General features: G+C 65.5%; 48 protein-coding genes (2 of these 48 running past the window's edge). 34 read left to right on the forward strand and 14 right to left on the reverse strand.

The window, feature by feature from the left end:
• Window positions 1-1,077: the 5' portion of an ABC transporter substrate-binding protein gene (locus QF046_RS15025; RefSeq protein WP_307371325.1), read on the reverse strand. It extends 252 nt beyond the left edge of the window; only the first 1,077 of its 1,329 coding nucleotides appear in the window; the start codon lies at window positions 1,075-1,077; its stop codon lies off the left edge, out of view.
• A 277-nt stretch (window positions 1,078-1,354) separates the two neighbouring features.
• Between QF046_RS15025 and QF046_RS15030 the strand changes: the two genes are divergently transcribed.
• The 10 genes from QF046_RS15030 (at window position 1,355) to QF046_RS15075 (ending at window position 11,832) form a co-directional block, all read left to right on the forward strand.
• Complete coding sequence (locus QF046_RS15030; RefSeq protein WP_307371328.1) at window positions 1,355-2,617, forward strand: DegT/DnrJ/EryC1/StrS aminotransferase family protein; 1,263 nt, start codon at window positions 1,355-1,357, stop codon at window positions 2,615-2,617.
• A 95-nt stretch (window positions 2,618-2,712) separates the two neighbouring features.
• Window positions 2,713-3,357, forward strand: coding sequence for a hypothetical protein (locus QF046_RS15035; RefSeq protein WP_307371329.1), 645 nt, complete (start codon window positions 2,713-2,715; stop codon window positions 3,355-3,357).
• Window positions 3,354-4,133: an amidohydrolase family protein gene (locus QF046_RS15040; protein ID WP_307371330.1), complete on the forward strand. Its 780-nt coding sequence runs from the start codon at window positions 3,354-3,356 to the stop codon at window positions 4,131-4,133. Before QF046_RS15035 ends, QF046_RS15040 begins: the two co-directional genes overlap by 4 nt.
• Window positions 4,134-4,174: 41 nt before the next feature.
• A complete protein-coding gene (locus tag QF046_RS15045; RefSeq protein ID WP_307371333.1) occupies window positions 4,175-5,026 on the forward strand; it encodes a Gfo/Idh/MocA family oxidoreductase in 852 nt (283 codons plus the stop codon).
• Window positions 5,019-6,260, forward strand: a complete 1,242-nt coding sequence (locus QF046_RS15050) for an enolase C-terminal domain-like protein (RefSeq protein ID WP_307371336.1) — start codon at window positions 5,019-5,021, stop codon at window positions 6,258-6,260. The genes QF046_RS15045 and QF046_RS15050 overlap by 8 nt, the downstream gene beginning before the upstream one ends.
• 287 nt (window positions 6,261-6,547) lie before the next feature.
• Window positions 6,548-6,913 (forward strand): hypothetical protein, encoded by a 366-nt coding sequence (locus QF046_RS15055; RefSeq protein ID WP_307371337.1) that lies wholly within the window; start codon window positions 6,548-6,550, stop codon window positions 6,911-6,913.
• Window positions 6,914-7,896: 983 nt separating this feature from the next.
• Window positions 7,897-8,637, forward strand: coding sequence for a helix-turn-helix domain-containing protein (locus QF046_RS15060; protein WP_307371338.1), 741 nt, complete (start codon window positions 7,897-7,899; stop codon window positions 8,635-8,637).
• A 278-nt stretch (window positions 8,638-8,915) separates the two neighbouring features.
• Window positions 8,916-9,641 carry a carbohydrate ABC transporter permease gene (locus tag QF046_RS15065; RefSeq protein WP_307371339.1) on the forward strand — a complete coding sequence of 242 codons (726 nt, stop codon included), beginning with the start codon at window positions 8,916-8,918 and terminating at the stop codon, window positions 9,639-9,641.
• Complete coding sequence (locus QF046_RS15070; RefSeq protein WP_307371341.1) at window positions 9,638-10,462, forward strand: carbohydrate ABC transporter permease; 825 nt, start codon at window positions 9,638-9,640, stop codon at window positions 10,460-10,462. Before QF046_RS15065 ends, QF046_RS15070 begins: the two co-directional genes overlap by 4 nt.
• A 140-nt stretch (window positions 10,463-10,602) precedes the next feature.
• Window positions 10,603-11,832: an ABC transporter substrate-binding protein gene (locus QF046_RS15075; protein ID WP_307371343.1), complete on the forward strand. Its 1,230-nt coding sequence runs from the start codon at window positions 10,603-10,605 to the stop codon at window positions 11,830-11,832.
• A 118-nt stretch (window positions 11,833-11,950) separates the two neighbouring features.
• Here the strand turns inward: QF046_RS15075 and QF046_RS15080 are convergent, their stop codons facing one another.
• The 5 genes from QF046_RS15080 to QF046_RS15100 all read right to left on the reverse strand — a co-directional run bounded on the left by QF046_RS15080 (window position 11,951) and on the right by QF046_RS15100 (window position 16,682).
• A complete protein-coding gene (locus QF046_RS15080; RefSeq protein WP_307371345.1) occupies window positions 11,951-12,697 on the reverse strand; it encodes a triose-phosphate isomerase family protein in 747 nt (248 codons plus the stop codon).
• 33 nt (window positions 12,698-12,730) lie between these two features.
• Window positions 12,731-13,186, reverse strand: coding sequence for a ribose-5-phosphate isomerase (locus QF046_RS15085; protein WP_307371347.1), 456 nt, complete (start codon window positions 13,184-13,186; stop codon window positions 12,731-12,733).
• Window position 13,187: 1 nt separating this feature from the next.
• Window positions 13,188-14,915, reverse strand: coding sequence for a dihydroxyacetone kinase family protein (locus QF046_RS15090; RefSeq protein ID WP_307371349.1), 1,728 nt, complete (start codon window positions 14,913-14,915; stop codon window positions 13,188-13,190).
• Between the two features lie 224 nt (window positions 14,916-15,139).
• The gene (locus QF046_RS15095; protein WP_307371351.1) at window positions 15,140-16,168 is read right to left on the reverse strand and encodes a LacI family DNA-binding transcriptional regulator; all 1,029 of its coding nucleotides are present in this window, start codon (window positions 16,166-16,168) and stop codon (window positions 15,140-15,142) included.
• Window positions 16,169-16,274: 106 nt separating this feature from the next.
• The gene (locus tag QF046_RS15100; protein ID WP_307371353.1) at window positions 16,275-16,682 is read right to left on the reverse strand and encodes an RbsD/FucU domain-containing protein; all 408 of its coding nucleotides are present in this window, start codon (window positions 16,680-16,682) and stop codon (window positions 16,275-16,277) included.
• A gap of 306 nt (window positions 16,683-16,988) precedes the next feature.
• On the opposite strand from QF046_RS15100, the gene QF046_RS15105 reads away from it, so the two are divergent.
• The 9 genes from QF046_RS15105 to QF046_RS15145 all read left to right on the forward strand — a co-directional run bounded on the left by QF046_RS15105 (window position 16,989) and on the right by QF046_RS15145 (window position 26,387).
• A complete protein-coding gene (locus tag QF046_RS15105; protein WP_307371355.1) occupies window positions 16,989-18,140 on the forward strand; it encodes a Gfo/Idh/MocA family protein in 1,152 nt (383 codons plus the stop codon).
• Entirely contained in the window at window positions 18,140-19,111 is a 972-nt protein-coding gene (locus tag QF046_RS15110; protein WP_307371357.1) for a sugar phosphate isomerase/epimerase, read from the forward strand. Before QF046_RS15105 ends, QF046_RS15110 begins: the two co-directional genes overlap by 1 nt.
• Window positions 19,108-20,247: a serine hydrolase domain-containing protein gene (locus tag QF046_RS15115; protein WP_307371360.1), complete on the forward strand. Its 1,140-nt coding sequence runs from the start codon at window positions 19,108-19,110 to the stop codon at window positions 20,245-20,247. Before QF046_RS15110 ends, QF046_RS15115 begins: the two co-directional genes overlap by 4 nt.
• Before the next feature lie 145 nt (window positions 20,248-20,392).
• Complete coding sequence (locus tag QF046_RS15120; RefSeq protein WP_307371362.1) at window positions 20,393-21,562, forward strand: thiolase family protein; 1,170 nt, start codon at window positions 20,393-20,395, stop codon at window positions 21,560-21,562.
• Window positions 21,559-22,362, forward strand: coding sequence for a crotonase/enoyl-CoA hydratase family protein (locus tag QF046_RS15125; RefSeq protein WP_307371365.1), 804 nt, complete (start codon window positions 21,559-21,561; stop codon window positions 22,360-22,362). Before QF046_RS15120 ends, QF046_RS15125 begins: the two co-directional genes overlap by 4 nt.
• Before the next feature lie 50 nt (window positions 22,363-22,412).
• A complete protein-coding gene (locus QF046_RS15130) occupies window positions 22,413-24,134 on the forward strand; it encodes an AMP-binding protein (RefSeq protein WP_307371367.1) in 1,722 nt (573 codons plus the stop codon).
• A 159-nt stretch (window positions 24,135-24,293) separates the two neighbouring features.
• Window positions 24,294-24,788 (forward strand): VOC family protein, encoded by a 495-nt coding sequence (locus QF046_RS15135; protein WP_307371370.1) that lies wholly within the window; start codon window positions 24,294-24,296, stop codon window positions 24,786-24,788.
• A gap of 59 nt (window positions 24,789-24,847) precedes the next feature.
• Window positions 24,848-25,609 (forward strand): SDR family NAD(P)-dependent oxidoreductase, encoded by a 762-nt coding sequence (locus tag QF046_RS15140; RefSeq protein ID WP_307371372.1) that lies wholly within the window; start codon window positions 24,848-24,850, stop codon window positions 25,607-25,609.
• A 1-nt stretch (window position 25,610) separates the two neighbouring features.
• A complete protein-coding gene (locus tag QF046_RS15145; protein ID WP_307371375.1) occupies window positions 25,611-26,387 on the forward strand; it encodes an enoyl-CoA hydratase/isomerase family protein in 777 nt (258 codons plus the stop codon).
• A 368-nt stretch (window positions 26,388-26,755) separates the two neighbouring features.
• Here the strand turns inward: QF046_RS15145 and QF046_RS15150 are convergent, their stop codons facing one another.
• Window positions 26,756-29,839, reverse strand: coding sequence for a ricin-type beta-trefoil lectin domain protein (locus tag QF046_RS15150; protein ID WP_307371376.1), 3,084 nt, complete (start codon window positions 29,837-29,839; stop codon window positions 26,756-26,758).
• Between the two features lie 119 nt (window positions 29,840-29,958).
• Window positions 29,959-30,966, reverse strand: coding sequence for a LacI family DNA-binding transcriptional regulator (locus QF046_RS15155; RefSeq protein ID WP_307371379.1), 1,008 nt, complete (start codon window positions 30,964-30,966; stop codon window positions 29,959-29,961).
• Window positions 30,967-31,110: 144 nt separating this feature from the next.
• Here QF046_RS15155 and QF046_RS15160 point away from each other — a divergent pair, with 144 nt between their 5' ends.
• The 4 genes from QF046_RS15160 to QF046_RS15175 are packed head-to-tail and all read left to right on the forward strand — an operon-like array spanning window position 31,111 to window position 36,410.
• Window positions 31,111-32,478: an ABC transporter substrate-binding protein gene (locus tag QF046_RS15160; RefSeq protein WP_307371381.1), complete on the forward strand. Its 1,368-nt coding sequence runs from the start codon at window positions 31,111-31,113 to the stop codon at window positions 32,476-32,478.
• A gap of 13 nt (window positions 32,479-32,491) precedes the next feature.
• The gene (locus tag QF046_RS15165) at window positions 32,492-33,409 is read left to right on the forward strand and encodes a carbohydrate ABC transporter permease (RefSeq protein ID WP_307371383.1); all 918 of its coding nucleotides are present in this window, start codon (window positions 32,492-32,494) and stop codon (window positions 33,407-33,409) included.
• 2 nt (window positions 33,410-33,411) lie between these two features.
• On the forward strand, window positions 33,412-34,326 hold the full coding sequence (locus QF046_RS15170) for a carbohydrate ABC transporter permease (protein WP_307371385.1): 915 nt from the start codon (window positions 33,412-33,414) through the stop codon (window positions 34,324-34,326).
• 2 nt (window positions 34,327-34,328) lie between these two features.
• A complete protein-coding gene (locus QF046_RS15175; RefSeq protein ID WP_307371387.1) occupies window positions 34,329-36,410 on the forward strand; it encodes a glycoside hydrolase family 2 protein in 2,082 nt (693 codons plus the stop codon).
• A gap of 109 nt (window positions 36,411-36,519) precedes the next feature.
• Here QF046_RS15175 and QF046_RS15180 read toward each other — a convergent pair whose 3' ends face one another.
• Together QF046_RS15180 and QF046_RS15185 are read right to left on the reverse strand one after the other, a co-directional pair.
• On the reverse strand, window positions 36,520-37,929 hold the full coding sequence (locus QF046_RS15180; protein WP_307371389.1) for an NAD(P)/FAD-dependent oxidoreductase: 1,410 nt from the start codon (window positions 37,927-37,929) through the stop codon (window positions 36,520-36,522).
• Window positions 37,926-38,492, reverse strand: coding sequence for a hypothetical protein (locus tag QF046_RS15185; protein WP_307371391.1), 567 nt, complete (start codon window positions 38,490-38,492; stop codon window positions 37,926-37,928). Before QF046_RS15185 ends, QF046_RS15180 begins: the two co-directional genes overlap by 4 nt.
• A 108-nt stretch (window positions 38,493-38,600) precedes the next feature.
• On the opposite strand from QF046_RS15185, the gene QF046_RS15190 reads away from it, so the two are divergent.
• From QF046_RS15190 to QF046_RS15200, 3 genes are all read left to right on the forward strand, one after another.
• Entirely contained in the window at window positions 38,601-39,197 is a 597-nt protein-coding gene (locus QF046_RS15190) for a TetR/AcrR family transcriptional regulator (RefSeq protein WP_307371393.1), read from the forward strand.
• A gap of 2 nt (window positions 39,198-39,199) precedes the next feature.
• Complete coding sequence (locus QF046_RS15195) at window positions 39,200-39,907, forward strand: aspartate/glutamate racemase family protein (RefSeq protein ID WP_307371395.1); 708 nt, start codon at window positions 39,200-39,202, stop codon at window positions 39,905-39,907.
• Between the two features lie 277 nt (window positions 39,908-40,184).
• Window positions 40,185-43,169 carry a PxKF domain-containing protein gene (locus QF046_RS15200; RefSeq protein ID WP_307371397.1) on the forward strand — a complete coding sequence of 995 codons (2,985 nt, stop codon included), beginning with the start codon at window positions 40,185-40,187 and terminating at the stop codon, window positions 43,167-43,169.
• 98 nt (window positions 43,170-43,267) lie between these two features.
• Here the strand turns inward: QF046_RS15200 and QF046_RS15205 are convergent, their stop codons facing one another.
• Window positions 43,268-44,284 (reverse strand): LacI family DNA-binding transcriptional regulator, encoded by a 1,017-nt coding sequence (locus QF046_RS15205; protein WP_307371399.1) that lies wholly within the window; start codon window positions 44,282-44,284, stop codon window positions 43,268-43,270.
• A gap of 84 nt (window positions 44,285-44,368) precedes the next feature.
• Window positions 44,369-46,201: a glycoside hydrolase family 127 protein gene (locus QF046_RS15210; protein WP_307371402.1), complete on the reverse strand. Its 1,833-nt coding sequence runs from the start codon at window positions 46,199-46,201 to the stop codon at window positions 44,369-44,371.
• 316 nt (window positions 46,202-46,517) lie between these two features.
• Here QF046_RS15210 and QF046_RS15215 point away from each other — a divergent pair, with 316 nt between their 5' ends.
• From QF046_RS15215 to QF046_RS15235, 5 genes are all read left to right on the forward strand, one after another.
• Window positions 46,518-47,522 carry a LacI family DNA-binding transcriptional regulator gene (locus QF046_RS15215; RefSeq protein WP_307371405.1) on the forward strand — a complete coding sequence of 335 codons (1,005 nt, stop codon included), beginning with the start codon at window positions 46,518-46,520 and terminating at the stop codon, window positions 47,520-47,522.
• A 95-nt stretch (window positions 47,523-47,617) separates the two neighbouring features.
• Window positions 47,618-48,859: an extracellular solute-binding protein gene (locus QF046_RS15220; RefSeq protein ID WP_307371407.1), complete on the forward strand. Its 1,242-nt coding sequence runs from the start codon at window positions 47,618-47,620 to the stop codon at window positions 48,857-48,859.
• A 50-nt stretch (window positions 48,860-48,909) separates the two neighbouring features.
• Entirely contained in the window at window positions 48,910-49,956 is a 1,047-nt protein-coding gene (locus QF046_RS15225; RefSeq protein WP_307371409.1) for a carbohydrate ABC transporter permease, read from the forward strand.
• Window positions 49,953-50,771, forward strand: a complete 819-nt coding sequence (locus tag QF046_RS15230; protein ID WP_307371410.1) for a carbohydrate ABC transporter permease — start codon at window positions 49,953-49,955, stop codon at window positions 50,769-50,771. Before QF046_RS15225 ends, QF046_RS15230 begins: the two co-directional genes overlap by 4 nt.
• 8 nt (window positions 50,772-50,779) lie before the next feature.
• On the forward strand, window positions 50,780-52,567 hold the full coding sequence (locus tag QF046_RS15235; protein WP_307371413.1) for an amylo-alpha-1,6-glucosidase: 1,788 nt from the start codon (window positions 50,780-50,782) through the stop codon (window positions 52,565-52,567).
• Window positions 52,568-52,577: 10 nt separating this feature from the next.
• Here QF046_RS15235 and QF046_RS15240 read toward each other — a convergent pair whose 3' ends face one another.
• Window positions 52,578-52,961 carry a helix-turn-helix domain-containing protein gene (locus QF046_RS15240; RefSeq protein ID WP_307371415.1) on the reverse strand — a complete coding sequence of 128 codons (384 nt, stop codon included), beginning with the start codon at window positions 52,959-52,961 and terminating at the stop codon, window positions 52,578-52,580.
• Between the two features lie 86 nt (window positions 52,962-53,047).
• Between QF046_RS15240 and QF046_RS15245 the strand changes: the two genes are divergently transcribed.
• From QF046_RS15245 to QF046_RS15255, 3 genes are all read left to right on the forward strand, one after another.
• Complete coding sequence (locus QF046_RS15245; RefSeq protein WP_307371417.1) at window positions 53,048-53,695, forward strand: NAD(P)-dependent oxidoreductase; 648 nt, start codon at window positions 53,048-53,050, stop codon at window positions 53,693-53,695.
• Window positions 53,696-53,773: 78 nt separating this feature from the next.
• Window positions 53,774-54,316 carry a YaeQ family protein gene (locus QF046_RS15250; RefSeq protein ID WP_307371419.1) on the forward strand — a complete coding sequence of 181 codons (543 nt, stop codon included), beginning with the start codon at window positions 53,774-53,776 and terminating at the stop codon, window positions 54,314-54,316.
• A gap of 207 nt (window positions 54,317-54,523) precedes the next feature.
• Window positions 54,524-55,600, forward strand: a complete 1,077-nt coding sequence (locus QF046_RS15255; RefSeq protein WP_307371421.1) for a 3-deoxy-7-phosphoheptulonate synthase — start codon at window positions 54,524-54,526, stop codon at window positions 55,598-55,600.
• Between the two features lie 185 nt (window positions 55,601-55,785).
• Here the strand turns inward: QF046_RS15255 and QF046_RS15260 are convergent, their stop codons facing one another.
• Window positions 55,786-57,671, reverse strand: the 3' portion of a protein-coding gene (locus QF046_RS15260; RefSeq protein ID WP_307371424.1) for an AAA family ATPase. 961 nt of this gene lie beyond the right edge of the window; 1,886 of the gene's 2,847 nt are visible here — the last part of the coding sequence; the start codon falls outside the window, past its right edge; its stop codon occupies window positions 55,786-55,788.

Raw genomic sequence — 57,671 nt, forward strand, 5'->3', positions numbered from 1 at the left:
CGGGTAGATCGGCACGAGCTTACTGAAGTCGAGCTGGTTCTTCGCGCTCGTGATGTATTCCAGGAAAGCTCCCGCGGCGTGCGGGTTCTTTGACTCTGCGGGGATCACGAACGTCTGCATCTCGGTGAGCAGGTACTTCCCGTCCGTTGTGCGCGGTGCCATGCTGACGGCGAGGTCCTTGTACGCGTCGGGGGAGTTGGTCTCGATGCCGCTGAGCATCGAGGCGAAGTTGACCGTCATGGCCGTCTCGCCGGAGTCGATCCACTGCGGCGGGATCCCCTGGGTCGAGGTGGCGCCGGGTGCAATGCCGTTCGTCTGGTAGGCCTCCTTCCACTTCTCGAGCATTTCGACCGCTTCGGAGGTGTTGAAGGCTGCCGCGCTCTTGTCGTCGTTGAGCATCGGGATGCCGTAGTACTGGAAGACGTCGTTGCTGGGGATGAGGTTGAGGCCGAACTTGCCGGTCTTGTCGTGCGTCTCGTTGGCAAGGGTGAGCAGGTCGTTGTAGGTGGACGGGGGATCGGCGAGGTCGAAAGACGGCACCTCGGCCATGATCGACTTGCGGTACATCGTCACCGGCGCACCGCTGTGGTACCACGGAACGGCCGCCTGCTTGCCGTCGATCACGAAGGGATCCCGCAGTCCGGGCTGGATGTCGGCCAGAGCCTCGTCGCTCAGGACTGTCGTCAGATCTAACAGGCGGCTGGCGACTCCCGACACACTGTCACTGAACATGTTCACGACATCCGGGGTCGAGCTGCCGCTCAATGCGGCGAGGAACTTGGAGTCGATCTGGTCACCCGGAACATCGACCCACTCGACGGTGACGTCGGGATTCTTCTTCTCGAAGCCGTCGATCAGACCTTCGATGTAGTCTGCGAAGCCGCTCTTGAGGTTGATCGTCCAGAAGGAGATGTCTCCGCTCAGCTTCTCCGGAGCTTCTCCCGGGCCTTCGCTGCTGGTGCCGCCACCCGGCATGCAGGCGGTGAGCATCGTCGCGGTCGCCGCGACGGCAGCGACGCCGATGAGCGCCCGCCGCCTGCGGCGCCCGTGACTGCGGTGTTCTTTCGATTCATGCATGTGCTCTGTGCTTCCTCTTCAAGGGACCTGGCGAGCCTCTCGACGCGCCGAATCAAGGTCCGACCGAGTGGGGGTGGATATGTCCGCATCGACAGATCCGTTGGCATCGCCACGAGGACTGTTCGTCAGCCCTCTGATCGGCTAGCATATCCCCGAAGCGCTTCGGACGCTAGCCATCACTGCAAACTCGTTTCGCAGATCCGGTGACGAAGAGCGGGCGTGACGATCGTCGCGCTGCGTGTTCCGATCGACAGATCCAACGGAGGATGAAGGCCACATGCCTGGCAAGAACACACCACAACCCGCACCGCGGTTCCCCTCGACCAGCGACCTCAGCGGCAGGCGCATCGGCCCGGAGGAGCTCGAGGCGGTCACCCGCGTGCTCGGATCGGGAGCGCTCTGCCGCACCGTCGGCACGGAGGCGGCAGGTCTTGAAGAGGAATTCGCGCGGATGATCGGAAGTGCGCACGCCGTCGCCAGCAGCTCGGGCACGGCCGCACTGCATCTTGCGGTGTTCGCCGTCGGTCTCGAAGCAGGCGACGAGGTCATCGTGCCGCCGATCACCGATTTCGGGACCGTCGCCGGGATCCTCGCCCAGAACGGCATCCCGGTGTTCGCCGATGTCGATCCGGTCAGCGGATGCCTCACCGCGGAGACCGTCGTGGCAGCGATAACGCCGCGCACCCGGGCGGTCATCGCCGTGCACCTCTTCGGAGGGGCGGCACCGGTTCGGGAGATCATCGACGCTGTGCGACCCTCCGGAATCGTCGTGATCGAGGACTGCGCACAGGCCTACCTCACCGTCCCCGACGGCGGTGACGCGTATGCGGGGACCATTGGCGACATCGGCTGCTTCAGCCTGCAGCAGAGCAAACACATCACGGCGGGCGACGGGGGATTGACCATCACCGACGACGCCGCCCTCGCCCGCCGCATGACGCTCTTCGCTGACAAGGGCTGGCCCCGCGACACGGGGGAACGCACCCACCTCTTCCCGGGCCTCAACTACCGCATGACCGAGCTGCAGGCGGCGGTGACGCGAGCGCAGCTTCCCAAGCTCGCCGGCGTGGTCGCCGACCGACGACGCTCCGCGACGAAGGCGATTTCCGCCCTGGCCGATCTACCCGGCCTGCATCTCCCGACCCAGCCCGATCGTCACGGATTCTGGATGCTCCCGCTCGTGCTCGTGCCCGGGGTGCTCAACATCGGGTGTCGCGACTTCGCCGCCGCACTGGCCGAGAGAGGTGTTCCGGCGATCGGGGGCTACCTCGACATGCCGCTCCATCTCACCCCCGCCGTGCGCGATCGAGCGCCGTTCGGCGCGGAGGGCCCTCCGTTCTCCGTGCCGCCGGCGTCTCGGGAGATCGCCTACCGGGAGGGAGACGCGCCTCTCGCGGAGGACATGGTGGCACGTACCCTGCTCGTCATCGTGTGGAACGAGAACTACATCGACGAGCACGTCGAGCACATCGTGCAGGCCGTGCGCGCCGTCCACGACGGGGCTCTCGCGGTTGCAGACGGAACGGCGGTCCGGACATGAATGCACTCCCCGACGTCGGCACGATCGACCTGGACTGCGACGTCATCGTCGGGGCGTGGCCGCGCCACGCCGAGGTCGATCTCCTCTCGTCGGCCGTGCTGCGCACTCTCGACGATCACGGGATCAACCGGGGGCTGGCCTGCGCGGGCCGCGGCGCGTGGTTCGACGATGCCGCCGGCAATGATGAGACCTTTGCGTTGCAGTCGATGCAGGAGCGGTTGCTCGCGACGGCCACGGTCGATCTGCGCGACGCCCTGGGCGCGGAACAGGAGGTCGAACGGATGGCCGAGCGCGGCGTCCGCGTGCTGCGTCTCTTCGGCGCCTTGCAGGGTGTGCCAGTCTCCGCGCCGGCCTACCGGCATGTCGCCCGGCTTGCGGAAGCGCACAGGCTGACGGTGCTCTCCGACGGCGATCCCCGGGAGGTGTGGCGCCCCTTCGCCGATCGAGGGCTCACCGTCGTCTTCCTCGATGTCCACGCCTATCACGTCGCGGACTTCGTGCTCCTCGCGCGCGAGGAAAGCCGCTTCCTCGGCTCTACCCGTCTGCTCAACTCCCCCGACTCGATCGAGCGCGTCGTTGCGGAGGTGGGGGCGGGACATCTGGCCTTCGGCTCCCGCACGCCGCTGCACGCGACGGCGTCGAGCGAACTCCGCTTCCGTCACGCGCGGATCACCGTCGAGGAGCGCGCCTTCATCGGCGGCGGCTGGTACCGCACGCTCGCCGAGGAGGGGGAACGATGAGCCGCCACCCTGCCTACCGTGGTCCACTCATCGATGTGCACGGACACTGGGGCTCCTGGTTCTTCCCCATGGACGTCGGTGACGTCGCGGAGAACCTGCGGCTGATGGACGTGTACGGGATCGACCTGCAGATCCTCTCGGCGTCGGAGGCCGTGGTCTTCGACGCCGAGCAGGGGAATGCGGCACTGGCGCGCATGCTGGAGCGGACGTCGCGACTGCGCGGATACGTCGTCGCCAACCCGAACGATCCGGTCACGACGCGCAAGGACCTCGACCGGTATCTCGTGCGCCCCGAGTGGGTCGGGGTGAAGATCCATACGACGTACCCGGGGGAACCCATCGCCTCGCCGGCGATGAGCGACACTTTCGATCTGCTGGCCGAATACGGTGCCCCGGTGCTGATACACACCTGGGGGCCGGACGTGCTCGCCCTGGCGGAGCTCGTCAGCGCGCGCCCGGGGCTGCGGGCGATCGCCGCGCATGCCGGAGCGGACCGATGGGATCTCGCAGCGGAGGCCGCGCAAGGTTGCGATCGCCTGTACCTCGAGGCGTCTTGCTCGCTGACACAGGTGGCCAGGATCGTCGAGCTCGCCTCCCGCGTCGACCACCGTCAACTGCTCTTCGGCACGGACGCGACGCTCATCGATCCCGCCGTCGCCTTCGGCCTCTACGCGCAGGCCCGGTTCTCACCGGAGAGCGAAGAGCTCGTCTACCGACGCAACGCCCAGGCGTTGTTCGGTCTGCAGGACGACGAGCTCATCGCACGCGCCCGATGATGCCCTGGCCGGAGGTCGGAAGACGTCGTGGGCCGATCACGGTGGGCATCGTCGGCACGGACAGCTCTCATGTCGATCACTACCTTCGCCATATCAATGAGGAGAAGGCGTTCCCGGGTGTCCGGGTCGTCGGCATCGTAGGCGAGGACGCCGACCGCCTCGCGGAGCTCGGCGCGCGCAAGGGAGGTCTCCTCATGGCCGAGGTCGAGGAGCTGGTGCGCCGATGCTCGGCGGTGATCGTCGCTGGCCGCCATGGGGAAGAACACGCGGAGCACGCACTCCCCGCCTTGCGGGCCGGCCTTGCCGTTTTCGTGGACAAGCCATTCGCGCTGGATCTCGAACATGCCGACGCCATGATCGCGGCGGCGGGGGCCTCGGGTGCTCCTCTGACCTCGTTCAGTCCGCTGCGGTGGTTGGGGGACATGCCGCGGCTGCGGGCGGCGGCACTCGTGCAACAGCCGACGAGCATCGTGGTAACGGGACCTGCCGATCCGGCGAGCCCTTACGGCGGCCTCGCGTTCTATGGGGTGCACCTCGTCGAGCTCGCCTGCCATCTTGCTCCGGGCGAGGTCGGTGACTTGACGGTGCGCCAGGAGTCGGACGGTATCACGGCCCGGTTGCGGCTGGGGGGAACCGAGGTGGAACTGCGCTTCGTCGCCCCCGATGTCGACGGCGGTGTCCCCTTCTCGGTCCGCCTCGAGTGGGGTGACCGTTTCGAGCAATCGGAGATCGCGCTGCCCGCTGACTACCTGCGTCCGGGACTTGAACGTTTCGTCGCCATGGCGCGGGGTGAGGGCCAGCCGCTCTCCGTGGAGGAATTGCGTCGCCCCGTCGAAGTCCTCGTGGCGCTCGAGCAGGAATCCGTCGTCCCGGAAAGGACGCGGCATGCCTGAGCCTCTTCTCCCGGTCGTGCGAGCGAAGGCGCGCTTCACGTCGGTGATTCTCGAGCATCCGCTGGTCATCGCCGGCGCCGCGATCGATCGGGTGACGATGGCACTGGTCGACGTGCTCGTCCGCGACTCCGCAGGGAACACGACGCGCGGACGAGGCGCGAGCATGCTGTCGGTGCCATGGGCGTGGCCCAGCAGTCTTTCGTTCGAGGCAAGGGATCGGCGGATGCGGGAGCTCGTCGAGACGTCCGCGAGGTTGGTCGTCGGTAGCGATGCCGCGGATCCGTTCGCCGCCTGGGAGACGCTCCGCCGCCGGGCTGCGGTGCTCCCCGAGGCGGAGGGGATCCCTCAGGTCGCGCTCCTCTTGTGCATTGCGGCCGCCGACTCCTCGCTCCACGATGGTGGCGCCGCCGCACAGGGCCTCTCCGCCCTCGACTTCGCTTCACGGCAGTCGCCGTTGCTCGGTTCGATCGCCGACGCCGAGGCGTTCGCTGCGAAGCATCACCGGACCCGGGTGCCGGTGCAACGCGTCGTGGGCCTTTCAGACGGAATCGGCGACGAGGATGCGCTCTGCCGCGATATTCAAGAGCACGGGATCCGACACCTGAAGATCAAGCTCGCCGGCGAAGCGGAGTCGGACGCTGCTCGTGTCACCGCGATCCACGATAGGTTCGGCTCCCTCGGGCTGACCTTCGCACTGGATGCGAACGAGGGCTACCGCCGCCCTGAAGAATTCCACCTTCTACTCGACACGCTGCGGAGCCGGGAAGAGCTGTGGCGCTCCATCCGGTACGTAGAGCAGCCGGCGCCACGGACGGTCCACGACATCCGCCCCTGGCATCCGGATCGGATTCCCGCGGATCTGCTTCCGCCACTCGTGCTCGACGAGGGGCATGTCGATGTCGATCAGCTCCGGGGTGCTGGAGAGCGCGGATGGTCGGGTGTCGCGATCAAGGCCTCCAAGGGTCAGTCCTTCGCGATCCTCTCCTTCCTGCATGCGAGGGCCGCGGGCCTCTTCACCGTGCTGCAGGACCTCACCACTGTCGACCTCGCACTCGAACACTCGGCCGGTCTCGCTGCGGCGCTCCCGTTCACCTACCGCGCGTTCGAGTGCAACAGCCTGCAGTACGCGCCGGGGGCAAACGACCGACTGCGCCGCCGTCGACCGGACATGCTGCGGCTGCAGGACGGCTCCGTCGCTGTCGGGCCGACTCCACTGAGGGGGCTCTATGTATGAGCCCTGCTCCCCGCTCCGATCCGCCCAGGAGAGGCGGAGCTCGCGGCGTCGCTCGGATCTGACGTTGCTCTGGTGTCACCGCTCGGCGTCTCGGACGAGGACGCCTTCGTGGCGCGATGTGTCGCCGTTGGCGAAGTCATGCCGGTCTTAGGGATCTAATTGCAAGAGGCCGTAGGTGGCCGTCACCTCGCGCGGTGATTCTGGCCGGAACTCGCCGACCAGCCTTCGACGGTGAGAGTGAAGGCCGTACCGTTCGACCGCTACCGCACGCTCGAACCAGTGCAGGGGTGGTCGATTCCGATCGCGGCGACGACGTCGCGTTCCAAACCGGGAACGAGGACAACATCGTCCCTGATCTTCTTGGATGGTTCGACATCGTGACCCGTGATGACGTTGTTTCTGGACGATTTTCGGAGGCTTGCCCGGTCGCTGGGCCGTGTGGACTCGCACGAGGTGGAGACTGGTCCGCGCTCGAACGTGTCATGTCCCAGGCGACTATTATCATGGAGGCGAACGCGGCGGTCTTCGACGTGCGAGGTGGCTTCGCCGGGTTCACCGCCGGAGCAAATGACGTGCTACGCCGACAGGGGTTGCTGGAGGGGGCTGATGCATCGACTCAGATGAGGCGCTGTCATCGGGGCAAGCTGAATTGATCGCGGACGTTATCGATCGGGATCCGGAGCTGCAGGCCGAGAATGACTTTGCCTCCAAACATCGCGCGGTGGCAATCGGCCTCGCGGCACTGACGGAGACACGCCAGGGCTCCCGCGCTCGCTCCCCGGCCATTGCCATCGCTTGCAATCCAGAGGTGTTCAACTGTGCGACTTGGTATGGCGGGAACACGGGGTCGAATTGCCTCCCACATTTCACCCACGAACGTACAAGATCGAGCCGGACCGAAGTCGTCTGTAGACAGAGCTGATCAGGTTCGAACCTGCGGATATCCGGGCTTCTCGGCTGAACACGACCCAAGAGGATCTCGAGGATTCGGGTTCAAATCCCACCGTCACCGCCAGACTGCAGGCCCTGACTCCCCTAGAAAACACTGGGAAGTCGGGGCCTTCGCCATTCCCCGAGAAGGGCCCGTGCCCACATTCTGCCCACATCTGAAATGGATTCAAAACGGGTGGAGCGGATGCTGAGGCAGCACGAGTCGGATGCTGCGCAGGGCGATGGGGCGCCGGTCGCACCGTTGCGGATGTACCGCTTGCGTCCCACGTTGCCTCCTCGGGGAGAGCGGAAACGGGGGGAGTGGGCTGTGTATCGCGTCAATGATGAGGCGGTTAGTGAGATCTATCTCCGGCTGGGGCAGATCGGCGAGATCTAGGCGCAGGTGGCCTCACTCACGAAGCTTGCGGCGCGGGCAAGCAGGTGCTGCGGCAGCCAGAGGACCTCGGGGTCGTGTGAGCGTCATCACCGCGCAAATCGCATTATTGACACGTGTCACGTGACGCGTGTAACGTGACACGTGTCACAGTCTTGGGTGACACCAACCACGAGGAGGTGGGGGGACATGCTCCCATTGCACGAAACCGACACGGCTAGTTCGTGGGTCTCGACAGTTCAGGGTGGTCAAAGCGTGTGTTTGCACCCGGGCAACGGAAGTGCCCAGCTGTGCTTCGTGAGGTCGGGCTCGTTGAGCATTGAGAATACTGATGGCCATCGCGAACTTGACGAAGGCGATGCATTGATCGTTCTTGAGGGTGCGCCCGCAGTCGTCCGCGTCGATCGTGAGGCCGAAATCGTTGTGTTCCTGTTGCCCTCGGCGCCGCTTGGAGCCCTTCAGGCGCTCCGTGACGCGAATGTGGTTCTGGAGACGCGACGGTCCTCAACCGTCAGCATCCTCGGTCATCTTCTATGTGCGCTTAGTGAAGAGCACCTGAATGGTCGCAGTGTTGGGGACTTCCCCCAGCAGCTTGCAGCCCTCGTGCGGCTACATTTTCAGGCAATAGTGCACTCCGATGACAGCAATCTGTGGACGGAAAGCGAGCAGGTGATCGAGGGGGCTCTCTGGGACCCGGACCTCGATCCAGCCTACGTGGCACGCGCGGTGCACGCTTCACTGCGGACGCTTCACAGAGTATTCCGAGCGCAAGGCACGTCGCTCTCAGCGTGGATCCGTCACCGTCGCCTCGAGCACTGTCGCGAAGACCTGGAGGACCTGGCGATGTCAGAGGTTTCGGTCCGTACCATCGGGGCGCGCTGGGGTCTTCATGACCCCGCCCACTTCAGCCGACTCTTTAAGAGCGAGTATGGGCAGTCGCCAGGCTCGTACCGAAGATCATGGGCTCAGAGTCGGCAATCCGAGCACCTAGCCGTGTCCGGCGCGTTCGACCGCCGCACAACGAACGTGATGGCGCTGGCTGGCAATCGCTGAGGCTTGACTCTTCAACCGTTCTCAGCGTAGAAGCTCGAGACTGGTACGACGACGGACCTAATGGAGAAAACGTGACCGTTCTAAGAGTAGCGACGGCAACCCGGTCGCCCCAACAACGACCTATGCGGCGGGCAAAATACCGCAATTCATGGGCGATAGGCTTCTTGGCGCCAGCGGCACTCCTGTTACTTGCATTCGTCCTTGTCCCATCCTTGCTGGGCGGACTGTTTGCATTTACGAACTGGAACGGTCTGTCTTGGGACTTCGACTGGGTTGGTGTGCAGAACTTCGTGACATTCGCCCAGGACCCGGGCGCTTACGGCGCACTGCTGCACACGCTCATAATCACTGTCGTGGTAGTCATCGGGCAGAACGTCCTCGGACTGCTCCTGGCAGTCGCGCTCAACTCGACCATTAAGAGCCGGAACGTTCTGCGGGTGCTCTTCTTCGCCCCGGTCCTGGTTACGCCCGTGATCGTTGCTTACCTGTGGGGCTTCATCTTCTCGGTCAAGGGGCCGATCAATGCTTTCCTGGGGGCAATCGGCCTCGACGCGGCGAAGCAGGTCTGGTTGGGGAATCCGGACCTCGCGCTCTGGGCGATCATCATGGTCATCCTGTGGCAGTTCTCCGGCTACCTGATGGTCATCTATCTCGCTGGTCTGCAGAATGTTCCGGATGAGCTCATCGAGGCTGCGCGTCTGGACGGCGCGGGTTCGATTCGGATCTTCTTCTCCGTGACACTGCCACTGCTCAAGCCGGCGATCATCATCGGAACTCTGCTGGTTCTCATCAACGGTCTGAAGACCTTCGACCAGGTATGGGTCCTCACGGGCGGTGGTCCGGGCACAGCCACCCAAACCCTCGCAACGATCGTGTACCAGACGGCGTTCGAATTCGGTCGATATGGCTACGCCACCGCGATTGCCCTGGTCATGACCATCCTGATCATCATCTTCTCGCTAGTCCAGGTGAGAGTTACCAGGCGGAAGGCGGACGACCGATGAGTGACCGTTATACATGGCGAAAGCTCGCGCTCGAAGTCGGCATGATCGTCGCGGCGGCTATCTTCGTGGTGCCCCTGTATCTGCTCATCGTGACGGCGTTCAAGTCTCCGAGCGAGACCTCGTCACCATTCGCTCCGCCGTCAGCGCCCACGTTCGAGAACTTCGTGACCGCCTGGGAGCAGGGGAACCTTCCAGCAGCATTGGCCAACAGCGTCATCGTCACCGTGGCCAGCGTGCTGCTCCTGGTTGTCACCTCGTCACTGGCCGCTTATCCCCTCGCACGAATCACGCAGGGATGGTCTCGGGGGGCATATCTCGCCTTCCTGTTCGGGCTGATGCTGCCGATCCAACTCTCGCTCATTCCGGTATATCTCGCTATGCGGAACGTCGGGCTGACCGGAACGCTCCTCGGCATAATTCTCGTTTACGGCGGTCTTCAGATGCCGTTCTGCATCTTTCTCTATGTCGAGTTCTTGCGGAGTGTTCCGCGTGATTACGACGAAGCGGCGAGCATTGACGGCGCCGGCCATTTCCGGACTTTCGTACATGTTCTGCTTCCGATGCTGCGTCCGATCACGGGCACGGTCGTTGTACTGAACTCCGTAATGATATGGAATGACTTTTACATGCCCCTGCTCTATCTGAGCGGAACCGGAAACCAGACCCTTCCCGTCGCCATATACGGCTTCGTGGGCGCCTGGACTTCGCAGTGGAATGTGATCTTCGCGGCACTGATTCTCGCGGCGCTGCCCGTTCTCGTGGTGTTCATGCTCATGCAAAAGGCGGTGTTCCGCGGGTACTCGTCGGGCCTCAAGGGGTAATCGGCGAGTCCAACTCGATTGTTCGCAATGCACTAATAGCAGCAACCTATAAGAGAGGTACAACCATGAAACAAAGGCGTGGACTTGGTAAGGGGCGCGTTCTCGCGGCCGCGACGGCGTCTGTCATTGCGGTAGCGGGAATGACCGCATGCTCGACGGGCGGTGGTGAAGGCTCCGCAGATGGAAAGCGGGAACTCTCCGTGATGTGGTCGCAGGACACGCGTCCGGGGATGGAAGCTGCGGTGGAGCGTTTTGAGGCGGCCAACCCAGACGTGCATGTCAAGCTTTCGTGGATGTCCGCGACAGACTTCTTCAGCGAGCTGCGTACGCTACTGGCTGCGGGGAACCAATCGGATGTTTTCATGGCTTGGCCTGGCAATGGAAACGCGGCATCAGCTCAGGTACTGTCCGAGAGTGGCTATCTCGCCGATCTCAGCGACCAGCCCTGGGTGAAGGACCTCCCGAAGTCGATCCTCGACGTCTCGACATCTGAGCCCGGAGGCAAAGGCGAAGTGGTGGAGTTCATCACGTCGGCGAGTGCTTTCGGTGGACTTTACAACAGTAAGGCGCTCGACGACGCCGGCCTGGAGATCCCGACGAAGTGGAGCGAGGTCATCCCCTTCTGCAAGGCAGCACGCGACGCGGGCAAGGTCGCCTACGCGCTCGGCGCAGCGACCGACCCGATGGCAGGTGTGCTTGCTCCGTACTCCATGGTGGGGACCGCCGTCTACGTCGATGACCCCGACTTCGATCTGGGGTTGGCGTCCGGCGAGACCCGGTTCGTCGGTTCGGGCTGGGAAGAGGCGCTCGACAAGAACGTCCAGATGGCAGAGGCCGGATGCTACAACGATGGCTTCTCCGGAACCCAGCACCCGGAAGCGGCAGCAATGCTGAACTCCGGCGAAGCGATCGGAATGCTGGGAATCGGCCTGTTCATTCCTGGGTTCACGTCGGCGGATGCGGAAGTGATCTTCGCTCCGTTCCCCGCTACTGACGACCCGGACCGGATCAACCTCCTGGTCGGTGCGCAGCAAGGCCTTGCCGTGAACGCCAAGAGCGACAACGTCGAGCTCGCCAAGGAGTTTGTCGCCTTCATGGCCACGCCTGAGGAGAACGTCGCCTGGGCCGAAGCTCTTCCCGGCACGATCCCTACTCTGCGGCCCGCAGACTACGAGCCGGTGAACCAGTTCCAGGAGGTCGTGCTCGACTTCGTCGACACTGCTGGACCGTTCCCGGACCAGAACTGGCCGAACCCCGAGGTGCAGCAGAAGCTCATCGTCGGCATGCAGGACGCGCTCATCGGACGCAAGACCGTCAAGAGCGTGCTCGAGGACATGCAGATTGAGTTCGACGCGGGCGTCAAGAAGTAACGAGTCATCTAGAAGCGGGACGTCGGCATTGCGGGCGTCCCGCTTCTCCTTGTGCATTGCGCGAGGTTCGGGGATGTGGAATTCGCGGGGGATGCCGAGGGGACTGTCCGCGCGAGGATTAGACGAGAGCGAGGGCCTCGTCGAGAATCTGTACGAATGCCCGCGGATCGTGCGCGAACCGGCCGAGGAAGAGCCCGTCGACGACGTCAGCCACGGCGGTCAGCATGCCGGGCTGAGCGCTTCCCCCATAGATGAGAGAGGCGGATTCCGGCATCTTCGATGCGAACTCTTGCAGGGATCCACAGACAGCACGGATGTGCTCAGTGGATGCGGGTTGGGGGGCACCAATCGCCCAGAGCGGTTCATAGGCGATGATGACCGGTCCGGTCAACTCCGCTCGCCGTGCGTCTGTGAGTCCCGCGTCGATCTGTCTGCGACACTCCGCGATCGCGGCAACCGTATCGCCGGGCAGCTGTTCACCGATGCACAGCAAGGGGACGAGCCCATTGCGCTGGGCAGCGAAGACCTTCGCGGCGACGACGTCATCCGTCTCGCCGAAGAGCTGCCGTCGCTCTGCGTGGCCCACTTCGACGTAGCGGCAGCCCACTTCTGCGAGCACGGCTCCGCTCACCTCTCCGGTGTACGGTCCGGCATCCTCAGCCGCAAGATCCTGAGCCCCTACCGCAATCCCGGCTCCCGTTCCGATCGCTACGCACGCAGCGATCGAAGGGTACTGAGGGATCATGAATGGCCGAATTCCCGCATCGAGTGCTGGATGATTCTTGACCTGCTCCGCAACCGCACCCATCCATTGCACTGTCCGGGCGTGTGAGAAGTACATCTTCAGGCTTGAGCCGATGAACATCCTCAGAGTCTCGATTCTCGTAGAAGCGCGCTTCTACTGCTCTTCGTACGCGCAGATCTGGTTCACCTTCTGAGCCGAGGGGCTCGACGGATCGAACTCGTACGTGAGCCATTCGCGCGCCAGGCGTCGCGCGAGCTCGAGTCCGATCACGCGCTGCCCCATGCAGAGCACCTGCGCGTCATTGGAGAGGACTGACCGCTCGACGCTGAAGGAGTCATGGGCGGTGACGGCACGGATGCCACTGACCTTGTTGGCTGCGATCGCGACGCCGAGGCCGGTGCCGCAGATGAGGATCGCCCGGTCGGCGTCCCCGGCGGCAACCTTCTCTGCAGCCGCGACAGCAATCTGCGGGTAGTCGATGTCTTCCGCCGAGCCGACTCCGACGTCGACCACCGCTGCGACGAGATTATTGGCGAGCAAGTCCGCCTTGATGCGTTCCTTGTAATCGAATCCTGCGCGGTCGCTGCCCACTACCAAGCGGAGTGCCATCTCAATTGTCCTCCTTCAAGACGTTCAGAACGGTTCGGGTGACCAGAGCGAAGGAAACAGCACCCGGATCCGGCGTGCCGAGGCTCTTATCGCCGTGGGTGCGCGCGCGCCCGAGGCGTGCAGCCATGGCAGCGGTGGAGTCGGCGGCTACCGTAGAAGTGTGGGCAGCCTGCGCCCAGGCCTCGATCAGATCGTTGCCATCAGCGATCCGGCGGTTGAACTCGTCGACGAAGGGAACGATCGCATCGATCATGGTCTTGTCGCCGGGCTTGGCCTTTCCGAAGTTCATCACTGCACACTTCATCGCCGTGAGACCGGCGCCGAGCGAATCGGTTGTGACGGAGGAGGTTTCGCCCAGTGAGGTTCCCAGTGCGATCAACATTTCGCCCCAAATGGCTCCGGAGGTTCCGCCGCCCTTGTCCGACCAGGCGTCGCCCGCTGCGCTGAGCGTGGTGCGCAGTCCCGAGCCTGCGGCGAGAGCGGCCGCCGCCGCGGCCGCCGCCGCGCGGCTTCCGCGCTGCATCCCGATTCCATGGTCGCCATCGCCCGCGATTCGATCCAGGTCGCCGAGTTCCTCAGCCTTCTCGTTGAGGATCTCGGACATCATGGCCAATGCGCGCGAGGCGATGACTGCTGACCGGCTGGACGTGCTGGAACTGGATGCTGATTCGCTCGACGCGGAGTCAGTCGGCGTGGCGAGCACCATGCAAGCGTTGCGGCCTTCGATGACACCGCGACGGTAAGCGGGCGTGTCGCAGGGGGCGAGCCAGAGCTCCTCCAGCTCTTCATCCATCCACAGCAGCGTCAGGGACAGGCCAGCCATATCGAAGCTCGTGCAGAGCTCCCCGACCTCAGGATCCACGACGACGAGACCGGCAGTCTCGAGCAGTTCATGAATCGTCTTGTACACGACGTAGAGCTCTTCATACTTGACAGACCCCAACCCGTTGAGGAGTGGGACGACGCGTGCGCCCTGGATATCGACGCCTTCGGGTACCTCCTGCAGAAGTTTCTCGACGAACAGCTCAGCGAGTGCTCTGGCGGAAGGGATATCCACCTCGGAGATGCCAGGTTCGCCGTGTATCCCGAGGCCGACAGCCATCTTCCCTGCCGGAACAGTAAAGAGTGGCTCCGTTGCACCCGGCAAGGTGCAACCACCGAATGCGACGCCGAAGGAGCGTGTACGAGTATTAGCCTTGCGTGCAACTGTTTCAACAGCATCCAGGTCCGCGCCTGATTCAGCAGCCGCTCCGGCAATCTTGAAGACGACGAGATCACCCGCAATGCCCCGCCGACCATCGATGTCGCTCGGCGGGGCGCTCCATATGTCATCGGTCACCACGACGGTGCGGCAATCTATGCCGTCCTCGCGCAAGCGCTCCTGTGCACGACCGAAGTGCAGCACATCTCCGGTGTAGTTCCCGAAGGTCAAGAGGATCCCCTTGCCTTCATGGGCGGCCTTCGCCACCGATTCCACCTGACGAGCCGAGGGGGAGGCGAAGACATTGCCCATCGCTGCTCCATGTGCGATACCTGGACCGACCAAGCCGCCGAAGGCGGGGTAGTGTCCGCTGCCGCCGCCTGTAACCACAGCCACGGTCGGTTTAGCGCCGCGAGTGGCCCGCACAACACCGCCGGATACGGAGCGCACCCAGCGTGAAGAGGCAACCGTAAATCCTGCGATCGCCTCATCAGCAAAATCTTCGGGATTGTTGAACAGCCACGTCATGTGCATACTCCGCTAGGTTGCTCAGGACGAGAGATCAGCCGTGATGAACGGAAGATTTCGCCTGGGTCACCCGAGATTAGCTCGCACGCAGTTCAAGATACTTGTACGGGCACGCCACAAAGTGGACGGACAGTGCCTTCCCCGCGCGTCCGAAATCAGAGCCGATCCGATTGGTTTGGATCGGACAAATGCGGATGTCTGAGAGCCGCGGCAACGCGGCGCTATCAAAGGCTGGCGACGCGCTCCGTGGACGATCTTTCGACGAGCTCCCAGTAATCCTCAGGCTTCTTCGAGGTGTGCGATCCAGGAGACCGGCCAACATCCTGAACGACGTCGGCGACGAGCTCGGCAGCCAGCTGTGGCCACTTGAATGCCACAGTGGACAGCTCGAGCGCAGCGGCGGGGATGTCGTCCGCCCCAATGATGGCGATATCTCGCCCGGGCTCGAGGCCGCGCATTCTCATGCGCGCGATGACCCGCAGCGCCACGTCATCGTTGTGCGTGCACAGGCCGGGCCAAGAAGGGCGGCCCAGGCATTCGTCGATCACGAGGTCGAGGCTGGACTCATCGAAGCCGACGAGGAACTTAGCCGGAGCACGAAGACCGTTCTGCTCACAGCCCTCCTGGACGCCGTTCCAGCTCCGCTCGGAATACTCGCGTAGATCTCGCTCCAGGGGGCCGGCATAGACCATTTCCGTGATGCCGAGCGAAGCGAGGTGCGTGGCCTGCATCCTCCCCACCAGGAGGTGGTTCGGGGCATCTCCTTCGTCCACGAGCCGGACATGCGATCGCTGGATCCTCTCCCGCACACTCTCCGGCAGTAGTCCTCCGATGACGACCAGGACTTCTGGACTCACGTGATCCCAGAGCGACAGGATCTGCTCGGCGGCCCCCGCACCGCGCGCCATCCTCGTCGTCATCGTCACTAGTCCGTGCCGCGTCAGGCCGCGACTCATTGCGTCCAGGTAAGCACCCATGACATGACCCTGGCTGAAGCTCGACGCCAGGATCAGCACGCTCGGCTGCTGATGGCCGCGCAGCGCGCGCGCCGGACCGTTGGGCAGGTGCCCGAGCTCGCGGGCAGCGGCTAGGACACGTTCTCTAGTGGCCTCGGCGACGTGCCGGCTGGCATCGCCGTTGATGACGTAGCTGACTGTCGCCCGAGATACTCCAGCGCGTTCCGCAATCTGTCGTGTTGTAACTGGCTTGCGCCGCTTGAGGGAGCCCGGGAGCTTGGCGGGTACGGTGTCCACGTCTTCGAACCTATCTGCTTCTCAGTCCCAAAATTTGTACGCTAGCGCCAAGAATGCCTGGCGCTGGTGCGTCGCGCACGGAGCGCCGAGATCTGTGCGGCTCTGACTACACCGGCAGGGTGACAACACCTCGCCGGATGAGATAGCAGGCGGGAAATGTGTCAGCCGAAACGATCGCGACCGAAGCCCGCACGGCCTCGCCGAGGAAGTCGAACGGCTCCGGCTTCACGAAATCACGGAAGTCGGGTTCGAACTCGCGGACGATCGAGCGAGAGGTATCCAATGTCGCATCGCTTCTCACGCTGATCGCGTCGGGTGCCTCTGTTTCGACGGGCAGGACTCCGAGGATCATCCGCAGGACCTCGGTGGCTGTGAGCGGAACGTAGTGGACCGGGCAGTTCACGCGAAGAATCGGGAAGTTGCTGTCGACGAGCAAGACGCTGTCGAGGTGCCCCGTGGTGGCGAGATCGCGCAGCAGATTCGGGGACAGTCGGGGATCAATGCCCTTCAGCATGAGAGGCCTCCGATTAGCGGGTTCATCTGGTTCCTTTCGAGCGTGGGTCCCGGGGATTTCTCCCCACCATAGTCAGACGATTTTCCCGCCTCGACGAGAAGTGAGAGGCCAAAGTACCCGCGCAATCGCGTTCTCCCCCCGCGTTCACGCGGAAGTGCCGTGATCTTGTATCGAAGTCATCCGCACGCAAGGCAGAGAAAGTCAACAATTGCGACCGCCACAAGCAAGTTGCTCCCAAACCCCGGTGAAAGAGTGATGAAGCCGCCCGACGGATTGGCGCACCCTTTGAGTTAGGAGACCGGCAGAATGAACGAACTGCGCGTGGCGCTTATCGGCGGTAACGGAGTCATGGGCAAGGCGCATAGTCTCGGTTACTCCCTGGCGCCCCTCATGGCTGATCTCGGAGTTTCGATCCGGAAGGCAGTGCTCGTAGACGCCACGGATGAGCTCGCAGCAGACGCGGCTCAGCGCCTTGGTTGGGAGGAGTCCTCTTCCAATTGGCGCGAGGTGATCTCACGGCCGGACATCGACATCATCGACATCGTGACTCCTCCGCACATCCACAAGGAGATCGCTGTCGAGGCTCTCAAGCTCGGCAAGCACGTGTTCGTCGAGAAGCCGATCACGAACGATTCCACCGAAGCGCTCGAGATGTGGGAAGCGCAGGTGGCTTCCGGCGCCGCCGGCCAGGTCGGCTTCAACTATCGTCACATCCCCGCTATCCAATTCGCGAAGAAGCTCGTGGATGAGGGGAGGATCGGAACGGCGCTGCAGTTCCGCGCAACCTACCTGCAGGATGTGCTCCTCAACGTCATCGACTTCGGTTGGCGCGGCAAGACCAGCACTGGTGCATCCGGCATGATCGGCGACATCGGCTCGCACGTCATGGACATGGCCGAGTACCTCAACGGCGACATCGTGCGCGTCTGCGGTCTGGCTCGGGCACGCGAGAACGGTGCCGCGCCCGAGGTCGGCTGGCTGACTGAGGACAAGCGGGCAGCTCGCGACATGCCGGATCAGGCCGGTGTCTGGGTTGCAGAGTTCGCCAACGGTGCGATCGGAACCTTCGCCGTTTCGCTCGTCGCTTCGGGCCGCAAGAACCTGATCCGCTGGGAGCTGGATGGCACGAAGGGCGCGCTGGAGTTCAACTGGAACCGTCGTGAGGAGCTGGGCATCAGCTACGCGGACGATCCCGCCGACCACTCGGGCTTCCGCTCCGTGCTGTCAACGCACGAGCACGAAGACGTCTGGTACAACGTGCCCGGCCTCGGTCTCGGCTACGTCGATGACAACGCCATCCAGATGTACAAGTTCGTCAAGTCCATTGCCGAGCACAAGCTTGCTCACCCGAACTTCGGTGAAGCAGCGCACACCCAGCAGCTCGTCGAGGCGGTTCTCGAGTCGTCGAAGACTGGCACCTGGGTGGATGTGGCTCGCACACCAGAAGGAGCGCGATAATGACCATGCCCAACGTTCGGATGGGCGCCACTCTCATCACTTTCTACAACACCGCGTGGTGGGGGCTGCCCAAGCACATGGAGTACGGCGACTGGGTCGCTGAGGTTCAGTCCAAGCCCAAGTACTACTTCGACCACATGCTCGACTCGGTCGCCGCGGCAGGCGTGGAGGGCGTCGAGCTCGCGCCGATTCCAGGTGGCTGGGAAGGCGCGCTGCAGGCATATGGCCACGTTGCGGGCGTGCGTGCTGCTTTCGATGTGAGGGGGCTCACCCTCGGGTCGAGCTACGCAGACGGCGGCTCGCTGATCGGAAACGCTCTCGAAGACAGTGCGGCCGAAGGCGCCGCTGACGACTACATCGACCGTCACGCCCGGTTCGTCGCTGAAATGGGTGCAGACATCATCGTTATGGGAACCGTGCCGCGCGCTCAGTTCAGCAACGGCAGCTTCGACAGTGATGTTCCTCGCGAGGCATCGGAGAAGGTTGCGTCGCAGATCAACCGCCTGGGCGCGGTGGCCGGTCGTCACGGTGTCCGGATCGCGCTGCACACCGATGCCTACTCGGTGTGCTCCCGCAATCACGACATCGACACCATGATGTCGCTGACCGACCCGGCGAATGTCGAGCTGTGCCTGGATGCCGGCCACACCACGCTGGACGGCGGGGATGCTGTGGCAGTCCTTGACGCGCACGTCGGTCGAGTGCCCGTCATGCACTGGAAGGACTGCATCGCTCCGCTGGACGGATCGACGCTGTCCGGACCGCTGATGAAGCGCCACGAAACGATGCTGAAGTACTTCCGCATTTTCGGCGACGGAATCATCGACTGGAAGGCCTGGCAGCGGGTGCTCGCCGACAACTCTTGGCGCGGCTGGGCAATGGCCGAGAACGACATGGCTCCGGACCCTATTGCTGAGGTCCGGCACGCGGTGGAGTTCTTCGAGAAAGAACTGGCGGTGATCTACAAATGAACATGCGGACAATAAAGGTGACCGGTGAGGCGCGCGGAAATTTCGAGCCCCTCGCGGACATCGTCGGACGACTCGTAGCCTCTCAGGGGATGGGCGGCGGCGCGCTCGCCATATATCAGCACGGAGTCAAGGTCGTGGACCTGGTGGCCGGCGACTACCGGCCGGAATCGCTCCAGCTCATCTTCTCCATCACGAAGTCCGTGAGCGCCATCGCGACGCACATGGCTCACGCTCGCGGCGAGATCGACATCGATGCTCCGCTGGCGTCGTACTGGCCGGAGTTCGACAAGCCGTCGACGAAGGACATCACCCTCCGCCTGGTGATGGCGCACCGTTCCGGCCTGTCTGCCCTTCGGGAGCCCATCAGCTACGAGGATCTCCTCACAGGCAGAGATGAGGCCGCGATCGGCCAGGTCGAGCCACAGTGGGAGCCGGGTAAGGCGCACGGCTACCACCCGATCACCTGGGGAACCATCGTCGGTGGCGCTTTCAAGCGCGTCGTGGGCCGCACTGTCTCCGACTACGCCCGCACGGAGATCGTGGAGCCGCTCGGGCTGGACCTCTGGCTCGGTACGCCGGAGGAGATCCTCCCACGCGTCGAGAAGGTGCTCTACCAGGAGTTCCAGCTCACTCCGAACCAGGAGAAGCGGATCGAAAACGGTGAGATCATCTACGACGGTGCGCTCGAGGCGCTCGGCTCGACCGATGCATGGAATGATCCGAAGTTTCTTGCGCGCGGTCTGCCGGCAGCCAGCGGAGTCTCGAACGCTCGATCATTGGCCAAGATGTTCGCCGCCACGATGGACAGCATCGACGGTGTGCGACTGCTCGACGTGACCGCACTGGACGGCATGGTGGCGGTGCAGGCGCGCGGCATGGACCGCACGCTGGGAGTTTCGAGCACCTTCGGTTCCGGCGTGCAGCTGCCGTTCCCGCAGCTGCCCTTCACTGGGGCGGCTTCGTTCGGGCACGAGGCCGCCGGCGGATCGATCGCATTCGGGGATCGTGAACTCGGACTCGCGTGCGCATTCGTGACGAATGCATTCCCGCCGATGCAGGGTGCGAGCGCAAGCGCTCTTGCGCTGCTCCCATCTATTCGCCATTGTGCGACAGCGGACTCATCACCTATTTCGTGACCAGCTTCAGGAGGGGTCGCTTCGCGGCCGTGCTTCGTCCCGAGGCGACCTCTCCGACTTCCTTGATTCTTCCGGGTCAGATCGAACAGCCGTGCCGCTGTGCCGTCACCCCTGAGTCCCACTTCCCCCACGGAGAGCGACACCAATGAACACGACCTACATAGCTGGCGCTGCAACAACTCGCTTCGGCAAGTTCCTCGACACTTCACTTGCGACACTCGCCAATGAAGCCGTCGATGCCGCCCTAGATGATGCGGGCGTGCGTCCTGAAGACGTGGGGTTCGTCGCCTTCGGCAACGCGACGAGTTCGGTGATCAGCGGCCAGGCCATGATTCAGGGTCAGCTCGCCCTGCTCGATGGAAAGCTGGCCGGAGCTCAGATAGTAAATGTCGAGAATGCCTGCGCCTCGTCCTCGAGCGCCCTGCACCTCGCGATGATGGCCGTCGCTTCGGGCAACTGCGATGTGGCGGTTGCAGTCGGTGCGGAGAAGATGGCGCATCTCGACAAGACTCGTGCTTTCGACGCGCTGGGTCGGGCGATCGATGTCACGACGCCGTTGGCGGCCGAGAACTCCTCGCGCAGTTCCGTCTTCATGGAGCTCTACGCGCAGGAGGCGCGCCAGTACGCCGCCGCAACCGGCGCGACGCCCGAGGCCTTCGCGCATGCGGCCGCCACCATGCATTTCCACGGCAGCCTTAACCCTAAGGCGCAGTACCGCGACGCGCACACGGTCGAGGAGATCCTTGCATCTCGCATGATCGCCGATCCTCTGACGCTTTTGATGTGCTCTCCGATTGGAGATGGCGCGGCTGCCATCGTGATCACGCGTGCGCGCCCGGATCGCGATCCGATTGCGATCACCGGAGCCGCACTGCGCTCCGGCCTGCGCAATGAGGGAGGCGCGCTCGTCACCCGGGCCGCTGAAGCGGCTCTCGAACAGGCCGGACGCAAGGCCTCTGAGATCGACGTCATCGAGCTGCACGATGCGGCCAGCCCGGCATCGCTGCTCGTTCTCGAAGAGACCGGTGTGGTCAGCGAGGGCGAGGCCTGGAAGCTCGCGCTCGACGGCCAGCTCCGCTTCGATGGCCGAGTGCCGGTGAACACCAGTGGCGGATTGATCAGCCGCGGGCACCCGGTGGGTGCGACTGGGGCCGCTCAGATCGTGGAGCTCGCCGATCAGCTGCGCGGACGAGCCGGTGCCCGTCAGGTCGCCAACGCCGAGATCGCTATGGCGCAGAATGCCGGCGGCGCGGTGAGTCTCGGTGACCAGTTCACCGCGGCAGTCTGTGCCGTTACGGTGCTGGAGCGGGTGTGAGCCGGTCCGACGCGGATGGCCGCGTCCTCACTGAACAGGTCGATCGAGTTCTGGTCATCACTCTTGACCGTCCCGCCCGGAGGAACTCGATGACCACCGTGATGGCTGCGGATCTGAATGCTGCGCTTGACCGGCTCGACACTGATCCGGACTTGCGCGCGGGTGTGCTCACCGGGAGCGGCGGCTACTTCTGTGCCGGTCAGGACCTGGGCGAGGCGCTGCGCGGTGAGTTCGCTCGCACGGTTGATCGGGGCTGGTTCGGTCTGGTCGACCGACCGCCGAACAAGCCGCTGATCGCTGCCATCGAGGGCTTCGCGCTCGCGGGCGGGCTCGAGATCGCGCTGTCCTGCGATCTGATTGTCGCGGCCAGTGATGCATCATTCGGGATTCCGGAGGTCCGTAACGGCCAGGTCGCCGCCGCCCGCGGGCTTACCCGTCTTCCCCTCCGGCTGCCGTATCACGTCGCGGCAGAGATGGCGTTGACTGGTGACCCGGTTCCGGCCGACCTCATGCACAGGCATGGGCTGCTGACGCGGCTCGTCGCTCCCGGCGAGGCGCTCGAGACCGCCCTTAAGCTCGCCCGTCGGATCGCGCAGAATCCACCTGTCGCCATGCGCGTCACGCTCGACTCCATTCGAGATGCCGTTGCATCAGTCGAGAGCATCGCCTGGGCGCGGCAGTCGTCGGCCCTGAGCGTCTATGCGATGGCCGGTGCGCCGGAGTACCAGGAGGGTGTCTCCGCGTTCTTGGAGAAGAGACTGCCGAACTGGGCGGATCCGACTCCGTCCGGTGGAGTGTAGTGATCCATTGGCTTCATATTCAGATCTCTTAAGGATAAGGAGGGTCGTTCATGTCTGAAACACTTGCTTTCGATCGCTTGAAAGCAGCCCGTGACTTGCTGTTGGATACGCGTGGAAACCTTGATCAGGCAGTCAAGAACTTCGTGTGGCCGGATGTCGGTCCGGTGTTCAACTGGGGCATCGACTGGTTCGATCGCATTGCGCGCGGCAATGCGGGCCTGGCGCTGGTCATCGTCGAGGAAGACGGATCGCGAACCACGCGGACATTCGATGAGATGGCCACGCGCTCTGATCAGCTCGGTTGGTGGCTCCGCTCTCAGGGTGTCGAGCGCGGTGATGCCGTGATGCTCATGCTGGGCAACCAGGCTGAGCTGTGGGAGTCCATGATGGCTCTGATAAAGATCGGTGCGATCATCCTGCCGACCACGGTTGCTATGAGCGGCGATGACCTCAGGAGCCGCATCGAGCGGGGCGCGGTGAAGCACGTCATCGCCGGATCTGCGGATCTGTACAAATTCGATGCTCTCGACGTCGAGTTCTCGCGTATTCGCGTGGGTCCAGGAGGCGGAGACTGGGCTGACTTCAGTGAAGCCTTCTTCGCCCCGGCAAAACCGCTGCCCCACCCTCAGAACGGTTCTGCGGACCCCATGATGCACTACTTTACCTCGGGGACCACGAGCCAGCCCAAGCTGGTCGAGCACACTCACACCTCCTACCCGGTGGGGCACCTGTCGACGATGTACTGGCTCGGTATGCGGCCCGGCGACGTCCACTACAACATCAGCTCGCCGGGTTGGGCAAAGCATGCGTGGAGTTGCTTCTTCACGCCCTGGCTCGCTGAGTCGACGGTCTTCGTCTACAACTACGGACGCTTCGATGCCACCCGCATGATGGAGATGCTCCGGGCGGAGCGCGTCACTTCGCTCTGCGCCCCGCCGACGGTCTGGCGGATGCTGATCCAGGCCGACCTGTCCGGCGGACCCGGCTCTCTCACACAGACCATCTCTGCGGGTGAGCCCTTGAATCCGGAGGTCATCGATCAGGTCCGTACGCACTGGGGTCTCACGCTCCGAGACGGCTTCGGGCAGACCGAGACGACCGCGATGGTCGCCAACCCGCCGGATCAGCCCACGAAGGACGGATCCATGGGGCGTCCGCTCCCCGGTACGAAGGTGGTCCTGATCGATCCGGTGACCGGTGAGGAGACCGATGGTGAGGGCGAGATCTGCCTCGATCTGCGTCAGAGCCCGCCGAATGTCATGACGGGCTATATCGGCGACCCTGCGCGCACGGCCAAGACGATGGGTGACGGATACTTCCACACCGGAGATATCGCCACGCGCGACGAGGACGGGTTCCTCATCTATGTCGGTCGGACCGATGATGTCTTCAAATCTTCGGACTACAAGATCAGTCCCTTCGAGCTCGAGAGCGTTCTCATCGAGCACCCGGCGGTGGTCGAGGCGGCGATAGTGCCAGCGTCCGATCATATTCGGCTTGCTGTACCGAAAGCGTACGTTTCATTGGCTGCAGGATTTGAGCCCACGGCCGAGACGGCCGAGGCCATCCTCGTTTACGCAAGGGGGCATTTGCTGCCTTTCCAGCGGGTGCGGAGAATCGAATTCTTTGAGCTTCCGAAGACGATCTCAGGAAAAATACGGCGTGCGGAGTTGCGTCAGCGTGAAGAGCGTATTGCCGCGGGTGGCGAAGAATGTCGAGAATGGCGCGACGACGATTTTCATGCAATAAAGCAGAACGTTGCCGGTGGTTGATCTAGATAAAAAAGGCGTTCGACAAGGACCGGGTGCGCGTTGCACGGAGCACGGAGCACGGAGTCGCTTCTTTGGGTCGGACGGTCGTAAGAATCGGAATAGTCTCACGGAATCCAGACGGCTGGATTCGTGGTAGTGCTCGGAATGATTGAAGGATAAATGTCTGCACAATTGATTCATCACATTGGTTTCCTCGTGGAAGATCTCGAGGCGGCAATGGAAAAATGGTCGATCGTATTTGGGTACACGTTTGGCCCAATTGCACGGTACCGCACAGATTCCTATTCGGATCACAGTGGCGAGGTGCCCCACGCACATGATGCCCGAATTGCCTTCTCCGTGGAGGGGACGCCGCATGTCGAACTGATGGAGTTCACCGGAAAGGGGACCCACAGCGCGTATGAGGGTGAAGGCTTCCACCACTTGGGATTTGTTGATCACCCGGATGTGGAAGCGCGGATGAAAGCCCTCGCAACCATTGACATTCCGGCTGACGGCAAGGTTTTCAATGACGCCGGTGACGTAATTCTTTGGTTCACAGAGAAGTCCGCGCTGAACGGTGTGAGGCTTGAGTACGTAGGTACTGATATTCAGCCGGTTTTCGCGGACGACGGGGTCACACCGTACAACCCGCTGGATGACACTACCCGATAAGCCCGTCGACGCGCAGGCAACTTCTCGTATGAGCAGCATCAAGGTTAAAGGGACGAAAAATGAATGTTGATGGCGCATGCGCCCTGATCACCGGCGGAGCGAGCGGGCTCGGCCTTGCCACGGCACGGCGGCTTGCCGCGGCGGGGATGACCGTCGCGATTGTGGACCTCCCTCAATCGGTGGGTGCGGAAGTGGCCGCCGAGCTCGGCGGAATCTTCATCCCGACGGACGTGACGAGCGCAACGCAGGTTCGTGACGCAGTGTCGATGACGGTCGCGCGCGGTCCGATTCGGGTGGTCGTAAACTGTGCAGGCATCGCACCGCCCGCGAAGGTTCTCGGTCGCGATGGAAGCCCCAACTCACTTGAGGACTTCGAACGCGTCATTGGCATCAACCTCATCGGCACCTATAACGTTATTTCGCAGACCGCCTCGGCGATGATCGAGAATGAACCGGGTGAGGACAGCGATCGGGGACTGATTGTCAACACAGCGAGCGTGGCCGCTTTCGAGGGCCAGATCGGTCAGCCAGCCTATGCTGCGAGCAAAGGCGGCGTGCACGCTATGATGTTGCCGATTGCGCGGGAGTTGGCACGGTTCGGAATCCGAGTAATGACGATTGCTCCGGGAACGATGGAGACTCCAATGCTCCTGGGGCTGCCGCTGGCGGCGCAGGAGTCACTCGGGCAGCAAGTGCCGTACCCGTCCAGGTTGGGGCGTGCGGACGAATACGCCGCACTCGTGATGCACTTAGTAGAGAACGGCTACCTCAACGCAGAAACGATCCGTCTCGACGGCGCTATTCGGATGGCCGGTCGATGACATGAAGCTCGACTACGCGGTCGATGATGGGCTTGCTCGAATAATGATGAACCGGCCCGACCGGATGAACTCGTTTGACTTTGAGTTGGCCGAACTATGGGCGGATGCTTGTGAGGATGCCGTATCACGCGACGACGTGGGGGCGATACTCCTTGAGGGGGTGGGTCGCTCATTCTGCGCGGGCGGAGACGTCTTCGCGATGGCCGACGGTGGCTTCTCCGGTGAAGCAATCACGGAACTTGTCCGGGTTATCAATCGTGGAATTCGCGCCCTGACTGAGTCATCTATCCCCGTGGTGGTGGCCGCGCAAGGGACTACGGCTGGGGGCGGGCTTGGTATCTTGCTTGCCAGCGACTATGCGATCGTGGGCACAGACTCACGGATCGGTAGTCTCTATGCCAATATCGGTCTGACGCCTGACCTGTCGGTCTCCGCCCAACTTGGCCGAGTGGTGGGGCAACGCAGGGCGCTTCAACTGGTGCTGCAAGATCGGCTCCTCAGCGCCGCTGAAGCGCTTGACTGGGGGCTCGTGGCAGAGGTTGTCGCACCCGAGCTTGTGAGACATCGAGCTACTGAAATCGCGCGCTTCTGGCTTGACAGTGCTCCGGGCGCATATGGCCTCGCGAAGCGCCTCGTCCGATCAGCGGAGGGGGCCGCGCTCACTGATCATCTCGATGAGGAAGCTCGTACGGTGGGTGCTGCACTCGAGACGCCCCGGGCGCAGGCACTAGTCGAGGCGTTCATGGCGCGGTCCTCCCGCCGCGCGGCGAGTCGATAGTCCGGGGCAGCAGTTCCTGCTCGAGGCCCAGACGAAACGGATCAGTAGTCGTCGCAGACTAGGGACCGACCGCGACCCTGCGGACGTGGAGCAGCACGGTGGACTCAAATGTGCTCGGTTGCACAAGCGGACAATACGAGTTCGCCTCCCACATTTCGCCCACGAACACACAAGATCGAGCCGGATCGAAGCCCGTTCCAGGTGGAGTTGGGCGGGGGCGAATCCACATAATTTCGGCGTCGTGGATTGAATAGGATCCACGAAGATGTCAGCGACTCTGGTTCAGATCCCACCGTCACCGCCAGAAAAACCCCCGCAGATCCCTGGAAACACAGGAATCGCGGGGGTTTCTTCATGCAGTGATGGCGCTACTCGACGAGCGTCACCTCCTGGACCCGGGTGTTGCCCTTGGTCTTGATGTGCACCCGGTACTCGCCGACGTCGAACGTGCCGGTCGAGTTCTTGGCGATCTCGAACCGATCCGTCAGCTTCTCGACGGCGCCGCTCTCGCGGGTCTCGGTGACGGTGACGGTCAGTCGGTTCTTCGAGCCGCGCAGCTTCTCCACCTGCGCGGAGGGGACGACGCTCGCGACGGCGTCAGCACCACCGGCATCCGCGCGCAGCACCGACAGGTCGATCGAGTCGGCGATCGCCTGCTGTCCCTCGACATTGGCGTGGATGGTGTCTCCCGCGTCGTAGCCGGCCAGGATCGCATCCGAATTCGACGGATCCCGAAGCACGGTGTCGAAGTCGAGAACCGCATCGCAGTAGCCCGAGCAGTTCCCGCCGGCCCGCACCCATTCGTTGACGGCATCGCGATAGTCGTTCTGCTGCGCCGTGTAGCTGGATCGAGGCGTCACCGGACTGGCGTAGACCTCGATACCGGCGTCATGAAGCCGAGCGAACGTGGACTTCATGGCGGCCACGATCTGCGCATCATCGCATCCGAACGCGAGGTCATTCGTGCCGTAGTAGTAGATGAGGCCGGTCACGCCGGTCAGGGAGAGGACGTCCCGGCCCAGTCGGGACTCGCCGTCCAGACCTCCGCCCGCGCAGACCGCCGCGGCGGCGGTGCCGCCGATGCCCTCGTTGACCACGGCGAACTGCTGCGCTTCGGGCAGTTCGGCATCCACCCGCCGCGCGAGATCGTCGGTCCAGCGGCGGTACTCGCCGAAGGCACTGGTACCGTCCGCGTGGCGCTCGCTGCCGTTGCCGTCGACGACCGAGCTGCCGTAGGCGACGATCGTGCCCGCAAGAGCGGGGTCGTAGACGTCGACGGCGCTGACCATGTACGTCCACGGCAGGGCTTCTCCGTAGGAGCCGCCGGAGGCTTGCGCGTTGCTGTTGCCCGAGCCGATCGGGGCGCCGTAGTTGTCGCGACCCGCCCGGTCGTGCAGGCTCATCTTCACGTCGTCGCTGAAGTAGAAACTGATGGCCAGGTCAGCGAGATCCGTCGTCTCGAAAGCAATCGGATCGCTCCACGCCTCGGTCCCTGGTTCGAGCGTCACCGCCTCGGATCCGCCGAAGGTCAGCACGTGATGCGTCGACGACTGGATGTCCGCGCCACCCGCGCTGAGCGCGACAGTCGTCTGATCCATGGTGATCGGCCCGTCGCCGAACTGGTTCTGAAGTCGGATGCGCAGCTTCTCGCCTCCCTGAGCGAGACGCGTGATCATCCGGATCGACTGGTCTCCGAAGGCCTTCGTCGACACGCGCTGCTGCGACTGCGTCCAGACGGTGCGCCAGCCGCTGTCGTCGACTGCCACCGGCATGCTCCACGTCTGCGTCCAGGCGCCAGGCAGGCAGTCCCAGATCTGCAGCTGCGTACCGTTGGAGTTGTCGCCTGCCGGCACATCGAGGCACCGTCCCGACTGGGGGTTCTTCAGCTGACCGTGCGGGAGCACGACCCACTGCTGTGCCTGAGAGCCGTCGATGCAGTCCCAGAGCTGCACCTTCGAGCCGTTGGCGGTCCGGTTGGCGTCGACGTCCAGGCAGTATCCGAAGGCGCGCACGGTGCCGTCTTCGCCGAATGCCCACTGCTGACCGGTGGCCGTGCTGCACTCCCACAACTGCGCGGCATTGCCGCTGACGGCGGTGTTGGTGTCGACGTCGAGGCAGCGCTGCGGACCCGCCGGCGGGCCCTGGTTCACGACCTGGCCCGTCGGACCCGGCAGGGCGCCGATGCCGAAGCGGACCTCGCACTGCTCGGCGGTGCCGAGCCACTGCGCGGCGAAGTAGACGTAGCTCGTGCCGTCGTCGCGCGGGATCATCGGCGTGGAGTATCCGGCGCATCCGGGCACAGGCGTGCTCTCGTTGTAGTCGCCGGTCGGCTGTACGGTCACCGGTGCGGTGGCCTCGGTCCACGGACCCTCGCCGAGATTCGTGTTGGCGAACAGCACCATTCCGGACTCGGCGAGCACCAGCTTGTCACCGGTCGGTCCGGACACGACGCGCTGGCCCGAGATGAGCAGGGTTCCGTTCGGGCCGCCGCCGGGCAGCCAGGAGATGTAGGGGGTGTGCAGCAGTTGGCGCCCGTCGCTTGTCTGCACGAGCGTTCCCCTCTCTCCCAGCGGCCCCCAGTCCAGGCCGTCGTCGCTGAACTTGATGTGCGTCTCGCACGCGTGGTCGGGATCGGTCGCGTCGCGGCACAGTTCGTAGCTCATCGCCACCCGCCCATCGGGCAGTGCGGCGAAGGTCTGCATGCCCGGACGCAGCAGGTTGTCATCGGGGAACGCGACATCGACTGTCTGGTCGGAGCTCCAGGTGCGACCCCCGTCATCCGAGATGTAATGGCCGATGATCTGGTTGTTCGTCGCGGTTCCGGCCGGACGCTCGTCGGAGATGAAGCAGGCGAGTGTGTCGTCCGGCGCGACCATGAACACGGGCTCCCAGATGCCGTGGCCCCAGGTGTCGGGCAGGCCGGAGGTCTGGGTGCAATTGGAGAGATACTGCCAGTTCTCGCCGCCGTCCTGGCTGCGGAACACCTCGATCTTCTGTGCCGAGTAGTCCCCGACATCCCAGGCGGTTCCCGCGGCGAGGATATCGCCGGCGTCGAGTCCGGGGATGTCGCGAGGCACCTCGAAGAGGGTCGGCGCCTCCAGGTCCCAGCCTGGGGTGTGGGACGTGAGAGTCGAGATCTTCGCCCAGCTCTCGCCGCCGTCGACGCTGCGGTAGACGGGCAGTTCCGTCGGCTGCGCCGGATCCTGTGCGGCGACGGTCGCGAGATAGTTCTCGGTCGCGGAGTCGTCGTGATCGAGCCGGATCGCGCGCGGGTATCCGCCGCTGCCGTCCGGATGGCCCTGACTCGCAGGGTTGTAAAGCACGTCACCCGGTTCGGTGGCCGCGGCGGGCGCCGGTTGCGTCAGTACGAGGCCGCCGAAGGCCAGGGCTGCGGCGATGGCGAGTGCCGCCGTGCGCCGCACAGGGACGGCGTGGGGGTAGGTCCCCTCCATTGGGAACTCCTCTTCTCTGGATGCGCCGGCTGATTTGCAGACGTCGGCAAGCAGAGTCGCACAAGTTTGCACACGTTGCAAGAGGTGATCGCGAAGAACTGCGGATGACGCGCCCAGGCTCAGACGGCGGCGGTGCTCTCTCGCGGCAGGAGGCGGTGCGGCGCGACGATCTGCGTCGGAGCGACGCTCGGATCATCGATTCGGGCGACGATCGCCCGGATCGCCTCGCGGGCGATGAACGGCGTGTCCAGCGAGACGGTGCTCAGCGAGGGGCGTGCGAACCGACCCTCTTCGATGTCGTCGATGCCGATCACCGCGACGTCCTCGGGAACGCGGAGTCCGGCATCGAAGATTGCACGCATGGCGCCCATCGCGAGCAGATCCGAGTAGCAGAAGATCGCATCCGGACGCATCCGCAGCAGCTCGACGGTGGCTTCGTATCCGTCGATGCGCCCGTAGTGCGCGGACGGGCGCATGAGCTCGGGGTCCACCTCGATGCCCGCTGCCTCGAGAGCCGCCTCGTACCCGGCGGTGCGCTGGCGCGGCGTCGCGAACTCTTCATCGGGCTGCGCGCCGATGGCGGCGATGCGCGATCTGCCCGAAGCCAGGAGATGATCGACGGCATCGCGAGCGGCCGCCACGTTGTCGATCGCGACGTGATCGAATCGTCCGTCGAAGTCGTGCTCGCCGAGCAGCGCGAGTGGCATCGTCGTCGCCCGCTTCATCTCGAGCAGCTCGGCACGCGTCACGAGCGGGCTGAACAGGATGCCGTCGAACAGCATCGTGCGGTTCTCGCCGAGCAGCAGCTCCTTCTCGCGTTCGTGATCGTTCCCCGTCTGATCGATCATCACCCGGTAGCCGACCTCGGCGGCCGCGTCGATCACGTCGCGGGCGAGTTGGCTGAAGTACGGCACGTCGATCTCGGGGACGACCAGTGCCAGCATCCCCGTGCGACCTGTCCGCAGCGTGCGGGCGATCGGATTCGGGCGGTAGTCCAGCTCGGCGATCGCGGCGAGGACGCGCTCGCGCATCCGCGTGCTGACGTGGGCATAGTCGCTCACGACATTCGACACCGTCCGGATGGAGACCCCGGCCTTCTCGGCGACGTCACGGAGCGTGGCTGACATGTGTACATCATAGGTCTTGCAACGTGTGCAAACATCCGCTAGCTTTTGCATACGATGGCAAATGTGCTGGCCCGTCAGCGTGGCATCCATCCACCCACACATCACGATCCACCCACACATCACGCACCACACAAGGGAGTGTCCATGAACCGCACAACGACACAGTCGGGTGTCCGCCTCCTGGCGGTCGGCACCGTCGCCGCCACCGCGCTGGCGCTCACCGCCTGCGGCCCCGGCGTCACGTCCGGCTCGAGCGATGACGAGGCATCCGACCGCTTGCAGGCGCCGACCTCGACGCAGCCCGAGGGAGAGATCACCATCTGGGATCGCTCGGGCGACCTGTACGAGGTCTTCGACTCCGTCATCGACGACTTCAACAAGAAGTACCCCGGCATCACCGTGCACCACGAGGCCGTCGACATCAACGCGAAACTTCAGAACACGCTCATCACCGGCACCGACGTCCCCGACGGCGTGTTCCTCGACGACGCGCTCGTCGGCAGCTACTCCGATCACCTCTGGGACCTCAGCGACGTGCTCGAGCCCTATCTCGCCGACATCGCGCCGCAGAAGATCGACGCGACGACGGTCGGCGGCGGAATCTACGGCGTGCCCTACGACCTCAACCCCGGACTGCTCTACTACAACGCCGCCGCGCTGGAAGCCGCAGGCATCGACGCGACCTCGATCGAGACCTACGACGATCTGCTCGAGGCTGCCCGCGACTATCAGGCCGCGAAACCCGGATCACATCCGATCCACCTGGAGCAGAGCGCCTTCCTCGGTCAGCTGCAGCTCGAGATGTACGCCAGCCAGCTGGGCACGTCGCTCGCGAACGCCGATGGTGAGCTGCGTCTGGACAGCCCCGAGTACACGCAGATCCTTACCTTCCTCGACACCGTGCAGACGGAAGGGCTGGGAACCCGCGCCGAATACCTGAGCCCGACGGACATCGCCGAGCTCGAGAACGGCAACCAGGTGTTCTACCCGTGGGCCATCTGGTTCGACTTCGCACCGCAGCAGCTGCTGCCGGAGACGAGCGGTGACTGGCGTGCCATGGAGCTTCCGGCCTGGGAGTCCGGCGGTGCTCGCAGCGGCGCGATGGGCGGATCCTCGTTCGTCCTGCCGAAGGACGGCGAGAACTCCGAGCTGGCCTGGCTGTTCTACGAGTTCCTCATGTACGACGAGACCGGATACAACGCGGTCTGGGGAGTCAACGACATCTACCCGGCGGGGCTGAACACATCCATCCCTGCCTACCTGCCCGCCGCCGACCCGGCCAAGCCCCTCTTCCAACCCCTTGACGCACTGGGCGGACAGGACCTGTGGGAGGTCGCGACCACCGCAGGCGCGCAGATCCCGAGCGGCTCGTCGATCCCGGCCTGGTGGAACGGAGCCGTGGACTACCTCGGCAACGACATCCAGAAGATGCTGGACGGCGATCTCGCTCCGGCCGAGGTCATCAGCAGTTCGACCGAAGGCATCCAGACCAACCTCATCGACAGGCAGTGACGGACCGACCCGCATGACGACCCCGACCCTCCACCCCGCGGTGCCGCAGCTCGGCCGCCGTTCGAGTGCCGCGAAGCTGAAACGACGCTCAGCGCCGTACCTCTTCGTCCTCCCGTTCATCGTGATCTTCCTCGCGTTCAGCGTGTACCCGCTGATCTTCACCGCGCGACTGAGCTTCACGAACTGGCACGGCTCCGGCGCCGCGGAGTGGGTGGGCTGGGGAAACTACACATATCTGCTCACCAGCGAGGCCTTCTGGAACTCGCTCGCCAACTCGGCGGTGCTCTGGCTGCTGATCCTTCCGATCCAGATCGTTCTCTCGGTCGTGGTCGCCGTGCTGCTGAACTCCGCGAAGCTGAGACTGCGCGGCCTCTACCGGGTCGCGTTCATCGTCCCGTTCGTCACACCGCTGGTTGCTGTCGCGCAGATCTGGGTCGTGCTGTTCGATCAGCAGTACGGCGCCATCAATGCCGTCCTCGGCACGTTCGGACTGCCCGACATCGGCTGGCTCACGACGAGTGCGTGGTCCAAGCCCACCCTGGCGCTGCTGTTCCTGTGGAAGACCACGGGCTTCATCGTCATCATCGTGCTCTCCGGGCTGCAGTCCATCGACAACTCGATCTACGAGGCCGCCGAGATCGACGGGGCCTCCCGGCTGCGGCAGTTATGGAGCATCACGGTACCGCTGCTGCGCCGCACGATCATGTTCGCGGTGGTGCTGCAGACCCTGGCCGTGTTCCAGATGTTCGCCGAGCCGTTCGTCGTCACGCAGGGCGGCCCGTACAACTCGACGACCACGGCGGGCTACTACCTCTACAACCACATCACGCGGGGCGACCTGGGCACGGGAGCCGCCAACTCGTTCCTGCTCGTCATCCTCGTGCTGGTGCTCTCGCTGTTCTTCGTACGCCTGCTGAGGGCAAAGGACTGATCATGACCGACACCCTCATCCGCACGATTCCGGAGATCGCGGTGCCCATCGCGCCCCGCCGCCGAAGGGAGAGCGGCGCCGGCCTGCGGACCGGCTCGCACGTGTTCCTCATGCTGCTGCTGATCGCGTTCCTCGCGCCCGTCGCCTGGGCCGTCGTCTCCTCGTTCAAGCAGCCCAACGACATCATCCGCGATCCGCTGGGCTTCGATCCGTCCACGTTCACGCTCGATAACTTCACCGCGATGTTCCAGGACGTGCCCATCGCACTCGGATTCCTCAACACCGGAATCGTGCTGGTCGTGAAGGGCGGCATCACGCTGTTCTTCGCACCGCTGGCCGCCTACGCCTTCGCCAAGTATCAGTTCGTCGGCAAGGACCTGATCTTCGGAACCGTGCTCATCACCCTGATGCTGCCGACGATCGTGCTCATCATCCCGCTGCTTCTGGAGATGAAGGCCCTCGGCTGGGTCAACACCTATCAGGCCCTCATCCTGCCGGGTGCGATCGACGCCTTCGCGATCTTCTGGATGCGACAGGTCATCAGCGCGGTGCCCGACGAATTGCTCGACGCTGCGCGCGTGGACGGATGCAGCGAGTTCGGGATCTTCTGGCGCGTGATCGTCCCCGTCATCCGTCCCGGCCTCGCCGGCCTCGCCGTGCTGACGATCATGAACATCTACAACGACTTCGTCTGGCCGGTGATCGTCGCCAGCTCGGAACGGATGGCCACCCTCCAGGTCGTCCTGTCCACACTCGCTCAGAACATCACCGGGAACCGGATCGGCGCGGACTACGCCACCGTCACCGGTGAGCTCCTGGCTGCGAGTTCCATCGCCCTCATCCCCCTGCTGGTGCTTTTCATCCTGCTCCAGCGTCACTTCATCAACGGCATCCTCGCCGGCAGCGTGAAAGGCTGAACGTGTCGCTATCCACCACCCTCCCGTCCCTGCGAACCACTGACCAGGAGGTGATCCCTCGCCCGGAGTATCCCCGGCCCGATGTCGACCGGTCGGCGCGCTGGCTGAGTCTCAACGGTCTCTGGGACTTCGACTTCGAGGACGAGACCCACGCCATCACGGTGCCCTTCGCCTGGGAGACCACGGCATCAGGAATCGGCCGGACCTGGCTCGAGCGCGCTGTCTACCGCAGGCACGTGACGGCGCCGGCCGAGTGGACCGGCAGACGGATCGTCCTGAACTTCGGCGCTGTCCACCACCGCGCGACCGTGCGGATCGACGGCACTCTGGTCGGCGAGCACGTCGGCGGCCATGACTCCTTCGAGCTCGACGTGACTGACTTCCTGGTTCCCGGCGTCGAGTCGGAGCTGTCGGTCGACGTCGAAGCTCCGGCCGACAAGCGCGAGATCGTGCACGGCAAGCAGCGCTCGATCCCGCGCGATGACTACGACGGCGTATCCTTCACGCCGACCTCCGGAATCTGGCAGCCGGTCTGGCTGGAGGCGCGCGGCCGCACCTATGCGCGGCTGATCTCGCTGCGCGGCGACAGTCTCACCGGCGTCGACATGCGCGTCGAGCTGAACGGCGACGCGCCCGCAGGAGCCGAGGTGCAGGCGCGCGTCGTCGGCACCGACTTCGCTGTCGCGCTGACCTCCGACGCCTCCGGCCGCGCCGAGGGCCGGATAGAGATCGCCGGGCCGCGCCTGTGGTCGCCTGCCGATCCGCACCTGTACCGCGTCGAGATCGTCGTCGGCGACGACGAGTACACCGACACGACCGTCGCCACGGCCGGCCTGCGCCGCATCGAGGCGCGCGGCGAGGAGCTGTGGCTGAACGACTCGCGGCTCTATGTGCGCGGGGTGCTGGACCAGGGCTACTGGCCCGACACCGGTCTCACCGCCCCGGATGCCGAGGCGCTGCGCCGCGACATCGCGCTGGCGCGGGAACTCGGATACAACCTCGTGCGCAAGCACCTGAAGTTCGAGGACCCGATCTGGCTGCACGAGGCCGATGTCACCGGAACCCTGGTGTGGGCGGAGCCTGCCTGCCCCAGTCGCTTTTCGGATGCTGCGGCCGCCGCCTTCGAGACGCAGATCCCCGCGATGGTCGAGCGCGACGGCAACCATCCCAGCATCGTGATCTGGGGCCTCTACAACGAGGAGTGGGGACTGGACTGGGACATCCCGGGCAGCCCCGAGCGTGCCGAGGCGGCGAGTCGTGCGTACGATCTGCTGCGCGCCATCGACGACACCCGCCCCATCGTGGAGAACTCCGGCTGGGCGCACGTGCGCAGCGACCTGGTCGACTGGCACTACTACGAGCCTGACATCGCCACGTGGAAGCAGGCCGTGGCTGATCTGGCATCCGGAGACCGCGAGACGTTCCCGGTGCGTCTGGGCCCCGACTTCACGGTCGACAAGTCTCTCTACGGGTCGGCGTCGTTCCCCCGTACGGGGGTTCCGATCCTCAACAGCGAGTACGGCGAGGGCTTCACCAGCCTTGAGCGCGCCTGGCACTTGCGGTGGGAGACGCAGGAGCTGCGCCGCCACGACCGCTACTCCGGGTACGTCTACACCGAGTTCTCGGACGTCGAGCACGAGTGCGCCGGTCTGCTGACCGCGGATCGGAAGTCCAAGGACTGGGGCGGATGCCGACCTGCCGACGTGAACGCGGAGACGGTGCTCGTCCTCGATGTCATCCCCGCGCAGGCGGGGGCGGACCTGGCGACGCCGGTAGCCGGCTTCGAGCTCGGCGTCCGCGTGTCGCATCATGGGACGGAGCCGCTGACGCTCGAGATCCGCAGCGCCTGGGTTCCGGCAGGAACGCCGACGGATGCGATCGTGGCCGCCACCGAGACGACTGAATCGGTCGAGGTGCAGCCGTTCCGGCTGTCGGCCGCACTGACGTTCGCTGTCGCCGAGCGTCAGGAGGCGGGCCGCCTGCTGATCTGGGCGGTCGACGACGCCGGCCGCATCGTGGCGCGCTCTTTCCTGGATGCGGCCGTGGTCGAGGCTCCGAACCGGCGAGGCGCGCGGACCGTTTGATTCGCCCCATCTGAAGCCCCCTGACACGGAAAAGCCCCCCGCTGATCCCGGAGAACCGGGATCGCGGGGGTTTCTTCGTCTGCCGGCGCGAGCCGAGAGATGCTGCGGGTCAGGCCCGGCCGTAGGTCTCGAGCAGGCGGAGCCAGATCTCGCTGATGGTCGGGTAAGCGGGAACCGCGTGCCAGAGCCGATTGATCGTGACCTCGCCGACGATCGCGATGGTCGCGGCGTGCAGCAGCTCCGCCGTGTCCTGGCCGACGAACGTGGCGCCCACGACGACATGACGGTCCTCGTCGACGACGAGCTTCGCGCGGCCGGTGTAGCCATCCGCGTGCAGCTTGGCGCCTGCGACGTAGCCCATGTTGTACTCCACGGCGCGCACGTTCAGGCCGCTCTCGAGAGCGGCGCGCTCGGTGAGCCCGACGGCGGCGACCTCCGGGTCGGAGAACACCACGCGCGGAACCGCGACGTTGTCGGCGGTCGCGACGTGCTGCCCCCACGGAGCGTCGTCGACCGCTGCCCCGGTGAGTCGAGCGGCGATCGCCTCACCGGCCGCACGCGCCTGGTACTTGCCCTGGTGCGTGAGCAGCGCCCGGCCGTTGACGTCGCCGACGGCATAGAGCCAGTCGGTGCCGTCGACCCGCATCGTCTCGTCCACTGTGAAGGCGCCGTCCAGGTCGACCGTCTCAAGACCGAGTCCGTCGGTGCTGGGGCGGCGACCGGTGGAGACGATCAGCTCGTCAGCCTGGAGTGAGGTGCCGTCGTCCAGCGTGACGGTGACGATGCCGTCGGCGTCGCGCTTCACCTGAACGGGGGTGGCGCCGATGCGCACATCGACTCCGTCCGCGGCGAGAGCGTTGGTGACGTACTTTCCGGCGAACGGCTCCTCGCGCTCGAGCAGAGCCGAGCGGGAGAGCATGGTCACCTGGGAGCCCAGCGACGAGAAGGCGAAGGCCAACTCGGTGCCGGCCACACCGCCGCCGATGACGATGATGCGCTCGGGCACGCTGTCGGCGGAGGTCGCCTCGCGGGTGCCCCACGGTGCGGCATCAGCAAGTCCGGGAATCGGCGGGAACACGGGAACCGATCCGGTCGCGAGGGCGACTGCCTTTGCGGTGATCACGCGGTCTCCGACCTGGATCCGACCGGGGCCGACGAGGCGTCCGCGTCCGCGGATCAACTCGATCCCGGCGGACTTGACCCACGCGGCCTGGCCCTCGTCGCTCCAGCCGTCCGTGAAGGACGTGCGGCGAGCGAGAAGAGCGGATGCATCCACACTTCCGGTGACCGCCTCCTTGGCTCCTGCCAGACGACGGGCGGCGCGAAGAGCGTGACCGCTGCGCAGCAGCGCCTTGGAAGGCATGCACGCCCAGTAGGAGCACTCGCCTCCGACCAGCTCGTCCTCGATGATCGCGACGCGCACGCCGCGCTTGGTCGCGTAGTCAGCGACGTTCTCGCCGGTCGAACCGGCTCCGATGACGATGAGGTCGTAATCGGTGGTCTGCACCTGGCCGCTCATCGTACGTCCTTCCGGATGATGCTGCTGAGACGGATGGCCGAAACGAGGAAGAAGATCGCACCGAGTGTCGCGTAACCTGCGACGCCCACGATCCCCTGTGCTCCCTGAAGTCCCTGGATCACGAACGATGTGCCCGCGAACACGGAGATGCCGCCGCTGAGCATCTGCGGCACCTGGCCACCGGTGCGGCGGTTGCGGATGGCGGAGATCAGCTGCGGGATGCCTGCGCCGACGGCCCAGATGCCCCAGACGATGAGCGCGGCGGACGTGGAGAACGTCGATGCGACGCCGAGGGCGATGGCGACGAGCACGCTGACGATGATGTTGACCCATTCGGATGCCGAGGACCGGTCCTTGGCGGGGTCGGCGCGCAGCTGCCAGAGCACCGCGCCCGCGTCGAAGAGCGGGTAGATGACGAGCAGAACGGTCAAGAGGGGGCCGGCGTTCATGGCGGCGATGACGAGCAGCACGGCCCAGACGACGGTGAACGCCGCCCTGATGAAGTACAGCCGTCGCAGTGCACGGCTGAACGTCGGAGGGGAGACGGTGGTGGAAGTGGTCATGAGGTTTCCTTACTGAGACAGGTTATGTAGAGTAACTAGTACGTCTACATGAAGAACCATAGACTGTTGTCATCGCTGGCGCAACCCAGCCCGACGCACGGAGTGAGAATGCACGCTGACGGATCAGATCCCGAGAAGGCGCCCGCACGGCGCGGGGCTACGCGAGAGCGGATCCTCGACGCGGCGAACCAGCTCTTCTACAGCCAAGGCATCCGCGCGACCAGTGCCGACCGCATCATCGAGATGGTCGGCATCACCAAAGTGACCTTCTACCGGCACTTCCGCACCAAGGGTGATCTGGTCGTGGCGTACCTCGAGCAGCAGGCGGCCGCGGAGCGCGCCTGGATGGAGAGCGTCATCGAGAAGGGCGACCCGATCGGGTCGCTGCGCGCCTTCGCGACGAGCATCGGCGAGGCGAGCTGCCAGCCGGGCTTCCGCGGCTGCGCCTTCATCAACGCCGCCGCGGAGTTCGCGGATGCCGAGGACCCGGTGCGCATGACCGTCGACGCGCATCGCGCCTGGATGCTTCACAAGTTCGAGGGCGTCGCGCGAGAGGCTGCAGTGCGAGACGTGGCCGCCACCGCGCGTCAGCTGATGCTGCTGCGCGACGGTGCGATGGTCAACGGCTACCTCGGCGCACCCGAGGAGGTCGCCGCTTCGCTCGGCGCGGCGTTCACGTCGATCGTCGAGCCCGCGCGCAGCTGAGCATGAAGACCATCGGTGTGCTGGGAGGCATGAGCTGGGAGTCGTCGCTCGAGTGGTACCGCCGGGCGAACGAGCAGGTGCGCCGGCATCTGGGCGGCCACCATTCCGCGCGCATCCTGCTCGACTCCCTCGACTTCGCCGAGATCGAGGCCCTTCAGGCGGCGGGGGACTGGGATGCCGCGGGTGCGCTCCTGGCCGAGCACGCCCGCCGTCTCGAGCTCGGCGGGGCAGAGCTCATCGTGCTGTGCACCAACACCATGCACCTCGTCGCCGACCGGATCGAGCAGGCCGTCGACGTCCCCTTCCTGCACATCGTCGACGTGACGGCGGATGCGGTGGTCGACGCGGGCGTCCGCCGCGTCGGACTGCTCGGCACTGCCTTCACCATGGAGGAGCCGTTCTACCGGGAGCGGCTGGAGGCCCGGGGCATCGAGGTGCTGATCCCGGATGCCGAGGATCGCGCCGTCGTGCACGCCGTGATCTACGACGAACTCGTGCACGGCGTCATCCGCCCGGAGTCACGAGACCGATACAGCCGGATCATCGATCGCCTCGCCGCACGCGGCGCTGAGGGAGTGATCCTCGGATGCACCGAGATCGAGCTGCTCATCTCCGCCGCGGACTCGTCGGTGCGGGTCTTCCCGACCACGGCGCTGCACGTGGATGCCGCGCTCGCCGCGGCCGGGGTCGGGCCGCAGACGGGGTCATGACGATCGCGCGCCGAGATCGGCGCGGACGAACTCGGGCTGCATAGGAGCATCCGGAGGAGGCTCTTGCTTCTTTCGTTCGTTCGATGCTTTAATGCTGTCGAACCGGTTCGACACTTTCGGCCGGAATCAGCGCCCCCCGGCAACGGCTCGATCAATGGAGACGAAGCAGATGAAGACAATCAAGCCCGCGCGACGGTCGCGGCACACGGATGCTCCCGATGGGGGCCAGCGAACAGGCGTCGCTCTGATGCCTCGCAGTCGACGAACTCTCGCGGTGATGACTGCAGCAGCGCTCGTGGTCAGCGGCGGCATCCTGACCCTGGCGGGTCCGGCGGATGCGGCCCCCGGTGCGGCGAGCACCCTCGTCGTTCAGGCCGACCAGCCGTTCCGGTCGGTCACCCACATGGCCAGCGGCTCGCTCTATGGACTGGCCGGCGCGAATGTGCCGACACTGGACAAGATCCTGCCGATCAAGCCCCACACCTTCATGCAGAAGCCCGAGGGCGGCACGCAGCAGCCCACAGGCGATGCACTGTCGGTCGCCGACACGGCCAAGGCCGCAGGTGCCGGAGTGGTCATCCGGCTCGTCGACTACCTTCCGGGGTGGCCGTATCGGTACAACAAGGCCGAGTGGCTTCCGGCCGTCGAGAAGATGGTCAACGACACCAAGGCGGCCGGAAAGTCGAACATCGTCGCCTATGCGATCTGGAACGAGCCCGACATCACCTGGCAGACGGCCAATGGGTCGTTCTTCGACCTCTGGACCGACACGTACCGGCTGGTGCGCAGCCTCGACCCGGCGATGCCGATTCAGGGGCCGAGCTACTCCGACAACATCTCGAACATGCGCGCCTTCTTCGAGCACGCGAAAGCGACCGACACGCTTCCGGACGTCCTCGAATGGCATGAGCTGATCCGCTCATCGAAGATCAAGGGCGATGCGGAGAACGTCCGCAAGATCCTGTCCGACCTGAACATCCCCGAGCCTCCGATCGATATCGCCGAGTACGCGGCCCCCGCAGAGGTGGGCCTGTCCGGACCGCTCGTCGGCTACATCGCGAAGCTCGAGCGGTACGGGATCACCCGAGCCGAGCTCCCGTTCTGGAACCAGTCGGGCGCACTCGGCGATCTGCTCACCGGGCGCAACGGCGACCCGAACGGCGCCTACTGGCTGTACACCTGGTACGCGCAGATGAGCGGTCAGATGGTCACCACGACGCCTCCGACCAATGAGAGCCCGCTTGATGGTGCAGCCTCCGTGAACGATGCGAAGGATGAGGTCAGGGTGATCACCGGCGGGAACACCGGGCCTACATCCGTGAAGATCAACGGGCTCGACAAGCTGGCACTCGGGTCGAAGGTGAAGGTGCAGCTGGACTTCACGGCCTCGTACGGGCGCACGGTGAAGACGGACGGCCCGATCAATATCTCCAACACCACCTACGAGGTCGGGGCAGACGGCTCGATCACCGTGCCGATCGTGATGAACCCGACATACGGATACCAGATCGTGGTCACGCCGGCACAGGAGACGCAGGACCTGTCCGGCACCTACTCGCTGACGAACATCAACGCCGGGCTCCAGCTCGCCACGCTGGGCGGCGCGACCGCGAACGGCACGCCGGTCGTGCAGGCGGATCCGGCCACGACGGCGGGACAGGTGTGGAAGCTCGCACCCGCCGGACACGGCCTCTACAAGGTCATCCACACGCCCAGTGGTCGAGTGCTCTCCATCTCCGGCGCCGCCGCATCGAACGGTGCAGCTGCGGTGATCGAGGATGACAGCACTGCCGAGGCGCAGCTGTGGCAGCTCATTCCCGACGGCAAGGGAAGCGTGCGCATGGCCAACTATGCGACGGGCAAGACGCTCGGGATCATGGGTATGAGCAAGAGTGACGGCGCAGCCGTCATCCAGTGGACCGACGGATCGCCGACATCGAACTGCCAGGCCGACGGCGCGCGTCAGCCGGGCAAGTTCGGAACGGCACTCGACTTCTGCAGGACGTCGTCCTATGGCTCCCTTCCGAGCGGTATCGTCAGCAGCCTCAACGGCGACTGGTCGATCTCGACATGGATCAAGCCGGCCGCGCTCACGAGCTGGTCCCGCGTGTTCGACTTCGGAACCGGTCAGAACGTCAACATGTTCCTCACGATGAACGCCGGTGGCGCAGGACCGCGATTCGCGATCTCGAACAACGGCGCCGGAGCGGAGCAGCGGCTGACCTACGGCGGGCAGAACTTCCCGCTGAACCAGTGGTCGAACATCGTCGTGACCGTCTCGGGTACGCAGGGAACCATGTATCTGAACGGCACCGTCGTCGCCACGAACAGCAACATGACCCTGAAGCCGTCTGCGCTGGGGAACACCAACCGGAACTATCTGGGTAAGTCTCAGTACAACGACCCGGCATACGACGGAGCGATCGACGACTTCGCGATCTACAACTCCGCGCTGACCGCCGAGGATGTGGCAGCCCTGGCCGCCGGCCGTGCCGCGGCAGGCAACGTCGCTCAGTACAAGTTCGACGAGGCCGGCGGAGCAATGCTCCTCGACTCCTCGGGCAGCAACCGCAACGGGACCGTGGTCCTCGGCACCGGCGGATCCGCGACCAGCACGGCAACCGACGCGCAGACGGCGGACCGCTTCTGGAAGCTGACCCGTATGGACATCACTGCACCGGTGGTGACTGTGGTGTGCCCCGCGGATGCCGTGAACCTCGACGCGACTGCCGTCGCGACGTGGACTGCGACCGACGAGGAGAACGGTTCGGGATTGGCCACGCCCGCGGAGGGCTCGATCGGGCTGGACACCTCGAGTGTCGGCGCGAAGACGGTCACGGTGCCGACAGCCACAGCGACGGATGCTGCGGGTAACAGCTCGACTGAGGTCAGCTGCGACTACAGCGTCGTCTACGACTGGTCGGGCTTCGCCCAGCCCGTCGATTCGGGTGACGTCGTCAACACGGTCAAGGCCGGGAGTGCGGTTCCGATCAAGTTCACGCTGAACGGCGATCAGGGACTCGACGTGCTGGCGGCGGGCTCGCCGTCCGTCCGGTTCGGGTCGTGCTCTGCGTCCGCCGCGGTGGACGCGATCGAGCAGACGGTCACGGCCAGCGCCAGCGGCCTGAAGTATGACGCGGATGCCGACCAGTACGTGTACGTGTGGAAGACGGACAAGTCCTGGGCCGGAGACTGCGCCACCTTCTCCCTGCAGCTGAGTGACGGGACGACGCACACCGCGCTGTTCTCCTTCGGCAAGTAGCAGCACGGCGAACCGATGATGCGGTGCGCGACCTCACCGGTCGCGCACCGCATCTGCGTCGGACCGGCAGCGCAGCCTCACCGCGAGCGAATCGGGTGTCAGCCGCGCGGACGCGCGATGCTCCCGCGGTCGTGGATGACGGGGGCGATCAGCTCGACGTGCGCAGGCGAGGTCGACGGTCCTCGATCGATGCTCGCGACCAGGGCTTCGACTGCGCGTCTGCCCAATTCATCGGCGGCGCTGTCGACCGCCGAGTACGACAGCGAGAACATCCGCGCGAAATCGTCGGAGTAGCGTCCCACGACGGAGATGTCTCCGGGGCAGGTCAGCCCCCGCGATGCCAGCACGTTCGGGAGCGCGGCGGCTGCGGCCTCATTGTTCAGGAGCAGGCCCGTCGCCGACGGGTGCGCGTCGAGGAATCCGTTCAGGTCCCTGCCGACCTCGGGCTGACCGGCTGCGCCGTTGTAGTCGTGCAGGATGATGCCCAGCTCCTCGGCGCGCTCGCGCGCGCGATCGGCCAGGCGCCACACATAGGCGCCGCCGCGTTCCACGACGTGCAGGGGCTGCGAGACGAGGATCAGTTCGCGATGACCGTGGGCGAACATCTCGTCCACCATCATCGCGCCGGCGGCGGGGAAGTCGAGATCGAAGACATCGAGCCCATCCGGATCTCCGGGCAGTCCGACCAGCGCACCCGGTTGCGGCGCACCGCGCAGGACAGGAAGCCGATCGTCCTGCTCCGCGACGTTCAGGAGCACGAAGCCGTCGACCATGCGGGAAGCGGAGATGCGCAGAAGTGCACCTGCGCCGTCGTCCTCGGACACCAGAAGCGTGTCGTAGCCCAGCTCGCGTGCGCGATTGGTCACTCCGAGGATGTAGTGCAGCATCGCCGGAGCGAACTCGTCGGAGAGGAATCGGCCCAGAAGGGCGATGACGCTCGTCCGCGATGTCGCGAGCGCACGGGCACCGGCGTTCGGCGTGTAGCCGAGGTCGCGGACGGCCTCGGCGACCCGGGCGCGCACTTCGGGCGAGATCGTCCGCTTGCCGGAAAGTGCGTAGGACGCCGTGCTCCGTGATACCCCGGCGGCTCGGGCCACATCTCCGATGTTCACCACGTCACGTCACCCCTTAGCGAACCGATTCGCCTCAGAATAGCCCCAAAGACGACGCAGGCCGAGGTCGCCCGGCCCGTGCTCGTGTCATCCGAGGTCGGATACCGGAATCCACACCCTCATCGTGGAGGGCCCACGGTTCGCCCAGCGGAAGTAGGGAATGAGATCGGCCTGCAGCGGCTCGCCGGCGGGTCTCTCGAGATCGCCGAACGGCCACGCGGCGGACTGCGAAGGATGGATGCGCAGGCGGACGCGTGCGCCGTCTGATCCGGTCGCCGGGGCACTCGCCGTATCGATGGTCACCCGGTCCACAGTGACGCCCTCGGGCAGGTCGACGTCCTCGAGTGCGAGCACCAGAGGTCCGCTCTCCACGGCCACCTGACCGCGCACCGCATCGACAGACGGGTGCGGCCAGGTGAATCGGGGCTCGAGCGGAAGCACGAGCTCGACCGCGTCCGTGGTCCGGAACGCACGGGTGATGGCCACGGTGGCGCCGGTGATCGGAACCGCCTGGCCGTTGAAGGTGGCTGTGGCGGTCCGCGCGGCCCAGGCCGGAATCCGCAGCGTCAAGGTGGTCGGTGAGCCGACATCATGCGTCGGGACGATGGTGATCCTCTCGTCGAACGGATACCCCGTGGACACGCGGAAGGCGACGCGCCGCCCATCCGGAAGAGTGGTGTCGAGCTGCATCGGCGCGTACTGGTGCACCTGGATGCCGTCGTCATCCGAAGTCGCGACATAGCCGGGGAGGCTGGCCAGCGTGCGGGCGATGTTCGTCGGGCAGCACGACACCTCGAACCACGGCGCGCGAAGGGTGGCCTCGGCCCGCTCGCTCAATCCGGGTTCGGATTCGCCCGTGCCTGCAGTGCGCTGGTGCAGGGTGTTCGCGTAGTAGAACGCCCGTCCGTCCTCCCGCGGCGAGACGAGGATGCCGTTCAGCAGTGTCCGCTCGATCAGATCGGCGTACTTCGGCTCGCCGGTGCGCAGCAGCAGACGCCAGCTCAGCATGACCGAGCCGATGCTCGCGCACGTCTCCGCATAGGCGCGATCGGCGGGCAGCTCGTAGTCGTCACCGAACTCCTCGTTCTGGTGATGCGATCCCATGCCGCCCGTGATGTAGGTGCGACGAGCGACGGTGTTGGCCCACTGAGTCGTGATCGCATCCAGGAGCTCGTCATCATCGCCGTCGATCGCGACATCGGCGGCGCCGGCGGAGAGATAGAGCGCCCGCACGGCGTGCCCTCTCAGCACTGCGGCGTCGCGGACGGGCAGGTCGTCGAGGAAGTAGTCGTGGCCGTGGAAGAGCGTCGTCTTCAGCATCCCGTGTCCCCGCCGATCGACCAGAAGTGCGGCCAGTTCGAGGTAGCGGTCATCGCCCGTCGCGCGGGCGAACTCGGCGAGGGCCATCTCCACTTCAGGATGACCGCAGATCGCTGGCCTGCCCTCGGGCCCGAACTCCCGATACAGGTGATCTGCGACGCGACGGGCGATGCCGGGGAGCTCGTCGTCGTGCCCGGTGCGAAGTCGCGCCACGGCGGCTTGGATCAGGTGCCCGAAGCAGTACAGTTCGTGGCCCCACTCGAGATCGCTGTAACGGGCCGGCTGTCCCTCGCGTCCGAAGCTCGTGTGCAGGTAGCCGTCCGGTTCCTGTGCGGCGCCTATTCGGCGCACGAGGTCGCGATACCGCGACTCCAACACGTCATCGGAGCGGGTGCTGAGTTCCCAGGCCATCGCCTCGAGCAGCTTGTACACCTCGGAGTCCACGAACTCGATCCCGGCGTGCTCGCCGTCCGCCGTGCCCGCAGCGCGGTCGAAGTTGTCGATCCAGCCGATGCGGGACATCCAGCTGTGGCAATGATCGAGGATGACCTCTGCGTTGAGTTGATGGATCTCGCCCCAGAGGCCGTCCTGAAGGCGCACTTCATCCAGACCGAGCGGTCGAAGAACTCCATGTCTCGGCGCGACAGGTGCTATCGGCTGGATCGCAGGTGTCGCTGAGCGGGGCGTGATGTTGGCGGTCACGAACAGGGATTCCTCTTGGTCGGTGGAAGAAGGACGCCGGTCTGCTTGCACAGTCGAACCGGTTCGATTACAGTATCCACTCAGGACGTCGAACTCAACCGGAATTCGACGATCAAGTGTCCGAAAGGGACACGTTCGACGACATCGCACCGCGTGAGGCGGTGCGAGGGACAGGTTCTCAGTCGAATCGGTTCGACGATGAACAGGAGGCGCCGTGGCCACGATAGGCGACGTCGCACGTGCAGCGGGCGTCTCGCGCAGCACCGTCTCCTACGCATTGTCGGGCAAGCGTGCGATCTCCAGTGGTACCCGCGATCGCATCGAGACAGCCATCGACCAGCTCGGATACACCCCGAACGCGGGCGCCCGCGCTCTGGCGACCTCCCAGACGATGGTCATCGGACTGTTCGTGCAGTTCTTCCGCGACGAATTCTCGCCGGCCATGCTGCAGTACGTCCTTCCCATCTCGGACGCCGCGCGCGAGGAAGGATACGACATCCTGATGGTGACCGAAGACGACGGTCCGCGGGCGCTGCAGCGGATCACCGACTCGGACATGGTGGATGGTGTTCTGCTCCTGAACGTCGGCCACGATGACTCCCGAGTGGCGCCCTTGCGCGCCGCCAGGCAGCCGGGCGCCCTGGTCGGACTTCCTCGTGACACCGATGGGCTCGATGTGTTCGACTTGGATTTCGGCGAAGCGGCGCGGATGCTGGTGGACCACCTCTATCAGCTGGGGCATCGCGAGATCATCCTGATCGCGCCGCACGAGCACGTGATCGCGCGCGGCGGGGCGTATGCCTGGCGATTCCGTGAGGCCGCGCTCGAGCGCGGCGCACGCTACGGCCTGCGGATGTTCCCTTACTACGGCGAGACCGAGCAGCCTCGGATCGCGGAGGCGCTGAACGCCATCCTCGACGCGCGTCCCACGGCGACGGCGATCATCATCCACAACGATGCGATGATCGCCGGGCTCCCCTCCGTGCTGAACGCGCGGGGAGTGAGGGTTCCGGATGACCTGTCGGTCGTGGGGATCTTCGCCGAAGACTTCGGACGATTGTTCTCGCTGCCGTACACGGCGATCGAGACTTCGCCGGACAAACTGGGCCGCGCCGCGGTCCAGGCGCTCGTGCGGCGGATGAAGGATCACGATGCCGCCGGCATGCCTGTGGTCCGATTCATCGCACCCGAGCTGACGGATCGGGGAAGCACCCGCTGATCCGCACCTGCGGCGAGGAAGTCCGTCGCCGCGCGTCTCGAACCGGTTCGACCAATCCCATGCAATTCCCGCACCACTTTTCAGAGAGGAACACAGTGGACAACACACGAAAGGCCCGCGCCGTCGGCGCTGTCATCGTCGCCATCGGCATCAGTGCCGCCACACTGACCGGATGCTCGACCTCGGCCGGCGGAGGAGGAGGCACGCCGTCCGCCGACTCGACCGAGTACACCCTGTGGGATCCGTATCCCGATCGTGACGCGTCGTCGACGTGGGCGAAAGCCATCGACGCGTGCGCGGCGGACATCGGCATCACCATCAAGCGCAACGCGGGCAACACCGGTGACACGGTCAAAGACGTCACCACCGCAGCCGCGAACCTTCCCGACGTCGCCATGGTCGACAACCCCAAGGTCTCGACACTGGCGGACGCCGGCCTGCTGACGACCACCGAGGACAACGGGCTGGACGTCTCGAAGATCGAGAAGAACATCCTCAGCGCCGGCGAGATCGACGGAAAGTACTACGGTGTTCCGGTCGGAGCGAACACGCTCGGCCTGTACTACAACCCGACGGTGCTCGCAGCCGCCGGCGTGGACATCGCATCGGTCAAGGATGCCGCATCCCTCACTGCCGCGCTGGAGAAGGTCGTCGCTGCAGGCAAGAAGGGCATCACGTTCTCGGCGGTCGGGACCGAAGAGGGGACCTTCCAGTTCCTTCCGTGGTTCTGGGGCGCAGGTGCGGACCTGAAGAAGCTCGACTCGCCCGAGGCGGAGCAGGCTCTCGGCCTGTGGACCGACTGGGTGAAGCGGGGAATCGCGCCGAACTCGGTGCTCTCCAACACTCAGGGCACGAGTTGGGACGAGTTCATGACCGGCGACTTCGCCTTCGCCGAGAACGGCTCATGGTTCAAGTCCGCCGCAGATGATGCCGGCTACAAGTCGATCCAGGTGCCCGGCTTCGACGGGGGAGCCGCGCCGGCTCCGACCGGGGGCGAGTTCATCACCATCCCGGTGCAGAAGGACACGTCCCGCTACGCCACCTCGGTCAAGATCGTGGACTGCCTGAGCACGGGAGACACCGGTGCGACGGCGCTGGGGTATGTGGCGCCCACCGCTGACGGCCAGAAGGCGCAGCTTGCAGCAGACGCGACGCTGGAGTTCTGGATCAGCGCCGTCGGCGATGCCAAGCCGCGCACGGCCGACAACCTCGGCATCTCGTACGGAGTCATCTCGGAGCAGCTGTACACCGCCGTTCAGAACGCGCTGAGCGGTGCAGCCGCACCGGCTGACGCGCTGAAGGACGCTCAGACGACCGCAGCCGAGAAGCTGAAGTAGTCTGCGGCTCGCAGCAGGTCGATTCCCGCAGGTTCCGAAGGAGTATTCAGATGTCAGCACCACCCTCCCCTGCGGAGACACCTGTGCTCGCGATCGCGGGGGAGGCCGCGTCCTCGATGGGCGCAGCCTCCTCCGCGCCGCGGCGCAGAGGAGAGTCCCCCGCCGCGCGGAGCGGCGGGGCCCGGCGCCGGCTGCGCCGCCGCGGGGCCCGGCGCCGGCTGCGCCGCCAGCTGATCGCGTGGGGGTTCATCGCCCCGGTGGCGGTCTACATGATCCTGTTCTACGCTTTTCCGCTGTATCAGAACCTGGACCTGAGCTTCCGGGAATACACGCTGCGCTCGTTCATCGACGGCACTGCACCCTTCGTGTGGTTCGAGAACTACGCGGAGATCCTGCAGAGCTCGGCGTTCATGCCGGCGCTCATCAACACCGGGGTGTTCACGATCGTCTCGATCGTGTTCCAGTACTCGATCGGGCTCGCCCTGGCCGTCTTCTTCTTCAAGAGGTTCCCGCTCGCCGCCACGCTGCGCGCACTGTTCCTCGTTCCGTGGCTGCTGCCGCTGCTGGTCTCCGCATCGACCTGGGCGTGGATGCTCAACAGCGAGTCGGGGGTCGTAAACGCCGGACTCGCCCTCGTCGGCGTCCCTCAGATCAACTGGCTCACCTCTCCCCAATGGGCGATGGTGTCCGTGCTCATCGCCAACATCTGGATCGGCATCCCGTTCAATCTCGTCATCCTGTACAGCGGCCTGCAGGGCATCCCGAACGACATCTACGAGGCGGCCTCCCTCGACGGCGCGAACGGGTGGCAGACATTCTGGCGGATCACCTTCCCCCTCCTCCGCCCGGTCTCCGCGATCACCATCCTTCTCGGTCTCGTGTACACGCTGAAGGTCTTCGACATCATCTGGATCATGACGCGAGGCGGACCAGGCAATGCGTCGACGACATTCGCCATCTGGTCCTATCGCCTCGGCTTCGGCGGCGGCTCGCCTGAACTCAGCCCCGCAGCCGCAGTCGGCAACCTTCTGATCCTCATCGCCTTCGTCTTCGGTCTCATCTACATCCGGACTCAGCGCCGAATGGAGAACTCATGATCTCGGTACGCCGCATCGCCAACACCGTCATCGGGCTGGTGCTGACCGCTCTCATGCTGTTTCCGCTGTACTGGATGGTGAACGTGTCGCTCACGCAGCCGACCGAGTTGCGCAAGGACCCGCCGAACCTCTTTCCCCTCAACCCCACGTTCGAGGGCTACCGCACGGTGCTCGACGAACAGCTGCCGTTCCTGGGGACCAGCCTCATCATCGGCCTGGGAACCGTGATGCTCACGCTGATCCTCGCCGCGCCCGCGGGATTCGCGCTGGCAAAGCTCCGGCCTCGGGGTCGGACGGCAGTGGACTTCACGCTTCTGATCGCGCAGATGATCCCCAGCATCATCATGGCGATGGGCTTCTACCTGATCTTCTTCAACTGGGGCATCCTCGATACCGTTCCCGGCCTGATCCTCGCCGATTCGACCCTGGCGGTGCCGTTCGCGGTGCTCATCTTCACGGCGTTCATGTCCGGCATCCCGGATGAGCTGATGAATGCGGCGAAGATCGATGGCGCGTCGGAATGGCGCACCTTCCGATCGGTGATCCTGCCGGTGAGCCGCAACTCGATCGTCACCGTGTCGCTGTTCGCCTTCCTGTGGGCGTGGTCGGACTTCATCTTCGCCTCCACGCTCAATCGCGGCGGCGACTTCCAGCCGATCACGATGGGCATCTACAAGTACATCGGCAACAACACGCAGGACTGGAACGCGATCATGGCGACGGCAGTGGTCGCATCCGTGCCCGCAGCGCTTCTGCTCATCGTCGCGCAACGGTACGTCGCCGCCGGAGTGACCGCCGGCGCGGTGAAGGACTGAGGATGCCGATGCTGGAGTTCTCGCTGGACGAGGTGCCGTTCAGCATGCGCGGATCCTGGCTTTCCGTCTCCCGGGTCGTCGGACTGCATGTCCGATCGCCGCACGTGCACCTGGTCTCGCATCAGACCGGGATGCACGCTGTGCTCGCGATCCTGCCGCACGATGGCGAGCTGCTGCTCGATGCGGTTCCCGCGGCCACGCCGCAGCGGCTGCGCTGGGAGGCGGCATCCGGTTTTATGGAGGCGGCCTTCGCGGATGCGAACACCGTGCGCCTGCGCGGCGAGGGCCTCTCGCTCCGACTCGAGGATGCCGCAGCAGGGCTCACCTCGTTCACCGGCAGCTACCTCTACACCTCGCCTTCCGATGGATCGGCGGTCCTCACCTCGTACGAGACGGGAAGACGGTATCGGATCAGCAGGATCACCGGCGTCTTCGACGTCGTCGGCTCGGAGCTCCTGGGGGCCGGCGAGCGAGGCGTTCGCGCGGGCACAGACGGGGGGCCCTGGGAGGTCGCCGTCGAGGAGCTCGACTCCGAGTCTCCCGCTCCGGCGCGCATCGACGCGTTCGATCAGGTGGTCGCCGCGCGGCACACCGAGTTCCATGCGTACGCCGATGCCGTCGCCCCATTCCGCGCGGAGCATCCGGCCGCAACCCTCGCCGCATATGTCCTGTGGTCCGCGACCGTTCGCCCGCTCGGCTTCATCACCCGCGAGAGCGTCCTGATGTCGAAGCACTGGATGGACAAGGTGTGGAGCTGGGACCACTGCTTCAACGCGCTCGCGCTCGCTCCATCGCATCCCGAGCTGGCGCTGGACCAGTTCCTCGTGGTGTTCGACCATCAGGCGGCGACCGGGGCCCTGCCAGACTCGATCACGCACTCGGAGGTGCTCTACAACTTCGTGAAGCCGCCCATCCACGGATGGGCGTTCGGGCTTCTGCGCGAGCGACTGGCTCGCCCCATTCCGCGGGACACTCTCATCGAGGTGTACTCCCGGCTCTCCGCATGGACCCGGTACTGGCTGGATTGCCGGCGCGCTCCAGGAAGCGTGCTGCCCTTCTACGAGCACGGCAACGACAGCGGCTGGGACAACTCCACCGTTTTCGACGCCGATCGGCTCATCGAAGCTCCGGACCTGGCCGCATTCCTCGTCCTGCAGCTGGATGAACTCGCCCGTCTGGCCGACGAGATCGCACCGGACGATGCGGCGGGATGGCGCGAGGAGTCGGATGCTGTCGCAGCCGCGCTGGCGGAACAGCTGTGGGATGGCGAGACGCTCTCCGCCCGCTCGGTGATCGGGAGAAGACCCGCATCCCGCACGAGCCTGCTGACGACCCTGCCCATCGTCGCCGCGCATCGCTTGTCTGCCGGGGCGGTCGCAACCCTGGTGGACCGGATCGACGCCCACCTGACCCGGTTCGGACTCGCGACCGAGCTCGTCGACTCCGAGCACTACACCGCAGATGGCTACTGGCGCGGTCCGATCTGGGCGCCTTCGACGTCGATCATCGAGGCAGGTCTGCGGGCGGCGGGAGAAGTGGCGAGGGCGGACGAGATCAGCGAACGATTCCGCCGGCTCTGCGAGCAGAGCGGGTTCGCCGAGAACTTCGATGCCCTGACCGGCGTAGGTCTTCGCGATCGCGCCTACACGTGGACGGCGAGCGTCTACCTCTCATTTGCCGAGGCCGCCTCTGAGCGCAACTCTCTCCCTGCTCGCCGAGATTCGGGAGGGGCTCGAACGGACGGACGTATGCCGCACCTGAAAGCTGACCCTTCACACACTGTCGGGGGACGGTGACGAACCGACCTCAGGCCCGGCGGTCGTAGTCCTGCTGCGATGCGACGACGTCGCCCAGGTGCTCGATCGACCAATCCTGCAGGGCCCGCAGCGGCACCAGCAGCGTCTCGCCGGCCGGTGTGAGCGCGTACACGACGCGCACCGGCACCTCTGCGTGCACGGTGCGGCGCACCAGACCGTCGCGCTCGAGAGCGCGGAGCGTCTGCGTCAGCATCTTCTGCGAGACGCCCTCCACGCTGCGGCGCAGCTCGGAGAATCGTGCATCACCCTGGCCGAGGACGCCGACGACGAGCACGGTCCAGCGGTCGCCGATGCGATCCAGGATGCGACGGGTGGGACAGTCCGCGCGATAGGGGTTTCCGGGATGGACCGGAGCCGAGATGCTGGTTACCACAAAGTGCCTTCTTCCCAAGAGCGACCTGCTCTCTTATCGTAACCATTGGCTGCCGTTCGGAGCCAGTGTTCTACAGAAGGAATTCCATGTCGCGCATCATCGTCCTCGGCGGAACGGGCTACGCCGGATCCGCCATCGTCGCGGAGGCCGCCGCCCGCGGCCACGAGGTCACCTCGTTCAGCCGGACGCTTCCGGAACAGCAGACCCCCGGCGTGACCTACGTGCAGGGCGATGCCACCGACACGACCGCGCTCGCGAGGGTCGTCGACGGGGCGGATGCCGTGGTCGGCGCGCTCGCGCCGCGTGGCGCGCTCGCCGAGGATTTCCGGCACGTGTACGCGTCCATCGCACGGATCGCCGATGCGGCGGGCGTGCCGCTGCACGTGGTCGGCGGCTATTCGTCGCTGCGCCCTGCCCCCGGCGCTCCGCGCTTCGTCACTGACCTCAGCCACGCCCCGGCGGAGTTCCACGCCGAGCTGACCACGGTCTCGGCCCTGGTGTCCGATGACCTGCCTGCGACCCCCGAGAGTCTCGACTGGGTGTTCGTCAGCCCGGCCGGACGCTTCGGAGCCCACGCCCCGGGCGAGCGTCTGGGGCGCTACCGCGTCGGTGACGATGTCGCGCTGCACCCCGAGGACGGCGGCGAGATCTCCGGTGCCGACTACGCCATCGGGTTCGTCGACCTGATCGAGCAGGCCGAGCACCACCGGGCGCACCTCAACCTCGCCTACTGAGCGCCGCGCTGCGGCCGGGTGCTCGCGGAATCCCGCACGCACGTCGGGGAGCTTCCCGGCCGCGTAAGCTCAGGCATCATGGCGACAGGCGCGACGATCCACACGTTCGATGTGCAGTTGGCGGATGTGGATCGCGGCGTGTACGACGATTTCACGCTGCGACTGGCACGGCATCCGTCCGAGACCGACACGTACATGCTCACCCGGCTGCTGGCCTACTGCCTCGAGTACGAGGAGGGCATCGCCTTCACCGAGGGCATCGCCGCGACCGATGAGCCGGCCGTGCTCGTGCGCGACCTCACCGGCCGTGTCACGGCGTGGATCGAGGTCGGCGCCCCCGACGCCGCCCGCCTGCACTTCGGCAGCAAGCTCGCCGATCGCACCGTGATCTACACGCACCGCGACCCCGCCAAGGTCATCGCGCAGTGGGCGGGAAAGACCATCCACCAGGCGGATGCCATCGTTCTGCACAGCTTCGACGCCGGATTCCTCGACGAGGCGTCCGCGGCGCTGGCCCGACGCAACACCATGACCGTCTCGGTGACCGAGCAGCAGCTGTACCTCGAACTGAACGGCACGCACCTCAGTTCGGGTGTGCACGACCACGCGATCCAGTCATGATGGCGCCGGCATCCTCTGTCATGCGGTACCGTGTTCCCATGATCACCCGTTGGTATGCGTATTTCGAGTCGGCTCTGGAGGGGCCGGCGCTGATCTAGCGCATACCGACACCTTCAGAGCCGACAAGCCAGAGCATTTGCTCTGGCTTTCGCCGTTTCGGCGGGCTCTGCGCGGGTCCGTCACCATCCACAGGACAGGACACCGCTGATGACCACCACTCTCGCCCCGACGACCACCGACCTGCACGTCACCGGGTTCACGCCGATCCCGTCTCCCGCCGAGATCACCCGGATGCTGCCGATCGGCACCGAACGCTCCGCTCTCGTCTCCCGCAGCCGCGACGAGGTGCGCGCCGTGATGAACGGCACGGACGACCGGCTGCTCGTCGTGGTCGGCCCGTGCTCGATCCACGATCCCGAGGCAGGGCTGGAGTACGCCGGTCGTCTCGTCCGCGAAGCCGACCGCTTCGGCGACGACCTGCTGATCGTGATGCGCACCTACTTCGAGAAGCCTCGGACCACGGTCGGCTGGAAGGGCCTCATCAACGACCCGCACCTCGACGGCAGCCACGACATCGAGAGCGGCCTGCGTCTGGCGCGCGGTTTCCTGCGCGACGTCACCGCCCTGGGGCTGCCTGCGGGTACGGAGTTCCTCGAGCCGATCAGCCCGCAGTACACCGCCGACCTCATCACGTGGGGCGCGATCGGCGCGCGCACGACCGAGAGCCAGATCCACCGGCAGCTGGCATCCGGCCTGTCCATGCCGATCGGATTCAAGAACGGCACCGACGGTGGGATCCAGGTCGCACTGGACGCCGCGTCGGCGGCATCCGCTCCGCAGGCCTTCCTCGGGATCGGCGCCGACGGGCGCGCCAGCCTCGTGGCCACCACCGGCAACCCCGACACGTCCGTGATCCTCCGCGGCGCATCGGATGGTCCGAACTACGGACGCGAGCACGTGCGTCGGGCATCCGAGCGCCTCGCCGCCGCAGGGCTCACCCCGCGCCTGGTCATCGACGCCAGCCACGGCAACAGCGGCAAGGACCATCTGCGTCAGGCGCAGGTCGCCTCAGAGCTCGCCGAGCAGATCGCCGTCGACGGGGCCGCGATCGCCGGCGTCATGCTGGAGAGCAATCTGGTCGCGGGTGCGCAGCGCCTCGATGTGACCGTGGGTCCTGCGAAGCTCGTGCCCGGGCAGAGCGTCACGGACGCCTGCATGGGATGGGATGCCACGGCCGCAGCGCTCGGTCAGCTCGCCGCATCCGTGCGGAGTCGACGCGGCTGAGGCCCGGGATGCTCTGGGGTCAGGCGAAGATCAGTGATCTCACCGATCCGGATGATGACCCCCGATGCGACGCTGGCGGTGTGCACATCGACATCTGGCTGGACGGCACGGATCCCCCGGCGGGGCGCGTCGGCGGTGACGGCCACGAGCTGCCGTTCCGCGGCTGGATGGACATGATGGCCGCTTTAACGAGACTCCTCGACGCGGTGCGCGAAGCGGATGGCGATCTCGGTGCGCGAGCGCAGTCCGAGCTTGGCGAGGACGTTTGACACATGCGTCTCCACCGTGCGTCGCGAGATGAACAGGCTCTGGGCGATCTCCAGATTCGTCTGGCCAGTGGCCACATGACCGGCGATCCGCTCCTCGGTGCGCGTGAGCGACTGCCAGCCGGATGTCGGACGGGATCGTGCCTGCGCGTGCACAGGCACGCCGGCCTGCCGGAAAGACGCGCGGGCTCGGGTCAGCTGATGATCCGCGCCGACCTCGGCGTAGGCGTGCAGGGCCGTGTCGGCGAGGCTCCCGCCGCGCGCGTCGTCGGCGGGCAGAGCCAGCGCGGCGAGCTCCGCGATGCGAGCATGATCGAGCAGGCGCGGCGTCGCCGACATCCGCTGCTCGGCTTCGATCAGCAGGGCGGCGTCGCCGGTGCTCAGGCCTGCCGTCGCGAGGGCTGTGGCCTGCAGATGCACGACCGACGGATTCTTCGCCGCGAGTCGGGCCACCAGCGCGACGACCTCATCGACCTCGTCGGTCGAACGCGCGCGCCCTGCCGGGTCCGTCCGCGGATCGTGCGCCACCTGCTGCGACAGCTGGATCAGGTCGAGGGCCATCTCAGCGCAGTCCATCGCCATGTCCGCGTCGCTCAGTTCCTGCCACCCGCGTCGCAGCACCTCGAGCGTGGCCGCGGCGTCTCCGCGCGCACGCGCGGTCTGACTCAGGCCCAGCCATACCCAGGACCGACCGCGCCCTCCCCACAGATCCCTTCCGGGCACCGGGTCGAGCTGGGCGGCGGCGTCCAGCGCTGCTGCCGGGCCGCTCTGCTGCGCGATCACGTGCGCGCGGAGCCCCCGAACAGGCGGGTCGAGGCGGATCTCCATCGATCCGAGCAGCGCGCGGTGCGCCTCGAGCTCAGCGGCGATGTCGGAAAGGTGACCGCTGTGGCTGCGCGCCTGCGCGGCGAGGGTGTGCGTGGCCAGGATTCCGGTGCGATACCCGAACTGCTCCGAGACCTGGAGTCCGCGATGCACGAGGGCGACGGACTCGGTCGAGCGGTCGACGTCGGCGAGGGCGATGGCCAGCAGTGCATGCGGGAACGCCTCGATGGCGGTCAGAGACGGATGCCGGTCGGCGACGGAGACCGCCTCGGTCTGCAGAGTGATGGCTTCATCGAGCTCACCACGGCACGACGCGATCTGCCCCTGCAGTGCGAGGGCGTACACCCGGGCGCCGTGATTGCCGTGTTCGGCGGCCAGTTCCGCGCCCTCGCGGGCCGTTCTGCGCGCACCCTCCACATCGCCGAGCATGAACAGGGGCCAGCCTGCGAAGGCGAGGTGCGCCGCCCGCTCGGCCGGCTCGATGATCTGCACCGCGGCGTACCCCATGGCGCGCTCGTGGGCGGCGGTGTGCTCATGCTGCATCAGCAGCGCGCGCAGCTCGATGGCGCGGAGCATCGTTCCCGCCTCGGTCGCTCCGGCGTGATCGAGCGCGCTCTCCGCGAGCCGGCCCGCCTCCTGCGCCCTGCCCGCGCTGAGCGCGGCGCGGGCCAGTCCCGCCGTGGCGCTGACGTGCATCGGATCGGCCGCGTCCGTGCCGGCGACCACACGGTCCCACAGCTCCACGGCGATCAGGGGAGCCGCGGTCACCGTGCGCCGCGCCAGGCGCAGCAGCCAGGGCAGATCCGTTCCCGCGGTCGGCGCCTGCAGCAGGTGATCGGCGACCGTCGCGGGCGACACATTCGCCGCGTCCAGCGTCACAGCGACTTCGCGGTGCAGCTCGGCGCGGACGGCGGCGGGCTGGTCGTGCAGCAGGACGTCCTGGATCAACTGATGCCGGAACCCGAACGTGTCGTCGTCGA

Origin of the sequence: Microbacterium sp. W4I4, assembly GCF_030816235.1 — a bacterium.
Classification (GTDB): domain Bacteria; phylum Actinomycetota; class Actinomycetes; order Actinomycetales; family Microbacteriaceae; genus Microbacterium.

Coding starts and splice junctions, on each gene's coding strand:
- QF046_RS15030 (WP_307371328.1), top strand. CDS start 1,355: ATGCCTGGCAAGAACACACCACAACCCGCACCGCGGTTCCCCTCGACC.
- QF046_RS15040 (WP_307371330.1), top strand. CDS start 3,354: ATGAGCCGCCACCCTGCCTACCGTGGTCCACTCATCGATGTGCACGGA.
- QF046_RS15050 (WP_307371336.1), top strand. CDS start 5,019: ATGCCTGAGCCTCTTCTCCCGGTCGTGCGAGCGAAGGCGCGCTTCACG.
- QF046_RS15070 (WP_307371341.1), top strand. CDS start 9,638: ATGAGTGACCGTTATACATGGCGAAAGCTCGCGCTCGAAGTCGGCATG.
- QF046_RS15075 (WP_307371343.1), top strand. CDS start 10,603: ATGACCGCATGCTCGACGGGCGGTGGTGAAGGCTCCGCAGATGGAAAG.
- QF046_RS15080 (WP_307371345.1), bottom strand. CDS start 12,697: ATGTTCATCGGCTCAAGCCTGAAGATGTACTTCTCACACGCCCGGACA.
- QF046_RS15085 (WP_307371347.1), bottom strand. CDS start 13,186: ATGGCACTCCGCTTGGTAGTGGGCAGCGACCGCGCAGGATTCGATTAC.
- QF046_RS15090 (WP_307371349.1), bottom strand. CDS start 14,915: ATGACGTGGCTGTTCAACAATCCCGAAGATTTTGCTGATGAGGCGATC.
- QF046_RS15100 (WP_307371353.1), bottom strand. CDS start 16,682: ATGCTGAAGGGCATTGATCCCCGACTGTCCCCGAATCTGCTGCGCGAT.
- QF046_RS15105 (WP_307371355.1), top strand. CDS start 16,989: ATGAACGAACTGCGCGTGGCGCTTATCGGCGGTAACGGAGTCATGGGC.
- QF046_RS15110 (WP_307371357.1), top strand. CDS start 18,140: ATGACCATGCCCAACGTTCGGATGGGCGCCACTCTCATCACTTTCTAC.
- QF046_RS15115 (WP_307371360.1), top strand. CDS start 19,108: ATGAACATGCGGACAATAAAGGTGACCGGTGAGGCGCGCGGAAATTTC.
- QF046_RS15120 (WP_307371362.1), top strand. CDS start 20,393: ATGAACACGACCTACATAGCTGGCGCTGCAACAACTCGCTTCGGCAAG.
- QF046_RS15130 (WP_307371367.1), top strand. CDS start 22,413: ATGTCTGAAACACTTGCTTTCGATCGCTTGAAAGCAGCCCGTGACTTG.
- QF046_RS15135 (WP_307371370.1), top strand. CDS start 24,294: ATGTCTGCACAATTGATTCATCACATTGGTTTCCTCGTGGAAGATCTC.
- QF046_RS15140 (WP_307371372.1), top strand. CDS start 24,848: ATGAATGTTGATGGCGCATGCGCCCTGATCACCGGCGGAGCGAGCGGG.
- QF046_RS15145 (WP_307371375.1), top strand. CDS start 25,611: ATGAAGCTCGACTACGCGGTCGATGATGGGCTTGCTCGAATAATGATG.
- QF046_RS15150 (WP_307371376.1), bottom strand. CDS start 29,839: ATGGAGGGGACCTACCCCCACGCCGTCCCTGTGCGGCGCACGGCGGCA.
- QF046_RS15155 (WP_307371379.1), bottom strand. CDS start 30,966: ATGTCAGCCACGCTCCGTGACGTCGCCGAGAAGGCCGGGGTCTCCATC.
- QF046_RS15160 (WP_307371381.1), top strand. CDS start 31,111: ATGAACCGCACAACGACACAGTCGGGTGTCCGCCTCCTGGCGGTCGGC.
- QF046_RS15165 (WP_307371383.1), top strand. CDS start 32,492: ATGACGACCCCGACCCTCCACCCCGCGGTGCCGCAGCTCGGCCGCCGT.
- QF046_RS15170 (WP_307371385.1), top strand. CDS start 33,412: ATGACCGACACCCTCATCCGCACGATTCCGGAGATCGCGGTGCCCATC.
- QF046_RS15180 (WP_307371389.1), bottom strand. CDS start 37,929: ATGAGCGGCCAGGTGCAGACCACCGATTACGACCTCATCGTCATCGGA.
- QF046_RS15185 (WP_307371391.1), bottom strand. CDS start 38,492: ATGACCACTTCCACCACCGTCTCCCCTCCGACGTTCAGCCGTGCACTG.
- QF046_RS15190 (WP_307371393.1), top strand. CDS start 38,601: ATGCACGCTGACGGATCAGATCCCGAGAAGGCGCCCGCACGGCGCGGG.
- QF046_RS15195 (WP_307371395.1), top strand. CDS start 39,200: ATGAAGACCATCGGTGTGCTGGGAGGCATGAGCTGGGAGTCGTCGCTC.
- QF046_RS15200 (WP_307371397.1), top strand. CDS start 40,185: ATGACTGCAGCAGCGCTCGTGGTCAGCGGCGGCATCCTGACCCTGGCG.
- QF046_RS15225 (WP_307371409.1), top strand. CDS start 48,910: ATGTCAGCACCACCCTCCCCTGCGGAGACACCTGTGCTCGCGATCGCG.
- QF046_RS15230 (WP_307371410.1), top strand. CDS start 49,953: ATGATCTCGGTACGCCGCATCGCCAACACCGTCATCGGGCTGGTGCTG.
- QF046_RS15235 (WP_307371413.1), top strand. CDS start 50,780: ATGCTGGAGTTCTCGCTGGACGAGGTGCCGTTCAGCATGCGCGGATCC.
- QF046_RS15245 (WP_307371417.1), top strand. CDS start 53,048: ATGTCGCGCATCATCGTCCTCGGCGGAACGGGCTACGCCGGATCCGCC.
- QF046_RS15250 (WP_307371419.1), top strand. CDS start 53,774: ATGGCGACAGGCGCGACGATCCACACGTTCGATGTGCAGTTGGCGGAT.
- QF046_RS15255 (WP_307371421.1), top strand. CDS start 54,524: ATGACCACCACTCTCGCCCCGACGACCACCGACCTGCACGTCACCGGG.